This is a genomic window from Pseudoalteromonas sp. BSi20495 (assembly GCF_000241185.1).
Lineage (GTDB): Bacteria > Pseudomonadota > Gammaproteobacteria > Enterobacterales > Alteromonadaceae > Pseudoalteromonas > Pseudoalteromonas fuliginea.
This window is the reverse complement of the sequence record NZ_BADY01000054.1, coordinates 1-57671: the sequence shown is the minus strand read 5'-3', so window position 1 is coordinate 57671 and position 57671 is coordinate 1. Positions and strand designations below refer to the sequence as shown.

Sequence of the window (57671 nt, the reverse complement as noted above, 5' to 3'; positions counted from 1 at the left end):
CCTTCTATATCGCATTCACCGTTAAACCGTGTTAGTACAAAGTCTCTAAAGTCGCGATTTTTTTTCACAATATGCACGAACATGCCAACGTGTTCCATCAAATACTAAACTGTGCGGGCTTATTATACGTGATTCAAATTCAGGACTGGATACCGAGGCGTACCCTACATCAATCCGATATTTATGCTTAAGTGCATTTAAAATCCCTGATACTTTACTAGGCTCTATAGGAGCAAGTGGCGATACCATGGCGGTGAAGTTATTATAAAAATGGCTGGTCATGCTTTGCTGAGTCACTTTTAAGTAAGTGCCTAAGTCATTTAAACCATGTTTTGAAACAAACTTATTACTTGCTTCATACCCTTTTTTTGAACTGTTATAGATTAAGAAGTTAGGAAAAAACGTTAGATAATCTTGAATGTATTTTGAGGCGCTTGAACGGCTTATTTGAAAGTGTTGTTGTATATGGTTTGTTGTTAAACGACCCTCCCAGTAAATAATAAGTTCTATAAAATGAAAACGCTGAATTGCGTCGTAAGTAAATTGAATTGACATCTTTTTCCTTAAATCAGTAATTCCACTTTTATACATTACAATTAATAAAGCAATGAATCACTCACTTTATTAAACCGTATATTAAAATGCCTGTGTAACTGCTTTTAAAAACCTAAAGCACGGTGTATTTAAATTAGGTAAGCTTTTAATTTAAAAAGTTAATTTATAAAATAGATTATTTAAGCAAACTCATAATAATCAACTACAATAAGTTAATTGCTTGTTACATAGCGTTTTAATGTGAGGGTATTTTATATTAAGGCCTGTTCATCTTTCGAGGTTGAAATTGCAGCAAGCTGTTTGGTATTTAAGCAAGTTAGAGCCTATGTAGTGTGGTTACTCCCCAAAAATAGGCGATAACGCAGGATAAATGCCAAATATGCGCTACCTAAGGGTGATTGACTCTTTGTTGCTCGGTTTTTACTTATTCTTACAGTGGTGTAAGCCATTAGAGTACGCAGGAGCAGGTGCCGAGCCCACTAGGTTACAAACCTCGCGCCACGATTAAACAGCTCTTAGATTGAACGAATTTCAATCATGAAAGTTCAACAGGTACTAGTTAAGTGATTAGATTGAAGGAAGTGTTAATGCCTAATGTAGGACGCTATATTGAGAATATATTACCAACAGATTCGAATTTTTTTGTTGATAACGACATTCAAAAAAACTTAGAGCACATTGTTGAACTAATCTTAAATGTTTTTGATGCTACGGCATGCTCTATTATTGCAAATTCACCACATGGTCAAATTGAGTTGTACCAATATGGTTCGAAAATAGCCATAACCACAGAGGCGCTAAATAGTGAAGTATTTAATGAATCTATTATCGAGGGTAACTCAAAAAGCACTTCAAATAATCCCTTAAATGTAAACTCCAAAATGCGTAGGGTTATATCACTCATTATTTTACCATCGAACTTAAAATTGGGTTGGTTGATATTTGAACGAAAAAGTGAATCCGCATTTACAGAAAAAGATAAAACGATATTAGCCACCATACAAAAAAATATTGTAAATCAATTACTCCAACTTAATTTTATATTTAAAAAAGAAAAAGATGCTGAACTTCATTCAATGATTTCTGAGCTAAATAGAGATTTTGTTTTTATAAAGGACGAAAACTTTAAAATTGTATACGCAAATGATGCCTTCAAAAATAGTTATCCAAAAGAAATGCAAAACAAAATAATCGGCTTTACTACAATTGAACACTACGAAGAAGATGCGGCTACTGCATTTTTAGCGCAAGACAAAATTGCTTTAGATTGCGGCATTAGTAAAACAGTCGAAAATTTAGCAATGCCTAATGGCATGCAGATTACTGTAGAAACTATAAAACAACGCTTTGAAGATAAGTCTGGTAAACATTATATTTTAGGTGTGTGCAGAGACATAGCTGAAAAAGAAAATTTAATATCTAAATTACAAAAAGCAAACAGTGAACTTGACGAGTTTACCAGTATTGCTTCTCACGATTTAAAATCGCCATTAAATGCAATTAAACGTTTACTTGAGTGGATTTCGGATGATTGTAAAGATCTGCTTCCTGAAGAGCATTTAGAAAACTTTCAGTTAGTAATTAATCGCACTAATAGAATGCAGGTATTACTAGAAGATTTACTGAGCTATTCGAGAGTAGATCGTTGTGATTCTACCCGCTCTGACTTGTCTTTAGAAAATGTTTATCTTGAAATCGCTGAATGTTTAGAGATCCCAGAAACAGTAACTGTTCATATAAATGCAAATGATAAATTATTAAACATACCTGTAGTCCCCTTCAAAACAGTCATTTTAAACCTTATTAGTAATGCTATAAAACATAACGATAAAGAGCTTGGTGTTATACACGTTTCTTTGCGGCCTTCTCATCATTATTATCTTATTGAAATAACAGATAATGGCCCTGGAATAGATCCAAAGTATTTTTCACTCATTTTTAAATTGTTTCAAACTCTGCGATCTCGTGATGACGTAGAAGGTAGTGGTATTGGTCTTTGTGTAGCAAAAAAGCTCATTATTAATTATGGCGGTAAGATTGAAGTAGCATCTGATGGAAAGCTTGGCAGTACATTTACTATTTTTTGGCCAAAAATTTAGCAATAAAATTGTTTTATTAATTAAAGATGAGTATTGGCATAGTGCTAAACCCTTAAGGAACTTATGTATATTTTAATAGTTGATGATGACTTAGTAGATCGTAAATTAATTAAAAAGATGCTTATTTCAGATGGCTCTCAACTTCATGATATTACTGAAGTAACATGTGTTACCGAAGGTTTAAGCGCCATTGAAAACACGCATTTTGACATAATACTACTCGATTATAATATGCCTAAAGAAGATGGTATCGAAATGCTTCTTGAGATGCGAGCAAAGCCAAAACTTGGTAATACTGCAATAATTATGATTAGTTCATCAGAGAACTCAACCCTCGCAATTGAGTGTATAGAAGCCGGTGCACAAGATTTTTTACCTAAGGGTGATATTACACGTAGTAGTTTAAATAAAGCACTTATATACGCTAAAAAACGCTTTGAAGCTGAACAACGCATGCATGACAGTTACCTCGCTGTAAAGCATATGGCAGAAAGGGATCAGCTAACGGGTTTGTCAAACCGATACCATTTTGAAGAAATATTAAAAGTAATGATTGCCAATAATAAACGGACTAAAAATAGTGTCGCGCTTTTGGCATTGGATTTAGATAATTTCAAACATATAAACGACACATTAGGGCATAATGTAGGCGATCAGATTTTAATACAAACTGTAACAAGAATTAACCACTGCCTAAGAAGAGACGAAGGGTTTGCTCGATTAGGGGGAGATGAATTTGCTGTTATTATTGGTGGTATAAGTAATATTAATCAAATAGGTATGATAGCAAATAGGATCCTAGCTAATGTTTCTGAGCCATTTTTACATAATGGTAGAACGATTAACTGTAGTGTGAGTATTGGCAGTGCTATATATCCTCAAGATGCGACGGAGTCACATGAACTGCTTAAATGTGCTGATATTGCAATGTATCGCTCTAAGCAAAACGGTAAAGCAAAAATTAGTTTTTATAAAGAACAATATCAATACGAGTTTAGTCGTCGCGTTGATATTCAAAACAAAATTAAAGAAAATTTAGAACAAGAAAATTTTCGAATATTTTACCAACCTGTTTATTGCTCTAAACGGCAAAAAATATCAGGTGTAGAAGCTTTAATTCGCTGGCCAGATTCCGATATTAGTTATACTCCTGATGAATTTATACCCATTGCGGAAGAATGCCGATTAATTGTGACGCTTGGCGAGTGGATTATTTCAACAGCTCTACAGCAATTATCATTATGGCAAACTCGTTTTAAAATTCCGCTAAATTTATCAATAAACATTTCCCCGATACAACTTCAGAGTGAAGGATTGCTCGCTTATTTACTCGCAGCTGTAAAGCAATATGATGTGAATGTTAATAGTATAATTTTAGAAATAACTGAAACAGCCTTTATCAAAGATAACGAAGAAGTTACTGATATATTAACCACCTTATCTAATAATGGCTTTAGAATTGCTTTGGACGATTTTGGTATGGGCTATTCATCTATATCTCATCTTATATCTTACCCCATTGATATTGTTAAGTTAGATAAAAGCATGCAATCATCTGATGGTGAAAAAGGGAAACGACTAAGAGTAATTGAAGGGTTGTCTCTGATGCTTAAAAAGTTAGATTTTGATATTGTCGCCGAAGGTATTGAAACCCAAGCACAGCACAATTTATGTAAACAATTAGAGATAGACTATTTGCAAGGCTTTTTATTTTCAAGGCCCATGCCTGCAAACGACATAGACTTATTACTCACTAAGAACGCCGACGATTCAATCTAGAAATATTACCTATATTGAAATCGTCAAAATAAAATAACAGAGGCTGTATTTTGCTAAACCGAAAAACACCTAAAACTCTATTTTCACTCAATATAAACTCAGAATATATTGAGATCGTAATAATTTTTAATCTCCCTGTATTCGCGCTCCAATGACAGACAGTACCTTCTCTTTTAGATCTTCAGCTTTAAAAGTTCCCTTAACTAAATAGCCTTTAACAAAATCATGCGCCATAATAATTTTTTTCTCTTCTTCTCGTTCTGATGAGCTGAACATCATAACTACGCAAGAACTTATTTCAATGACTTTCCTGAGCTTGGCAAACTCGTCTAAAAATTGAATACCATTAACTCTGGGCATATTAATGTCTAAAAAAATCAATATTGGGGGAAAGCCATCTGGGTGTTCTTTTCTATTCGCTTCATAATTTTCGAGAAATTCTAACGCCTCTTGACCATCTTTTTTTTCAAAAATGGTAAGCTCTAAGTTAGCTTCTTTTATTAATCTTTTAAGGATATACCGATCAACTTCATTGTCATCGATAATTAATATAGGTGGTTTTACTTTTTTCATCTTAATTTATCCATAGGTATTGTTATTTTAAATGTTGTACCGCTATTAGAGCTTTGCAATGATATTTCTCCATCTAAATACTCTATATGTTTTTTAACTAGTGCCATACCCAAACCTGAGCCGCTACTCGTCTCAACATGAAATCGCTTGAACATATCAAACACTTCGCTTTGATGCTTATCAGGTATTCCAATCCCATTATCGGTAACTGTAATATTGAACGTCTCTTGTTCGTTAAAAATATCGCAGTGAACATAGGGCGCATCCTTATTTGTGTCGTAATATTTCAACCCATTTGATATCAAATTTTCGATGATTTGAGCAAAACGCGCTTTTTCTGATTTGATAGGTGTCGATAAATTAATATTCGTTGTTAATGTACAAGGATTATCTTTCATTAACCAAGCCAGTCGTTCTTCCATATCAGTAATCAACTGATTAAAGTCAATTAATTCTTCATTTTCATTACCTATATCTGCTTTTGCTAATAATAAAATATCAACAACAAGTGTTTCTAATTTCTCCATTTGTTGATAAATAATTTTCGCATTTTGACAGGCCTCTTTAATATCACCAGCTTCTATGTCTTGAATAACAAAATGGGCCAAAGATTTAGCGCCCGATAACGGTGACTTTAAATCATGTGATGCTCTGTAAGCAAACTGAGCCAGTTCATCATTTGCCTGCTGCAAAGAAGCTGTTTGGCTGTTTACAATAGCTTTTAGCTCGATACTATTTTCTATGTTCAAAAAATCATCTTTGATACGCTGCCTAGCTGCTATTACTAATGCTTTTAATTCTCCCGTGGTATTTTTATCAAGTTCGTCATCTAAATTAGTACTATCTTCAGGTTTACTAGCTAAAAGAATGGTTAAATTGCGTATAGAGCTAGATATAGTACGTGACAGGTAACTGATTAGAATAATATTAAAAAGGGATATAATTAAAACAAGTGGTATTAAAGTAAGCAGTATAAATGACACTGTTTTTCTAATTGGTTCTTCAAACATTTCTGAATGTTGATTGAATCCATCAAGTGCAACATTAAGGGTTAGTAAAAAGTCATCTCTACTGAGTTCACCTTTCTTATATTGAGTAACTGACAGTAGCGCTTTATCAGCAATTTCTATATCATTTTCGCAAATAGCTAAAGCTTGATCAGTCTTAATGACTTTCATAATAACACGGTTTAAAAAATTGACTTCATCAAGACAATCAATAGGTTGCTGCTTTATAGCCAATATATCAAACTCTATCGTTTTTATATCTACAGGGATGTCGTTTTTTATTTTTTTTACTGTCTTTGTTAATTGGTTAATATACTTTAAATGAAGAAAATTAAGCTGATGAAACTTGGCGCCTTTAGCTATTTCAAAGGCAGAAAAAACGGTAATACTTACTTCGGCTGTCGTTAAGATTACTATAAGCATCAATTTTTTAGATATATTCATATACGAAGCCTGTTTTCCTATTCGCTATTGGTTAATAACCGTAACACTATATTTATTATAGTTTTTCTAACCTTAGTTATAGCAGGCATTCTTTTTTTTACTAGTTAATGTATAGGTTTTGCTCTTATTTAGAGAATTTAATTACTGCATAAAAATTACACAGCATTCATTTGGCCGATTCAACTTTAATAGCAAGTTTCTTTTTTAACTTTTCTTGCCACTCTACAGCAAGCTCTGGCAGAGTTAGGGCCTCTAAAAGTACGTCTTCGTAACCTACGTATTTTTTGTCAAAAAACGCCTGAAACAGCTTTTTAACTGAAATTTTATGCGCCGCTTTTTTTTCTATAGTGACTGCGTCGCCTGTTTTGGCAACACCTTGCTCAATGACTCTAAAATATACGCCCGTGCAGTAATACTGCGTGAACAGTTTAAGGCTGTTTTTATTATTAAGGGCGATAGCCAATTTAAAACAGGGTACACGAGGCTGGCTTACTTCAAGTAATGCAGTACCAATTCGAATATGATCGCCTATATGTATATTCGCTTCATCAAGGTCTGAAATCGTGAAGTTTTCACCAAATATGCCACTGGTTAAATCCTCGTTTGCAAGCGTTTTCTTCCAATAGTCATAATGATTGTGCGAAAAAGCATATACCGCTTTATCTACGCCGCCGTGGTAAACTAAATCAGCTTGCTCATCACCTATAATACTTAGCTTTTCAATAGTTACCGGTTCGTTAGTAGCCGTTTTAAATATACCTGTTTTAACTTCTTTGCCGTTATGCACAACCGTTTTTATTTTAGAGATATTTGTAGAGATTATTTTCATTAAGACTCCCATTTACCTAATGCTTGTTTGTCACTTTGTTTAAACTCAACCCAGTTTGATGAGTCTTTAAAGTGCTCTTTTTTCCAAAACGTGGCGTGGTTTTTTAAGTAATCCATTATAAATTGTGCGCCTTCGAACGCAGCTTGGCGATGGCGGGACGTTACGCCTACAAATACAATTTGCTCGCCAAGTGCTAAGTAACCAACGCGGTGAATAATACATATTCGCGCCAATTGCCAGCGCGTTTGTGCTTGCTCTGCTATAGATTGAAGCAGTTGCTCGGTCATACCAGGATAGTGCTCAAGCTCAAGTGCAATAACGTTATCGCCACTGCTGAACTCTCTTACCAAACCTGTAAAGGTGACAACAGCGCCATCGCTTTTGTTATTACTACAAAGCGTATTGTGCTCGTCACCTACATTAAAGTCATCGGTTTGCACTTGAATATGTATGCTCATTAGCCACCTGTAACCGGCGGGAAAAAGGCAAGCTCATCCCCTGCTTTCACTATTTCATCGCTTGATGACATAGTTTGGTTAAGCGCTGCAAGTAGCTCACGCTCCTCAAGCCACGGTTGCCAATGCGGGTATTGGCTCACTAATTTTAATTTAAGCTCTGAAATAGTAAGCGGCTGCGTAATCTCAAGGCTTAATTTACTGCACTTTAACCGCTCTTTTAGTTGCCCAAAAAACAATAACTCTACATTTTGGGCGCTAGGTATAGCATCGTTTGGATTAATCGCGTTGCCAACTGCCATTTTTGCCCCCAGCTTTTTGAGTAACGCGCATGCCACTAATTTCCATAAGTGGGTCGGCTGCTTTACACATATCAAACAAAGTAAGGCTAGCCACAGATACCGCCGTTAGCGCTTCCATTTCGACCCCGGTTTTACCGGCAAGTTTGCAGTAGCTGGTTACTTTAATTTGGCTGTTTGCTTTATCAAGTTCAAAATCAACAGCTACTTTAGTAAGTGCAAGCGGATGACAAAGCGGAATTAAATCGGCGCACTTTTTAGCGCCTTGAATACCCGCAATACGTGCCACGCCTAACACATCGCCCTTTTTGTTTTGATTAAGCATTACTTGTTCAAAGGCAAGCTTGCTCATGCTAATAAATGCTTCAGCTGAGGCATCGCGCAAGGTTACGTCTTTGAGCGATACATCAACCATATTCGCTTGGCCGTTTTCGTCTACGTGGCTTAACATACTATTGCTCACGCGATTCACACTTTTTACCAATGGTAATGTGCGGTACAAAGTTACACGGTTTATGCATTGAGTTAAGTTGATCTTTTATAATGCCTGTCCATGCTGTTTTGCATGCGCCTGTAGAGCCTGGCATACAAAAAATAACCGTGTTGTTAGCAAGTCCTGCCAATGCACGAGATTGAATAGTTGAATTACCAATTTCACCGTACGATATATGTCTAAATAGCTCACCAAAGCCGTCTACGCTTTTATCAAACAGCGGCGCAAATGCCTCAGGTGTTGAATCACGTTCGGTAAATCCTGTACCACCAGTCACTAAAATAGCGTGAATGGTGTCGTCGGCTATCCACTGCGATGCAATAGCGCGCATTTGGTAAACATCATCTTTTACAATTTCTTTATCTGCTAAGTGATGACCCGCCTCAGTTAGCGCTTTAATTAAGTAATGACCAGAAGTATCGGTAATCGCATCGCGCGTATCACTTACTGTAAGTACGGCAATGTTTAAAGGTATTTGTGACTCGCTTGTGTGACTCATAATGTTTTTCTCAATTGGTTAATGCTTTGGTCAAAATGCTCATTTACAGCTTTAAATTGCGCCGGTGTATTGGTGTTTATTAATGCATGCGCTTTATTACATAAAAGCGTTTGCACACCAATACTTTGGGTAAACTGTTTTATTGATTTATGACTGTTTGCGTTTGTGAGTATGTGTTTTAAATGATTTTTTACACTGCTTGTATTACGAATATACAGCGGTAGTGGTTCATTTTCAAAGTGCCAAGCCTGTATTTGTAACTGATTTAATTGATTGTTCACACTTTGTACGTTATTTGACTGAGAAGCCAGCACAATTGTGCTTAACAAACTACTCGTAAGTAGAGGCATATCTACCGCAGTAATAAGTAAGTCGTGCTCAGTGGCTATTAATGTTGAGTAAATACCGCCAAGGGGTCCACTATTTGGGTATATATCTCTAACGTACTTTTCTGAGGGATAATCGCTCGGCGAGTAATGGCTCGATGATTTGACTGGATTTGTAACGTTGCGGCTTATAAGTATGTTTTTAGCGCCTGCATCTTTTAATAAATCACACGCATTGTGTAATAGCGTTTTATTTTTTAAAACTAAATCGGCTTTGTCTGTACCCATTCTTGATGACTTACCACCAGCAAGCACAACGCCTGTAAAATCTCGCTTAGCTTTTACTTCCATATTAACCGCCTAACATGGCTAAGTGAGTTGTCGCACCTGTTAAGCGTTTATCTAGCTCATGGCTTATTTCTTTATTGCCCATAGCGGCTCGAATTGCCTTTACGGTCGCTGCAGTATCGTCCTCGTTTAGTAGTTCGCGTAAATCTATACCTTGCTCGGCAAACAAGCATAAGTGTAATTTACCCAGCGCCGACACTCTCAAGCGATTACAACTTTTACAAAAATCTTTACTGTACGGCATTATTAAACCAATACGACCATCGTAATCAGGATGACAAAATTCCTCAGCGGGTCCGTTTAATTTCCCCCTAACTACTTGTAACCAGCCTTGAGCTAAAAGCTGGGCTTTAACCGTTTGCCCACTTAAGTGGTTTTCTTCAAAAAATGTTGCGCCGTCACCTGTTTCCATTAATTCTATAAAGCGCACTGTAACTTTGTGGTGCTTTACCCATGCTAAAAAATCCTTCAATTGGTTTTTATTAAACTGCTTGGCAAGCACTGCATTTATTTTTATATCTTTTATGCCCAGCTCTACCGCGCGTTCAATCCCTTTTAAAATAAGGTTAAGTTTGTCGTGCCCTGTTATGAGTTTAAACATACTCGGATTTAAGCTATCAATACTTACATTAAGCGCATCAAGCCCTGCATCGGCAAATTCATCAATTTTATTTAATAAATTAAACCCGTTGGTAGTAATGGCTACTTTTTCTATGCCGGGTGTATTTTTACAGAGTTTTATAATATCGGTTACGTCGTTTCGCAAGCACGGTTCGCCACCTGTAATGCGCACTTTTTTAGTACCTAGCTCTGCAAACGCATTTACAAGCGTGCTAATTTCGTTTTTATTTAAAAAATTACGCGGCGTATCGCACTGATAGCCGTTTGGTAAACAATAACTACAACTAAAATTACATACGTCGGTTATTGAGAGGCGCAAATAGTTAAACTGCCGACCAAATTGATCATTAAGCATATGCTTCCTTTTATCTTTACATTACAACCGCAACATTAATACTGTTCGCTTTTTGCGTAGCATGTTGCTTAATTAATTGGCTTAATTGTGTTTTACACGAACCGCAGTTCGTCCCACATTTAAGTTCAGACCCCAATTGCTCGACTGTGTTTACACCGTTTTTAATGGCGTTTATAATTGGCTGCTCTCTTACTTTAAAGCAGCTACACACTTGCATGCCTTGGGTAAATTCTTCATCGGGGGTTGCATAAAGCAAAGACTGTAACTGTGTAAAGGTCAGTAATGGCTCTGCAAATAAATGGTTTATCCATTCGAGTGATATTTCTTTTTGCTCATTAGAAATAACACCAACAAACGCTAATTGATCGTTTTGAATACACTGCACATGCATGGCTTTTGCCGTATTCATAGCCGACCACTGCCCTTGTAAACCAGTTAAGGTTTGGCAGTAATACAGTAAATCACTTTGTGCCTCATTAAGCGCCAATTGGTAATTAAAGCAATTACTAGCATTAACTTTGAGCCAAAAATCACTGTTTATAACCAGTTCGTTTTTAGCAAACAGCTGCATATATTGCACAAAGGGTGCTTTAACTATATTAACAGCGCCGTGTTTGCACTCAGCCTGACCAGATAGAGGGTCAACTACCGATTGATACAACCCACTTACTGTTGCTGACGATGCAAATTGCTTATTCCAATGAATAGGCATAAAGCATTCACCTTTTCGCACCGAATCGGTTACTTTTGCATGCGCGGTAACGTGCCCTGTTTGGGCAATTGCACTTATTAAATCGTTTTGTTTAATTGCTAATTTACTGGCATCAAGCGGATTAATTTCAATGTACGGGCGTGTAATATGCGATGAAAGCGCAGTGCTTTTACCCGTGCGGCTCATCGTATGCCATTGGTCGCGTATACGCCCTGAGTTCATTACAAACGGATAATCACTTGATGTTTTTTGCACCGGTAGTTGCGGCGTTATAGGTATAAAACGCGCCTTTTTATCAGCGGTGCTAAATTGGTTATCTGTAAAAACTTGACCGTTTTTATAAGGCTGGTTTTTAACAACAGGCCACATAATGGGTTTTAAGTTATCGTACTGGCTTTTTGTGAGCCCAACTAAACCAGAGAGGTTTAATAATCGGCTGCCGTTATTTTCAAAGTCGGTTAATTGTGCCCATTCTTCAAAAATGCCACTTGGGTCTGTAAAATCAAAACCTTCAAAGCCCATTTTTTTAGCAACATCGCACATAATTTGCCAATCGTTTTTAGCTCCCGCATAAGGCGCTACTAACGGGCGTTGCCTTGATATTCTGCGCTCTGAGTTAGTTACTGTGCCGTTTTTTTCGCCCCATCCGGTTGATGGAAAAGCAACATCGGCAAACTTTAACGTATCACTTTTTGCAATACAGTCAGATACAACCACCATCTCGCAAGTCTCTAATGCCTTTTTTAATAGCGGCGTTATTGGGCAAGCTCACCATTGGGTTTGTTGCCATTATCCACACTGCTTTTATTTTGCCCGCGGCTATGTCATCAAACATATCAATAGCATTACTGCCTGCTTTTTTAGCAATAGTTGGCGAGAGCCAAAAACGTTGTACAAGTGATTGATGTGCTTCGTTTTCAATATCTAAATGCGCCGCTAACTGATTAGCCAAGCCACCTACTTCGCGCCCGCCCATCGCATTGGGTTGCCCAGTAATCGAAAACGGACCGCTGCCTGGTTTAAGTAATTTACCTGAGGCTAAATGTGCATTAATAATGGCGTTGCATTTATCTACACCCGAGCTTGATTGATTTATACCCATTGAATAGAAGCTAATTGCGCTTGGGCTGTTAGCAAATAGCGCGTAAAACTCAATTACTTGCTCAATTGCTATATCGCAAAAGTCGCTAACTGCCTCACAGCTCCATTTTGTTGCCTCTTGCAGTGCGCTTTCAAAGCCGTTTGTGTGCTGAGCAATAAATTGCGTGTCGAGGTGGTTATGCTTATTTAAATAATTAAGTAAGCCGTTATAAAGCGCGGCGTCACTGCCTGGTTTTATATTTAAAAATGTGTCGGCAAGCTCAGCTGTGTCGCTTTTACGCGGATCAATAACCACCACTTTCATATTTGGGTTAAGCTGCTTTGCACGCTCCATTCGCTGATACAAAACCGGATGAGTCCATGCTGCATTAGAGCCAATTAATATAAGTAACTCAGTTTGCTCTAAATCTTCGTAGGTGCACGGCACTACGTCTTCACCAAAAGCGCGTTTATAACCTGCCACAGCAGATGACATACACAGACGTGAATTAGTATCAATATTGCCTGAGCCTATGTAGCCTTTCATTAATTTATTCGCGATGTAGTAATCTTCAGTAAGTAACTGCCCTGACACATAAAAAGCCACCGCATCGGATCCGTGCTTTTGTATTATGTCGTTAAATTTATTGGCAACGTGGTCAGTTGCTTCATCCCACGTGGCTGCTTTATTATTAATAAGGGGCGACGTTAAGCGATTATCACTGCCTGTTGTGTCGAGCAAATGGGTGCCTTTTACACATAAACGACCAAAGTTTGCGGGATGCTCTCGCATGCCTTCAAGCTTGGTTGGCACATTATTAAAAAGTGAAATATCAACACCGCACCCTACACCACAGTAAGCACATGTTGTTTGTTTTAAACTCGTTTTATTTATAGTTGGTGACGTATTTGCGGTTGCCATACTGCTCTCTTTTAATGTGCTTTAGTTAGTGTGCTTTAATTTATGCGGGCTGTTTTACAGGCTCATTAAGGGTAACTACGTTAATAGTGTTACTTGCTTTAGCGAGCACGCTGCTTATTACGTTTTGAACGAGTTTTTCACACCCTCCACAACCTGTACTGGCTTTGGTGCTTTGCTGCACACTTGCCAAATCTATGCAGCCGTTAGAAACTGATTGTTCAATGGTGTGTTTAGTTACTTTATGACAAGCGCAAATAATGGCGTCATCAGGCAAGTCATCGGCGCTTAGCTCTGCTATTTCGCCGGCAAGGGGCATAATGAGCGCTTCGGGTGCGGTGGTAAGTTCAATGTCGTTTAAATGATATTGCAGCAAATTGTCGTAATCGCTGGTATCGCCAACAAGTACGGCGCCAATCAGCTTATTACTTTGTGAATTAGTGACTACTTTTTTATAAATGCCATTGGCTTGATCCTCAAAATAATAGCTTATTGCGCCTTCGCTGCGTGCATGCGCATCGCCAATAGATCCCACTTCAACACCCATTAATTTAAGCTTGGTGCTCATATCGGCACCGCTAAATTCATCGGCTTTATTGTCTAAGCCAGTACTTTGCAAAGTATCTTGCTGCGTATCTTGTAAAATATGCCCAACTGCTATTTTAGCCATAGCGTAACCGGGTGCCACTAAGCCAAAAATAAAGTTATTCCACAGTGCACATTCACCAATTGCGTATATGTTTTTATCGCTCGTTTGGCAGTGGTTATTAATTACAATACCGCCGCGCTCGCCTAACTCTAAATTAAACTCGCGGGCTAAATTATCATAAGGGCGAATACCCGCCGAAAATACAATCATGTCGGTTTCAAGGGTTTTGCCGCCTTTAAAACACATTTTGTAACGGCAACTTTCACCTTCTACTATTTCCTCAGTTGCGACCGATGTATGCACAGTAACGCCTAAATCTGTAATTTTGTTTTTTAGTAACCGACCGCCCCCCGCATCAACTTGTACGCCCATAAGTTGCGGTGCAAATTCTATTACGTGAGTATGCAGACCCAGTTGCTTTAATGCGTTTGCAGCTTCAAGCCCCAGTAAACCGCCACCAATTACCACGCCTACTTTACTGCCATGGGCTGAGTTTTTTATTGCGTGTAAATCGTTAATGGTGCGATAAACAAGGCAATGCTCGCGATCTTTACCCGGTATAGGCGGTACAAATGGGAATGAACCTGTAGCAAGCACAAGCTTGTCGTATTCAAACGACTCCCCTTTAGCAGTCGTTACAGTTTGCGTATCACGATTTATATCAACCACTTTAGAATGAGTATGAAAGCGTACTTGCCAATCGTCATAGGTTTTATTGCATGTAAGTGCGAGGTCGTCTGCGGTTTTGCCTTTAAAAAAAGACGATAGCTGCACGCGGTCATACGCTAAACGGTCTTCACCGCTAAGTACCGTAATTTCAAATTGCTCATCAGCTTGATTTTGAGAAACTAGCTGCTGCACAAAATGGTGCCCCACCATTCCGTTTCCTACCACTACAACACGCTGCTTGCTTAGCATTTACTCACCTTAAAATGATATCTACTTTAGTGATTGACTAAAGCTAACATCGAATAATTTGTTATAGGATTGTTATAGCAATATGTAAGCCAAATATATAAGCATTTAAAATCAGTAAGTTGCCTACATTGGTGCAGAGGTGAAAAGCATAAAGCCCCACAAGATGGTGCAACTGCACCATCTTGTGTCGCTATAAATTACAAGAGGATTTTAGAAGATAGTGAGGGTTAAAATTTAGCGCTCATCCATACCCACAATTTTTGAGTATCGACTTTATTAGCAGCAGTATCGCCCGCTGAGTAATCAGCGTATTTAACACCTACTGCATATTGTTTATTAATAGGTTTAACGTATTGTACGTTTAGTTCAGTACCCAAATCGTCAACCCCATTTGATTGCTCATTAGCATCAAAACTGTGATAAGCCACCAGCCATTTTCCGTCAAACGCTTTACCGTTTAAGCTTATGTAAGTGTCGTCCAAGCCTTGTGCGGGTGTATTTAAAAATGTATCTGCCCAACCATTAAATTTATGTAACGTGGCAAGCGGTGTTGCAAACCCGTAATCGCCATTATCAGAGCCAAGTGACTCTATGCCAACTTTTAATGTTACTGTTTTTATACCCAAACCATTTAAATCAACAGCGCCTTCAAGTGCATAGTAATCGGAATCAAAATCACTCACGCTTGTTGACGCAGACTGCGTTGCATACTCCGCTTTGTAATAAAATTTTATGTCGTTTAGGGTTTTATTACCGTTAAAAGAAACGCCATAAGTGTCTAAACTGTCGTCTTGTAGTGCATCGTCACTTAATAAGTAACTGTATAAAACCACTTTACCGTAGTCTGTTTTAAAGCTTGCATTAATTAGATGATCGGACGATTTAATGTCTTTATCGTCAGCAAATATGCGGTTACGCTTATTTAAATAACTGTACTGTAAATCTATGTTATTAAGTGCGTAATTAATGGTTGCTGCATCAAAGGTTTGCCTGTCTTGGCGCCAACCTACGTGCCCAACAAAACGCTGCCCATCAAGGGCTATTACTTGGCGCCCTACTTTTAGCGATAGACCATCGCGGGCATATTTAACAAAACCTTGGTCTATCTCGGTGTTTTCTGGGTCGGCAATAACAGAGTAATTAGTATTTTTCCCCACAGTATTGTTGTAATCATCTACGCCCAATAGGCTGCGAGTATCTTCTACTTCAATAAGGGCTGAAAAACCATTCACCTCGTCTGTTTGATGCGTTAAGCGGGTTCTAAGTGTTAAGCCGCTTGCATCTTTTAGAGCATTGTTTTGATCAACGCTTTCAAAACGCAGTCTAAAATCAAGATCAGTTTGCGAAGCTTGGCTTATTGAAGGCGCAGTGAAGCAACCCAGTATAAAAATAATAGGTAAGTTGTTCTTATAGTTAAGCATTTTGGTTCTCTAAGTTTTAATTATTAATACACATACCAAAGCAATAAATAAACACAGCGAAATACATTTCCACACCACAACTGGATCGCGTTTCATTATTGAACTTTTATTAGCGGTACTTTCTAAATAAGGATTAGGTTTGTTGATATCGTTTATAAACTCAGAAAAGGCTTGGTATCTGAGCTCTGGTTTAGGGGCAAGCGCTTTCATAAGGGCTTGATCTAACCAAAACGGAATATCGGCTCTGTATTTACGAATACTTGTGTAATGCCAATGGCTGTAATCTTTTGGCGCTACGTGGTTAAGTGGCAGTGGTTTGTAAGGCAATTTTGAGCACAATAACTCGTATGCAATAACGCCAAGTGAAAACAAATCACTTTTAAAATCGGCGTGCATAGTAATAAGTGTTTCGGGTGCGGTGTAGTCGGCAGTGCCTTGCGGGCAATCATCCGCAATTTGTTTAACCGACTCGTCCATAGCCGCAACACTTACTGTGCCGTAATCTATTAGCGTTACTTTACCGTGCGCATCTATCATTACGTTATCGAGTTTTAAATCGCGATGTACCATATCGAGTCGTTGAAACGCCCTTAGTGCATGTACTATTTGTTCAATAATACTGCGCACTTGGGTTATTTCTGGGTGCGGCACGTCGTGCTTCCAATCACTGAGTGTTTGCCCGTCCATGTATTCACAAATATGATACAAAAAACGACTTTGCGATTGCGTACTCAGTACTTTCATCACGTTAAGGTGGTTTATGCGTTGCCCTACCCAGCCTTCTCTTATAAAGCCTTGAAGGTAGTGCACATCGTCTTCAAAATTAACCGAAGGTGCTTTTAAAACCACTGGTGGTATATCGGGCGCTTGTTGCACTAAATAAATGTGCGAGCGACTACTGGCATGTAATTTACGAATAACCGTGTAGTCATCAATTTTTTGCCCAACATTAAGCGCAGGTGGAATTTTTCGTCGTGTTAGCGAATGATAAAGCTCATCTAACTTTTGCTCGGCAATATTTTCTACTTTTACAAGCAAACAACTTACGTTGTCGTCACTGCCTCGCGCTAATGCAAGTTCGGTAATTGCTTTAGCTGCATTTTCTAAATCAGTGTGCTCGTTAATTAATTTAGCTATATCACTACTTGGAAGCACATCGTGTACGCCATCGCAGGTTAATATATAAATATCGTCTGCTTTTAGGTCAACTTCGTATACATCTATTTCTTGATGAAGTTGTGCGCCAAGCGCACGCGTTAGCGTATCGTTTACTTTATGGTCCCGTGTAATTGCCTCTATTTTATTTTCTCGCAAGCGGGTAATACGCGTATCACCTAAGTGAAATATATAACCCGTTGCCGACTTTAAAATAAGCGCTGTAAAAGTGGTCATCCAATCGGCTTGGCGCTGACCAAGGTGATTATAATTAACCGATTGCGAATAAAGCCACTGATTTAAACTTGCTAACACCTTCGATACTGACTTTTTAACCGCCCAACTTTCGGGGGTATTTAAATACTCATTTATAAAATGAGTAACCGAAAGTTGAGACGCTTGTTTAGCATTTTTTGCTGATGAACACCCATCGGCTAAGCAGGCAATAACGCCTTTAGACTCTTTTTCTTGCGCTTTGGTATTAAGAGCTGCAAACGCATCTTGGTTTTCTGCTTTTAAGCCTTTTGCGCTGTGTCCGCCAAATGAAACGTTGAGTTCATTTTTTAGCGCTTTAGCGTGGAGTGTTTCATCAAACATAGTCAATAATGCCTTAAGTCACTGAAATAAGTTCAACGGTGCCGTCTTCATTTACCTCGGTAATATGCCCGTCTGGCTCGGTCATAAAAAACAGTGCGCCTAAGCCAAGTAATGCACTCCCCGCAATAATGAAAAAGAAAGTTTGATAATCAACAAGTGACAATGCCGTTAAGTACACTACTGCACCTACATTACCGTAAGCACCTGTCATACCTGCAATTTGCCCAGTTAAACGACGCTTAATTAGCGGTACTGCGGCAAATACAGCGCCTTCACCTGCTTGCACAAAGAACGAACATGCCATAGCCGCAACAACTGCAAGCCATAAAGACCAAGATGCATCAACCAAGCCCATTACAAAATAACCAACAGCAAGACCCATTGTAAGTACAATAAGGGTAATACGACGACCTAATTTATCTGAAATCCAACCGCCACCCGGGCGAGATGCTAAGTTCATAAATGCATAAGCAGATGCTAAAATACCCGCGTACACCATATCAAGCGCAAACACATCCATAAAAAACAGCGGTAACATAGAAACAACCGCAAGCTCAGAACCAAAGGTTGTAAAATATAAAATATTTAAAACAGCTACTTGCTTAAACTCATAACGATGCGACTCGGGTACAGGCTCTTTAAAAATATGACCATTTACGTCAAAGGTTTTATACACTTCGTAAATATAAAGCAGAACTAAAAAAGCATACACGGCAAGTACAAAATTAGCCGAAATTAGGTTAGCACCAGTTGGTGAAAGCTTCCAAGTAAGTAATGCTAATGCGCCATACATAGGGATTTTCATAATAAGGAGTAATACAAAGTCGCCTTTACTGGTTACTTCCATTGCGCCTACTTTTTTAGGTTTAAAGTATGTACCGCCTTTTGGTGTATCGGTTACATTTAGGTACCAAATAATACCAAATATAACGCTTAATACACCGGTTAAACCTACTGCATAACGCCAACCATCTTCGCCACCAAACATAAGTGCAATAATTGGCAGTAACATAGCCGCTGCTGCTGAACCAAAGTTACCCCAACCGCCATAAATACCTTCTGCTATACCCAACTCGTTAGCAGGAAACCATTCACTCACCATACGAATGCCCACAACAAAGCCAGCACCAATAAAGCCTAGCGCAAAACGCGCTATAGCAGCTTGTTCAAATGTGGTTGCCATAGCAAACATAAAACACGGAATACTACAGCTAATAAGTAGCGCCGCATAAACAATCCGAGGACCAAATTTATCGGTCAGCATACCCACCACAACACGGGCAGGAATAGTTAACGCTACATTTAAAATTAGTAATGTTTTAACTTGTGCCATGGTAATACCAAGCGAGCCCGCAATTGCACCTAATAAAGGAGCATGGTTAAACCATACAAAAAATGACACAAAAAAGACCATCCAACTCAGGTGTAATACTTTCATTTTCCTTTAAAGGATATTAAGTTAAATCCAGAACTCGGTTGCATGTTTATTTCCTCGTAAACGTATTATTGTTTTATAAATGCCCCACTCTTTTATATGAGTAGCAGCCCTAATCTTGTTAAATTTTAGTTAACCCAATACAGCAATTACTGAGCCACTAATTAAAAACCATATATTTCAGTTGGTTATATGTATTTATTATTTTAATGCGTTATAGTTGCACTATATGAGTGAGGGGATATGGGCTGTTACAGTGCAAATAAAAAGCGTTACTACTTGCTCTAGGATTTAACAAATTGGTATTGTTCAAAAAAAGTATGAGATGTTTAAAAATGCAAAAAGCACCGTTAACGTACCAACAGCAACTACGCTATTCTCGGCACATTATGCTGCCGCAGCTTGATATAGACGGACAAGAGAAGCTATGGCAATCGCATGCTTTAATTGTTGGTGTGGGTGGGCTTGGATGTACGGTAAGTCAATATTTAGCGGCCTCAGGCGTTGGCACGCTTACCTTAATTGATAACGATGAAATAGACGTGACCAACCTGCAAAGGCAAATACTGTATAAAGAAAATGATATTGGTAGCTCAAAATGCAGTGCTGCTAAAAAACAGCTCAGCGCACTTAATAGTGAAATAGACATAAACACCATTGAGGCATTTTTTGGTGTAAATACCATTACAGAACAGCTATTTAATAACATTGATATAGTGATTGATTGCTCAGATAATCTAGCAACGCGCAACGCACTTAATAGCACTTGTTTTAGAGCTAAAGTTCCACTGGTGTCAGGCTCTGCAATACGTATGGAAGGACAAGTCACGTGTTTTACTATGGATGAAAACAGCCATTGTTATGGTTGTTTATCGCAATTTTTTAGTGAACAAACACAAAGCTGCTCCGAATCTGGTGTGCTTTCTCCTATTGTGGGGTTAATAGGCAGTATTCAGGCTACTGAAGCGCTAAAAATGCTTGCTGGTTTGCCAAGTGGCTTAAGCGAGCACTTATTGCTGGTGGATGGTTTAAGTATGGAATTTAATCGTTTTAAAATAGCTAAAAACAGTCAATGTGCGGTGTGCAGCATTTAGTTATTCTAGATTACTGATTGTTGTATAAAGCACATCGCCCACTTTAAAGTCGTTTTTGTCCCACACTCGTCTTGAAGCCAAGCAATACAAAGTTTGCCCATCTGCATTAAGCGTTAACTGCCACTTATTATTAATAAGCTCAGCTTGAGTTAATACCGACCTTAAAACATTACTGTGCGTTGTTTGCTCAGGCTTTAACGCACTAAACAACATTTGCTCACTTTCTATAATTAGCTTATTACTGCTATCTACAAGTGCAGGAAGTACAAAAAGCGGTTGCTCACTTTGCTGTAATTGCAGTTGATATAGCCCGTAGTCTTCATCAAATTTGACCACATCGTAATTAATTAAGCTCAGCGGTGTTTGCCTGTCATTTGCGTAAATAGCTTTTGCAACGTGCGCACTTGCACCTTGGTTTATCACCTTACCTTTATCAAGCTGAATAAGGGTATCGCAGCAAAATAGCAGCTCTTTTAATGAGTGACTTACTATTATAAATTTAATATTAAACTTAACTGCAAACTCGCTAAGTTTAGTGAGCGTTTTAAAACGCAATGACCAATCAAGCGCACTAAAAGGCTCATCGAGCATTATAAATTTTTGACCGGCAAGCAAAGTGCGCGCAAATACTACACGTTGGCGTTCACCGCCCGATAAGCTTTCTACATCACGGTTTAGTAAATCTTGTAATTCAAGTGTTTTAACAACGTATTCTAGCGTTAAGCTAGTTTGTTTATTCCCGCAGTGTTTTTGTGTAAACGCTAAATTACCTGCCACATCTAAATGAGGAAACAACGGGCACGATTGCAGCTGAAGCGTAATACCACGTTTATCGCTTGGCAACTCATGCACTGGCTGATTGTTTACATAAACGCTTTTTGCAGGCTCTAAACCACTAATACAACGCAGTAATGTTGACTTACCCGAGCCAGAAGGCCCGTAAACACCCAATACATTAAACGACTCAAGTTCAAGGTTTATATCTAAATCAAAATTATTGAGTGCTTTAAAAAGGCTTAACTTAATCATGTTATTGCTTAACCCCTACAATGCTTTTATTAAACTTAAATAACAGCACTAAACAGGCAAACGAAATTGCCAGTAAAATAAGTGAAAGCTGATGCGCCGCCGTATAATTTAACGATTCAACATGGTCATAAAGCGCAATAGACACCACCTGTGTTTGCCCCTGAATATTACCGCCAATCATTAATACCAAACCAAATTCACCCAATGTGTGCGCAAAACCTAAGGCAAACGCGCTACCAATACTGGGTTTTAAAAGCGGAATAATTAAATGCACAAAGCGTTTAAACGGGCTTAATCCAAGCGCAATGGCAGCTTCGTTATAAGTTTGATTAATATGCTTAAACCCAGCCACAAGCGGCTGCATTACAAAAGGCAGTGAATAAAAAAGCGAGCCAATAACCACTCCCTGAAAACTAAACGCAAGCTGTGTACCCGTTAGCCAAAACCAAAACTGCCCAAAAGCGTGGTCAGGCGAAAACAAAACAAGTAAGTAAAACCCTAATAACGTAGGCGGCAGCACTAAAGGCATTGCAATTAATGCCTCTAAAAATGGTTTGAATTTACCGTTATAGCCAGCAAGCTTGTAAGCCAGTGGAATACAAAAAACAAGAAGAAGTACTGCGGTTATAAAGGCAAGTTTTATAGTTAACCACAGCGCGGTTAAATCACTTTGAAGCATTGTTATCCTTTATTCTGTAACCTAATTCAATTAACTGCTGCTGCGTAGCTTCTGCCATTAAAAATTGCATAAGTTGCTTAGCGCTAGCATGCTTTTTAGTCGAGCTAATAATAACGCCTTGTTGAATTATATCGGGATATTGATTGGTAGGCAGCACGGTATAATCTAAATATTTTTGATCTTGCGTGTTACTGTAAGCCGCCTTTAGTGATGAAACAGCCACCAGCCCTACTCCTACATTACCACTTTGCACAAACTGAAACGCATGTGTAATGTTATTCCCGTACACATAATTTATTGGTTTTTTAAAATGGTTATTCGCGTAATGCTCTGAGGCACGTCCGTATGGTGAAAAACGCGGATTAGCAATGGCTACTTTATCATTTACTTTTTCAGCTTTGGGTTGCCACAAAGCAAGTTCGCCTAACGCGTAAGTGATTAAGCTGCTTTGCTCGGCATAGCCTTCTTTAATAAGCGATTGCGGGCGAAAATCGTCAGCCGATAAAAACACATCAAATGGCGCGCCATGCACTATTTGCGAATATAAAACACCGCTAGAGGCGGCTGATATTTTCACGTCAACATTTGGTAATGGAGATTTTTTTAGTAGGGTTTGCAATACCGTTTTAAAATTACTCGCCACGGCTACTTGTAGCGTTTCTTTTGCGTTTACGCTGCACGAAAGCATGCATGCCACACACAAAAAATAACCCAACCATGTATTGTAAAGCTTTGACATTATAAGTATTGTTTCAAAATAAAATGATTTAAGTAAGCAATATATATGAACGATGTTTGCAATGCACCCGGTTTATTACCAATTGAAACTGCAATACACAATATACTTGGCACAATAGCGCCTGTTAAAGACGTTGAAACCATTTCTATAATGCAAAGTGTTGATCGCGTTTTAGCAAGCGATGTTAAGTCAACTATAAACGTACCGGCTCATAACAACTCTGCAATGGATGGCTATGCGCTATGTATTTCAGATAAAAGCTTAACCTATACACAAGTAGGTAGCGTGTTTGCGGGTCAAGTTTTTGAAGGAACGCTTACCCCTGGTCAATGCGTAAGAATAATGACCGGCGCTGCCATTGCACCTGGCGCTAACGGCGTTGTAATGCAAGAAAACGCCTCGGTTGATGGCGATAAAATTACGTTTACTGCGCAACCAGAGCTAAATGAAAACGTGCGTTTTGCTGGCGAAGATATAGCAATCGACGATGTTATTTTAAAAGCAGGCGATAAATTAAAAGCCGTTGATGTGGGGTTACTTGCATCTTTAGGAATTGCCAATATAGACGTGGTAAGAACCTTAAAAATAGCCGTGCTTTCTACAGGCGATGAGCTAATTGAACCTGGTCAGCCGCTTAAACAAGGCGCTATTTTTGAAAGCAACCGCGCTGTTATTATTAGTGCGCTACTACAAAAAAATATCGATGTGATTGATTTAGGAATAATCCCTGATGACAAAGAACTCATCACTAATGCATTTTTAAAAGCGAACGAACTTGCCGATGCCGTAATAAGTTCAGGCGGTGTATCGGTTGGTGAAGCCGACTTTACCAAAGAAGTGCTCAACGAAATTGGCGAAATTCACTTTTGGAAAATAGCCATGAAACCAGGTAAACCTTTTGCCTTTGGTAAACTAGCTAACAGTTACTTTTTTGGCTTGCCAGGTAACCCTGTGTCGGCTGCTGTTACGTTTAATCAGTTAGTAGAGCCTGCACTGCAAAAGCTGTCCGGTCTTGGTAAAGTAAATCCTAAAATGCGATTTAACGCGGTTACTACATCCGTTATTAAAAAGCGCCCTGGCAGAGCTGACTTTCAACGCGGTACTGCAACAATTAACGAGCAAGGTGACTTAGTGGTTGCCCCGTTTAATAAACAGGGCTCGGGTGTACTTTCGTCGCTTAGTAAAGCTAACTGCTTAATTGTAGTGCCAGCAAAAAGCGGCAATATCGAAAAAGGCGCAACGGTAAGTATTGAGTTGTTATAAATACTTAATATAGACATAAAAAACCAACTAATATTGGGTTTTTATGTCTAATATTTAAGTCAATTAATTAGAACAACGATTCAAAATCGCCATTTGAAAATAAAACCCCAGGGATGCCACGAACGGCAGTAACGTCAGCTATTTTAGTATCACCAAAATATAAACCGCCACTGTAATTACGGCCCTTTTGTTTTACATCTAACCAACGGCCATTTTCGCCTTTCGCAATGAGGTTAATATTGCCACTAACATCACGAATACGTAAATCCAACGCCCTATTTTTTACACTAACAAATATATCTGTAGAAGTAAGTTCAGATAAATTTTCAACATCACCTACGTATGCAAATTTAAAATCGCTTGCACCACTCAATGTAAAATCTAATTCAAAAGTAAATGCTAAATCGTCATTATCTTCACCAACAAAAGGCGAAGCCTCTACTGCTGTGATATGAAATGCAGTGTTTTGGATGTCGCTTACGTAATCACCATTAAAATCAAAAGTAGATAACGTGGTTGACTCCTCACCTAGTGAATTAACAAAACGATTTAAGTTTACTGATAAATCACCTTCGAGTTTACCCGCTGCTTTATTGATAATTACGTTGGTGGTTACCTGTGTAATCCCCGTATCGGCTTCTGGGTTTAATTCACTTTGAGCATCTATGCCATCAAACTCAATCAGCAACTCACTTACATCCACACTTAATACCGTAGCACCATTTGTGACAGTTGCGCTCATTACACCTTCAATTTTATCTCCCAGTACACCACTTACCCTAAATGTTGGGATTGATAAATCAATTGCTATAGGTAAATCATCATATGTGCCTGTAATAGCCCATGTATAAGGTGATTGACTATAAATGATATCCAAGTCACGAAGCTTATATTGCCCTGATGGTGTAGAGCCATCAGCTAGTGGAGAATAGTTTGTAATAACTTCATTTAAAGCATTAGTAAGCGCATTAAGGATTCTTTGTGTGTCCTCATCAAATACACCTTCTAACTCAGCAAATTTTACGTCTAATTCATCTGAGTAAGTTTTTTCTTGAAGTCTTGCAACACCAATGATATTTCGTGTATCAACAAGCAACTCTCTTGAATCTAAACTTTGAGCTTCTCCTGAACGAGCCTGCCAGTTTTTAAATGTAGTGACGCTCGCAATGGTTTGCTTAACTTGACCAGCGACATTTTTCAGCAAAGCATTACCTTGGTCGCTAAATAAGTTATCTGTAACATACTGCACTGCTAAATCGCTGTAATCTTGCCACGCTTGCTGGTCAGTCTCCAAGTTAGTAAATGCATTAAAAGCACTTACAACGCTAAACGTATTATCAGCTACCCCAGCTATAATTGCAGCGTAAGTAAATGCGTTAGTAACCATTTCAGCTTCAACACTTGCATTTAAATTACTGTGCGTTAAATGATAAAAAGGTGTGGCTGATAAACTCGCTTGTATAGCACTAAAACCTTCGTCAGTAATTGCCTTACTCAATGGCGATAAATACACTGTATTTACACCAGGAGCACTAAAGGCAGCTGCTTTGTAATTAAGAGTAACGGCTGTTAGTTCTTGATAGTCGATTAAACGGTTTGCGTTTAAGTCATTTGCATCACCACGAACTGTTCGGCCGCAACCTGTAAAACGTGGACAAGGTAGCGTTGTATCACTAGGTATAAACTCAAAGCTATTAAAAGTAAGTGGAGTTACATTTATACTCGCAGTATTGATGTTTTCGACTTCAATTGATTCTTGCAGCACCCCATCGCTATCTAAAACATTAAGCGTGCCCTGTGGTGATTGCCAATTAGATACATAAAAACTCACAGAAGAAGATGTAGCAATTTCACTCACTGCAACAGATTCTGAACTGTCACTGTCTGATGAAGAACCACAACCTGCCAATGCAATAGCGACCCCTAAAGGTATAATTTGTTTTAACATCTTCATTCCTTAAAACTTAATGTTCACGTACCAATTCACATTCGCATAATAGGCTTTATCTAAATCTAGGCTGTCAGCTTGTAAATTAAGACCAAAATACTCGTTTTCAATACCAACTAAAAATGCTTCGCTTTTTGTTTCATAGCCTGCTTGTACTCGCCAATGATCCCAAAAGTGAATACGGCCTTTTAATTGGCTAAACGTGTCTTTATCGTAACGTTTTAAAGTTAACTGAGTCGAAAATCGGTCGTTTATTCTGTAATCGGCAAATGCTTGTAGTCGCATTTCCATTTCGAAATCATGAGATACCGTATTTCCAAATGCAGATGTTTTTAATGAAACTGTTGGCTGAGTAATAATATCGCCGTTATCATCTTCGCTAAATGGAATTTCAGTAGTTTGACCTTTTACGGAGCCACTGTCTTCGTAGTCTGTTTTATAGAGCAAATCTTTTACGCTAAAACCAACTTTAAGCTCATCATTTACTTGCCAATCGGCAAAAATATCTAAGCTATAGCCTAGCCCTTCAGGCTTTTGTGAAGGTGTAAATTCTTTAAATAAAATGTCTTTTGAAAAGTTGTAATCGACAGTTACAGCACCTTCAACTTCATCGCTATAAATTTCACCATTTACAGTGGCATCTTGATAGTGTGAGCTGGCAAAAACAGAAAGCTTAGGTGTTATTGTTAATGCATTTTCATCTAAAAATTTAAAATCATAAGATACAAATACACCATTTGAAGTCGCTTGTTTTGCATCTAAATAATATGTATAAAAACGATCCTCAAACTCTAAATCATTCTTTTCGGTATGAGTATATTTAGCTGTATCAGGATCAAAGTTAAGAACATAGTCATAACGACTTTGTAAACCCACTTTAAAATTACCGTAGCCAACACCCACTTCAAAAATATTATAGGTAAATGCACTGTCACCCGATTTTAGTGGTGCATCGAAATCATCGACAAAAGCTTGTACTGGTTGTGCTTCGGTGTAAATCTCTGCGTCAAAATGAGTAAATATTTGAAATTGGTTATCTGCGGAAGCAAGAGGAGAAATAAAAGCTGTTGAAAATCCTAACAAGAGAATTTTTTTTTTCATAATTTAATCGCTTTCTATAAAAAAAGGGAAAAGCGCTAGGCTTTTCCCTTTTATAGTTTAAATATTACTTAGATGAATCAATTAAATCAACGTCAGTGTAATCAACCACGTCACCATCGATATAGGTTATTGAAATACCATTAGTAATCTCGGTTACTGTACCAAAAGACATCATAGCCTCATTGTACATAGCCATAACGCTACCTATGTAATCCGCACTTTCGTCATCAGTAATAGACAATGTATAACCCATAGCATCATTCACAGTAATATCTAAGGTACTGTCAGAGCTTATTGCTTTAAAGTCTACATCACCAGATACACCTTCTAATAAAATAGAAGTTGAATCTGCTTCATCATCAGCTGTAATGCTTAACACGCCGTTAAAGCCAGAATCGCCATCCATGATTTCAATATGGTTAGTCGTTTCAGTCATTATGATTTCTGCATCATCTACATTATCAGCCGTCACCGCGCCATCAAAAGTAAATACTACACATGAATCGATTTGAGTAGCATCAATTGTACCTGCTGCAAATTCAACACAATCTGTCAATGCTGCTACTTGCGTATCAGCAGTTACAAGCTTAATAGATGCATCATTTTCACCTACCAGCGTAGCACCCCAAGCAACAACTAGCTTATCACCTTCATAAGAAGCCGCTGCGTTAATCATTTCACCTGTAGTAGCATTGCTAAGCATAAGTGTAAGATCATCTAAGCTGTAATTGTAAGCCCAGTTAGGGAAACGTGTAGATGTACCCGATGCAGAATCCCCCATACCAGAAACTTCATCGATTACATCAGCTACAATTTCAGCAGCATCAATAATAGCATCACCACCAGTACTCGTTAGCACTGTCATAGTCGCTAATGACTCTGACGTAGCTTTAACAGAAGCTAGTACAGTCAGTTTAGGAAGCGCTTCTTCTGCAGCAACTTGAAGCGCTAACGCAGCTGTAAACTGCTCTGCTGCTAATTCAGCTTTATCAGTAGCAACTTTAACCATCGCATCAGCATCATCAACTAATGTTTGTGCTGCATCTTTATCTTCATCTGTTACAGCAACATCTAAATATGCTTGTGCAGCTGCTTTAGCTTGCGCTATAGCAATTTCCAATGTATCTACAGTTTCAGCAAATTCAGATGCGGCAGAGACTGCTGCTGTTGCAAGCTCTAGAGCAGCCGCTGCATTAACAGCGGTATCGATCGTCGCGTTTTGTGCATCAGCAAGCGCTGAAGTAGAAGCCGCTTCTGCTGTCATTGATAGGGTTTGCTTCGCATCTGCAACATCTGCTGCATCAATAGCAATAGCTTTAGCCGCAGTTACTTCAACATCAAACTCTGTAACAGCCGCATCAACAGCAATAACTAATTCAGCAAGCGCTGCGTCAAACGCACTTACTTTGTCAACTTCTGTATTTGCATCAGATAGTAGATCTTCTGCATTATCAAGAATTTGTTGGTATGTATTATTTTGGTCAACAAGTAATGTTGCTGCTGAAACAAGACCTTGAGACTTAATAAATAATTTATTTACTTTATTTGCTAAATCGGCAGTTTCAGCTTCATTAACAAGTGTAGCTACTGCACTTGCAAATGCGACAGCACTTGCTGCATCAGTAACCGTTTCTCCACCTAGAGATTGAGCATCTGCTAAGTTAGTCTCAGCTGTCACGACTAAAGCTTGTAAAGTAACAAGTTCAGCTTCTGATGCTGTAACCTCTGCTGTAACAGAAACAGCTAATTGAGCATAAAAATTGTCATCAGCTTCACAGTTATCTGTACAACCTAACTTTTCTAATGCTTTTTAACTTTTTTAGCAATAAGCGCTAAACTAGCGTCAGTTGCTGCGCCATTTTTAATAGCTTTATTTTTTGCTGCTTTTGCTTTAGCAGCAATGCCAGCCGCTTGTAAAATAAATGCATCTTTTTCAGCATCTGTTGCATTTGGATTAACAACATTGAATGCATTTATAATTGCAGCTTCAATAGCATCATCATCACCAGTAGCAATGGCTAAAAAAATGTTAGATGTGTTTGTTACTGCTTGTTGAAGTTTAGCCGCTAACGCTGCAATTTCAGCATCATCACTACCGCTTAACTTACCATCTTTAATGCCTGTTTTTAATTTACTTAGCACATCGCTGATAGAGTCTAAACCTTGAATAGATGACGCTATTTGAGAAATTGCTAAAATACCTTCGCTTAACTCTTCTTCACCGTCTACATCACTTAAATCAACTGCACCACCAATTGAAGGGTCAGCAAGTAACTCTGGTATTTGAAGTGTGCTATCAGGTCCCATTAATTGGAAAAAACTGCGTAAACTTACTTCAGCAATAGTAGGAGGACCAACCTCTCCTCCAGCTGTAATAATTAACTGAGAACCGATAGTCGTAAACAATGTTGCATTAGCTGTTAAAGAACGAGATACACCTGGATCGCCTTGAGCTCCACTTGCACCTGACGTATCAGCTGTAATTGCTGGGACAAATTTGATTACTGACAGTTCTAGATCAGTTTTGTACCATTCACCAAATTCAATTGCAGTATCGCCATCATTTACATCATCAACTTCTGGGGCTGTTGCGTAAGAACCACAACCTAAGTAAGCATCACATCTTAAAAAGCTCTCATCGCCTTCTTCTGACGTTTTAACTGTGATGTAAACTGGTCCAGTAAAGTTATCTTCTAAGAAAATGCTGTAGCGTCCGCTTTCATTTGTTAGAACATCATCAGGGTTACCTGCAATTTTGTTTGCTTCTAAATCAGCATCGGCTGCATCTTGCGATAAACCTTCTCCAGAGAAAGATTCAGCTTCAGAAGAGGCTTCTAATCTAAATGCAACAGGTACACTTTGACCAGTTGCATCTAATGTAGAAACGCTTACTACCGCGTTCATCATTGCGCCTTTAACAGCTTTACCAGTTACTTCAACATTAAATTGAGCATCATCTGATGAGCTAAAAGATTCAACAGGAGGTACGTATACATTCCTATCGTTATCAGAACCACAAGCTGTTAAGCCCAATGTAAGTGCAACTGATGCTGCAATTGGTGTAAATTTGATCATACGCTTCGACATTTATTTCTCCTTGATAGCTTGAAATGAGTATCAGAAATTAGTTTAGTCACAATTTGCATTGTTCAAGTTTACAAAAATAACAAACGAACACGCAATACCAACCTTTGTTACTAGAATTCTAAAAATACCATTAAGCCATATATTTTTGCTACATATTTATACATTTTATTAAATGTATTTTGATTTTATCTACATACTATTTCTTTATGACCCTCAGTAATCTAATTAAAAATCATAAAAACTCAGGACGCTAAAATATAGTATATCCATTTTGTGAATTGAATATTACATTTAATTTAGTTTGTTAATATTATTCTTCAAGTAAATGCGATGAATCGAAGAAAAAAGCGGTTTTTTTACTGAACTGGAATGAAAATTAACTAAAAAAATATGACTATGACAACATTCAAATTTTTTCAATCGCTAAGCATTGAGCCATATATTTGGTTTTTCTTTTTATTACCTAAGGCAATTTAATCGCGATGCGAGGTTTGTAATCTAGTGGGCTCGCTAACTGCGTTGAAAATAGCTGGCTAGAGAAAATAAGTTTAATATCATCATGATTCAATATGTTAGTAAGTCTCTTAACCAGAGTTAAGGTTAAGTAATAACCGAGCAAATAGTCCCCAACACGAACCCAAGGGCAATGCATGTTTGACATCTATGCTGCGTTATCGCCTATTTATAGTAAATAACACCATAGGCGTTGCCTTGCCTAAAAACCAAACATACAGCTGCAAATTCAACCTCGAAGATAAATAGACCCAGATATTGAAATAATTACTACATAGAAAACCCCACTGCATAATCACAAGAGGGACTTTATTTTAATAAGGAACCCTTACAACCCCTTCCATTAATACTCGTGCACTGCGGCTCATACTTGCTTTGGTAACTAGCCAATTACCTGCAGTATTTTTAGCTTCAGCACCTACTTTTAGCGTGCCCGACGGATGACCAAAGTTAACTTCACTCAATGCGCCGCCACCAGCGGCTATATTTACGAGTGTGCCTTCGATTGCTGCGGCCGTGCCAATAGCAACAGCCGCTGTGCCCATCATGGCATGGTGCAGTTTACCCATCGACATAGCGCGCACTAATAAGTTGATATTTGCAGCTTCAATAAGCTTTCCGCTAGACGCTTTGTAATCTAAAGGCGCTGCAACAAACGCAACCTTTGGCGTATGTTGGCGAGCTTGCGCTTCACTAATGTTAGTGATTAAGCCCATTTTAACAGCGCCATAAGCACGAACAGTTTCAAGCTTTTCAAGCGCTGCAACATCGTTATTTATATCGTCTTGCAGCTCTGTGCCGGTATAATTAATATCAGCGGCGTTAATAAATACAGTAGGAATACCTGCATTTATCATCGTGGCTTTTAAAGTACCAACACCCGGTACTTCTAAGTAATCAACTACGTTGCCTGTTGGAAATAACGCGCCATCGCCATCAGCCGGGTCTATAAATTCAAGTTTTACTTCAGCTGCAGCAAATGTAACGCCATCGAGCTCAAAGTCGCCGGTTTCTTGTACTTCGCCATTGGTCATAGGGACATGCACTAATATGCTTTTTTTAATATTAGCCTGCCACACACGCACAATAGCAACACCGTTATTAGGTACTCTGCTTTTATCGACCAAACCATTGCTAATAGCAAAAGCACCGACTGCTGACGTTAAGTTGCCACAGTTACCACTCCAATCTACAAAAGGTCTATCTATCGCCACTTGACCAAACAAGTAATCAACATCGTGATCAGCTTGCTCACTTTTACTTAGAATTACGGTTTTACTGGTGCTTGATGTAGCGCCGCCCATTCCATCAGTTTGTTTGGCATACGGATCGGGGCTGCCAATAACACGCAGTAATAAATTATCGCGCGCCTCGCCTGCTACTTGAGCAGGCTTTGGCAAATCAGTTAAATTAAAAAATACACCTTTACTGGTGCCGCCACGCATATAGGTTGCAGGCACTTTAATTTGCGGTTTAAACATAGTGTTTGCCCTTATGCAGATTGCGTTGCTTCTAAAAAGTCTTGAGCAAAGCGTTGTAACACACCACCAGCTGCGTAAATAGAAAGCTCTTCTTGGGTATCTATACGGCACTTCATAGGCACAGTAAGCACTTCACTGTCTTTACGGGTAATGCTTAAATTAACGGTGGCGCCTGGTTTTAAATCACCCGTTACATTGTACATTTCACTGCCATCCAGCTTTAGAGTTTTACGCGTTGTGCCTGCTTTAAACTCAAGCGGTAAAACCCCCATACCAATTAAGTTAGTACGGTGAATACGCTCAAAGCCCTCAGCTGCTATTACTTCAACGCCTGCAAGTCTTACGCCTTTTGCAGCCCAATCGCGCGACGAACCTTGCCCGTAATCGGCACCGGCTACAATAATAAGCGGTTGTTTACGCTCCATGTAAGCTTCGATTGCTTCCCACATACGGGTATTAGTGCCTTGTGGTTCTAAGCGTGCGTAAGAGCCTTGCTTAACTTTGCCGTTTTCGTCAAGTACCATTTCATTAAGTAGTTTTGGGTTTGCAAATGTTGCGCGCTGCGCTGTTAAATGATCGCCCCGGTGCGTTGCGTACGAGTTGTAGTCTTCCTCTGGCACGTTCATTTTGGTCAGGTATTCGCCAGCAGCGCTGCTTGCCATAATTGCGTTTGATGGCGATAAATGATCCGTTGTAATGTTATCGCCAAGAACTGCAAGCGCGCGCATACCGGTCATAGTGCGCTCACCCGCAAGTGCACCTTCCCAATAAGGAGGGCGACGAATGTAGGTGCTTTCTGGGCGCCAATCGTAAAGTGGGTCGTTATCTTCACCGTAATCTACGGTTAAATTAAACATTGGCTCGTATACTTTTCTAAATTGCTCAGGCTTAACGCTTTGCTTAATAACTGCATCAATCTCTTCGTCAGATGGCCATAAATCTTTAAGTGTAATATCGTTACCTTGTTGATCTTGCCCAAGTATTCCTTTTTCAATATCAAAGCGAATAGTACCAGCAATGGCGTACGCAACAACCAAAGGAGGTGACGCTAAAAATGCTTGCTTAGCATAAGGATGAATGCGCCCGTCAAAGTTGCGATTACCCGAAAGCACCGCTGTCGTGTATAAATCGCGATCGATCACTTCTTTTTGAATAACAGGGTCAAGCGCCCCGCTCATACCATTACAGGTAGTACACGCAAAACCAACAATGCCAAAGCCAAGTTGCTCAAGCTCTGTTAGTAAGTTTGCATCTTCAAGGTATGATTGCACTGCTTTTGAGCCCGGTGCTAATGAAGTTTTAACCCAAGGTTTGCGCATTAAACCCTTAGCATTTGCGTTACGGGCAAGGAGTGCTGCAGCTATTACATTGCGTGGATTACTCGTATTAGTACAGCTAGTAATAGCAGCAATAATACACGCGCCGTCTGGCATTAAGCCCTCTTCATTTTCAACTATACCCGAAATACCTTCTTTAGCTAAATCGCTTGTTGATACTCGGCGGTGTGGATTAGATGGACCTGCAATATTGCGCCCCACGCTTGATAAATCAAACGTAAGCACACGCTCATATTTTGCGGTTTTTAAGCTATCGCTCCAAAGGCCTGCTGTTTTTGCGTAGTTTTCTACAAGGGCAATTTGTTCTTCTTCGCGACCTGTTAAACGCAAGTAATCTATTGTTTTATCATCAATATAAAACATGGCTGCAGTTGCGCCAAATTCAGGCGTCATGTTCGAAATGGTTGCTCTGTCGCCAAGTGTAAGCGCGTCGGCACCTTCACCGTAAAACTCTAAATAAGTAGAAACAACACGTTGCTCACGTAAAAATTCAGTAATGGCCAACACAATATCGGTAGCGGTAATACCAGGTTGGCGCTTACCTGTTAGCTCAACACCAACAATATCAGGTAAGCGAATATAAGAAGCGCGGCCCAGCATTACGCTTTCAGCTTCAAGCCCGCCTACACCCACCGCAATAACACCCAGCGCATCAACATGAGGCGTGTGGCTGTCGGTACCTACTAAAGTATCGGGGAATGCAATGCCATCTCGGTTTTGAATAACCGGCGACATTTTTTCAAGATTAATTTGATGCATAATGCCGTTACCCGGTGGAATAACGTCAATATTTTTAAACGCAGTTTTTGTCCAGTTTATAAAGTGAAAACGGTCATCATTTCGTCTGTCTTCAATGGCGCGGTTTTTTTCAAATGCGTCAGGATCAAAACCGGCATGCTCTACCGCTAACGAATGATCCACTATTAACTGCGTGGGTACCACAGGATTCACTTTTGCCGGATCGCCGCCTTTGGCTGCAATTGCATCACGAAGCCCTGCTAAATCAACAAGTGCTGTTTGGCCTAAAATATCGTGGCAGACCACACGCGCCGGATACCACGGAAAATCTAAATCTTGCTTTCGCTCAATTAGCTGATTAAGTGCATCGGTTAACATGGCAGGGTCGCATCGGCGTACTAGGTTTTCGGCAAATACACGTGATGAATAAGGTAGCGTAGCGTATGCACCTGGCTTAATTGCATCTACGGCTTCTTGCGTATCGTAATAGTCGACATTTGAGCCCGGTAGAGGTTTACGGTATTGGGTATTATTAATTATGGTCATAATAAATTCGCTAATTGGTGACGGTGTTTGCTCACAGCTAGCGTGTTTAATGAAAAGTTTGAGAAAAACTGCTCGCTAGTGGCTATGTGCAATAAAAAGTGAGCACATGCGTGCTCACCCATTTTTTAACGTGACTCTATTGGTGTGTAACTACGAGCATCAGGCCCTGTGTAATCGGCACTTGGGCGGATAATACGGTTGTTAGCGCGTTGCTCTTTTACATGTGCAGTCCAACCAGTAACACGGCTCATTACAAATATTGGCGTAAATAACTTAGTCGGAATATCCATAAAATGATAAGCAGACGCATGGAAAAAATCGGCATTACAAAACAGTTTTTTCTCGCGCCACATAATCTCTTCACAACGAACAGACACAGGATAAAGCACGGTATCGCCTACCTCTGCTGCTAGTTTTTCAGACCATTTTTTAATAATTATATTGCGTGGATCAGATTCGCGATAAATAGCGTGACCAAATCCCATTATTTTATCTTTACGTTCAAGCATGCCCATGACTTCTTGTTCAGCGTGTTCAGCGCTTGTAAAGCCTTGAATCATATCCATTGCCGCTTCGTTAGCACCACCATGTAATGGACCACGCAGCGTACCAATCGCGCCAGTTACACAAGAATGAATATCAGATAAAGTTGAAGCACATACACGTCCCGTAAAGGTAGAGGCGTTAAATTCATGCTCTGCGTATAAAATTAGTGATACGTTCATCACTTGCGCAAATAACTCGCTGGGTGCTTTGTCGTGTAACAGTGTTAAAAAGTGTGCGCCAACAGAGTCGTCATCTGTTTGTGTTTCAATGCGTACGCCATCGTGTGTAAAGCGGTACCAGTAACAAATAATACTTGGGAACACAGCAACCATACGGTCGATTGCATCATTAGCTTGGCTAAAATCAAGCTCCATTTCAAGGTTACCCAACATTGAGCAACCCGTGCGCATTACATCCATTGGGTGCGCGTCTTTAGGAATATTTTCAAGCACGGTTTTAAGTGCATCAGGTAAGCCGCGTAAACTTTTTAGTTTTGCTTTATATTCTGCCAATTCGCTAGTTGTAGGTAACTCACCGCGTGAAAGTAAAAAAGACACTTCTTCAAACTGCGCTTTTTCGGCAAGTTCGCTAATATCGTAACCACAATACGTTAAACCAGAACCACTTTGTCCAACAGTACACAATGCTGTTTGACCAGCCACTTGTCCGCGTAAACCCGCGCCGCCTAATGCTTTATCTACCATGTTCTTCTCCTATCTTAAATTTGTGTGTGATTTTATTTTTTAATAATTATTATTTGTCAGATTTTGATGAAAAAAGTGTGTCGAGTGTGTTCTCGTACGTGTGGTAATCTAAAAAGTCGTAAAGTTCAGAGCGCGTTTGCATATTTTCAATTTGGCTTTGTTGCGAGCCTTCATTTAAAATTGCTGAATACACGTTTAATGCTGCTTTGTTCATGGCTCTAAATGCACTTAGTGGGTAAAGCACCATTTCAACACCTACATCGCTTAACTGCTCTTTTGTGTAAATAGGTGTTTGGCCAAACTCAGTAATGTTTGCCAAAATTGGAACGTTGATCGCTTTTGCAAATGCTTGGTAATCAGCAAGGTCGTGTACGGCTTCTGCAAAAATAGCGTCAGCACCGGCTTCAACACAGGCAGCTGCACGGTCAATAGCGGCATTTAAACCTTCTTTTTGAAATGCATCGGTACGGGCCATAATGTAAAAATCGCTATCGGTTTTTGCATCAACCGCCGCTTTAATGCGGTCAACCATTTCACCTTGGCTTACAATTTCTTTATTAGGACGATGCCCGCAACGCTTTTGCGCTACTTGGTCTTCAATATGAAAACCCGCCGCACCCGCTTTAGTCATTTCTTTTACTGTGCGTGCAATGTTAAACGCCCCACCCCAACCGGTATCGGCATCAACAAGTAGTGGTAAATCGCTCGCACCTGTAATACGGCGAATATCTTCAAGCACGTTATCAAGGCTCGTCATACCTAAGTCAGGCATACCAAACGAGGCGTTTGCAACACCGGCACCTGAGAGGTAAATAGCTTGGTGACCCATTTTTTCAGCCATCATCGCTGTGTAGGCGTTAATAGTACCTACCACTTGTAACGGGCGGTTATTGGCAATAGCGTGTTTAAATTTTAATCCTGCTGACATTACTTTCTCCTCACTTTGAACGGTTGCTACGTGGAGTAACTTATAGTTTTAATCTGTAATTATGACTGTTTAACTGCTCTTGCTAGCTTTTAGCAGCTTATGCTTTTTGCTTAGCTAATAAGTCGAATTTGGTTTGAATATTTGCTTGCGATGCGCTTATGTGGCGCTTCATAAGCATTTCGGCCAGTTCGCCGTCGTGGTTTTCAATCGCGTTAATAATAGCTAAATGCTCATCAAACGCTTTTGATACACGCGGCCCCACCATGCCCATTTGTACACGGTACATGCGTATTAATTGATAGAGCTCATTACACAGTAAATGAATTAAATGCGCGTTTTTACTGCCTTGAATAATACGGTAATGAAAATCTAAATCGCCGGCTTCTTGATAGTAAGACTCGCCCTCTTTAACACGTTGTGTTTGCAAGTGCTGATTAAGTAATTGCTTTAAGCCTTTTATCTCTTCGGGTTCCATATTGTCGGCAGCCAGCCTACATGCCAAGCCTTCAAGTGAGCTGCGAACTTGATAAACTTCAATCAAACGCTCAGCGGTAAGGGCAACTACTCGGCAACCTACGTTAGCTTTACGCTCAACAAGGTAGCAACTCTCTAAGCGATTTAACGCTTCTCTAAGCGTTGCACGGCTTACACCATAACGCTTTGCAAGTTCAGGCTCTGATATTTTACTGCCTTGAACTATACTGCCTTCAACAATCTCACGGCGCATATCTACAAATACCTGATCTGATGCGGTAGTAATAGGCGCTTCGTTTAAAAATGTGTGTGTCATAAGTTATTTTTTAGATTGTCGACAATTAATGCCGTTACTATGGGCTTATTAAAAAACCATGTCAACCCTTGAGCACAACAAAAAGACTAAAAAACGCACTCATTGTCGACACTATTAATCTAAAGTCGTATAAAATCACCTTTAAAATAGAGTAAAACAACAAAGTGTCGACACAGTAATAAATTGGATGTTACGTTTTTAAGCGCTGAAAATGCGTTATATAAATGCTATTATCGCGCTTTATTTTTATAGTATGAGCTAACGCGTGAACGCCAACACTTTTATTCCTGAGCACTTTATTGATGACGTAAAAACCTATTTACCAGCGCATCTAAACTTAGATGACTTTTTAAATGCGTGTCGTCGACCGCTCAGAAAATCTATCCGCGTTAATACATTAAAAATTAGCATTGAAGAATTTGTAGAACGTGCAACTGAAAAAAATTGGCTGCTAACCCCCATCCCTTGGTGCAGTGAAGGCTTTTGGTTAGAACGCCCAAGCGATGAAGAGCAAAACCTCGCTCTTGGTAATACTGACTTACATCTAAGCGGTGCGATGTACGTACAAGAAGCAAGTTCAATGCTGCCGCCTATTGCCTTAAAACAAAGTATTAAACTCGCTAACTCGCAAAATAACACCGTGCTTGATATGGCATCAGCACCGGGTTCTAAAACATCACAACTTGCAGCACTTATGGATAACCAAGGCGTGCTTGTTGCAAATGAGCTTTCGTCATCTCGTTTAAAGGTACTTAGCGCCACCTTAAAACGCATGGGGGTTGGTAACTGTGCGCTCTCGCACTTTGATGGCGTTATATTTGGCAACTACATGTTTGAATGCTTTGATAGCATATTGCTAGACGCGCCATGCTCTGGCGAAGGTACTGTGCGTAAAGACGCCGACGCACTAAAAAATTGGTCAATAGAATCAAACATACAAATAGCCCAAGTACAAAAAGACTTAATTAAAAGCGCATTTTACGCATTAAAGCCAGGTGGCACGTTAGTGTATTCAACCTGTACACTTACTCCGCTCGAAAACCAGCAAGTATGCGATTATTTACTCAGTGAATTTGGCGACTATATAGAGCCACAATCCCTAAGTGATTTATTTGAAGGTGCAAGCGAAGCCACAACTAATGAGGGCTATTTACATGTATGGCCGCAAACCTTCGATAGCGAAGGCTTTTTTATTGCTAAATTTAAAAAGCACGCAAGTTGCGATAACCCAAATCAAACTGTTAAAAAAGGCGCGTTTCCGTTTAACGAGTTTGATAAAAAGCAAAGTGCCGCGTTTATGCAGTCGCTTAAAAAGCACTTTGAATTAACTAATCTTCCTGGCAACTTAATGCAGCGCGACAAAGAGCTGTGGTTATTTCCACAAGGGTTTGAAGCCCTGCAAAATAAAATTAAGTACGCACGCTTAGGTATTCAAATTGGCATTATTCATAAAAATGGCGTAAGGCTAACGCACGAGTTTGCAACCGTATTTGGCAATGAGTGTAAAACTAATGTATTTGCTTTAAATAACGAGCAAGCAAATGATTATTTTCAAGGTAAAGATATACGCTTAACTGAAGCAACTCAGACAATAGGTGAGGTGGTATTAACTCTGTGTGGGTGCCCTATTGGGCTGGGAAAATGGCAAAAAAATAAGATTAAAAACTCACTGCCGCGAGATCTCGTGCAAAATACGCAGTTAATAAGCTGGGTATAAAAAATGGATAACCATTTTAAACTGCGCATAAAAAATCTAAGCATTTGTTATTAAATATAACTAAATGCAAAATTTAGTTATGCCTTTTATCATTACTTAACTACACTTTTAAGTACTTTCTTCTTCTCCCTAAGAATCTAGAAAGTTTTTTTAGTTAACGCAAGACTCAACAGAGAGTCATTCTAAAGCCCAGAGTTTTCCTAATTACTCTGGGCATTTTTTAATTTTCAACTAAATCAAATTCGGTTAATTCCCCAGAGCCATGAATCAATTGATAGCGCGCTAAATTGCCTTGTTCGAGTGTTATTAAACTAATCGCAGAGTCACTTACTAAATACTTTTGCCCTTCGCCCTTAGTTTGGTGTTTATCTACTTCCATATGCCAACGTTTAGTAAAAAAGTTAAGTGGGCTTTTTGGTCCATATAAAATTGAATCTAGTTTATCGAGTACGTTTATTAATTTACGTGGAAATTCGTTTTTAATACCACTGGCGGTAAGTTGCCAAATTCGGTTTGGGTGATTACCAAAACGTTTTTGCACTGAAAAACAAAATGAATAGTGCACGTCTCCCGATAAAATAAGCGTTTCGTTTGGTGTATCAGTTCGCCTAAACGTATCGAGTAGTTTTTTAGCCGATCCTTCGTGTGCCATCCAGTTCTCTACATCAACCATAAGCGGTTGCCCGCAAATATTAAACATGGCTTGAATAGCTTCTATTGATTTAACACCAAATACGGGGGCTGGTGATACAATAATAACCTGATCGTGGCTTAATAGGCTTTCTTCAAGCTCTGTTAGGCGTTCCCAATCAAGTAGACCTGAAGGCTCGTTAAAATTTTGCTCATTTCGCCAACGGTGCGTACGTGTATCTAGCACCACTACTTTTGGGGTTGTAGTTAACTCGTAATGCCAAAAACTAAAATCGTTTAGTGGTTTATCAAATGCTTTAAACTGCCATAAATTATTAGCAGTACGGCTTTGCTTAAAAGGTGTTAGTAACTCGCCTGTTTTATTTAGTGCGTCGTTCCCCATTCCTTGGAAAAGCCAATAACTAATTAAGCCGTTATTAATGATTCGTTTACTACTTGGATTTTCATTTATAGCTTGCTCCCACCCAGCGGTGAGGTTCCAATCATCGGTTACATCGTGATCGTCAAACATCATTAATGTCGATACATTGGCAAACAACCGCTCTACTTCACTTAAGCCTTTTGCATAATCAATCAGTGCTGTTTTTTCAGCGTCAAAAATAGTTTTGTTTTGCTTGTTTTGACCTGAATACGTTGTATTTTGTATATCAACGCATTGCCAAGCAGCAGCACTAAAATTTAATAAATAAAGCGCTATGTATTCTTCAAAATGGATAAGGTGATTGTAGGCTTTTACACTTGAAAAGTGAGGTTCGTCTTTTTTTAGCCAGTAACCTATACCTAATTTTGAACGTTTTTGCCAAGGCGTTTTTGGTAAATACAAATGACGATTATAAAGTTGCTCTTTTATATCGTCCGGTAACTCAATGGCAAGTGGTTGCTCTTTATAAATACCGAGTTGCTTAACTAACTGATGAATAGCTAATAACATGGGGCCTGCTACGTCATCGGCGTAAACCTGGTCACCGCTCAGTAATAGCAATTGTGCGCCTTGATTATTATTACCGCGCTGATTATTTTGCCAGTGACTTGCAGACACTAAGCTATCTTTTGCTGGATGATGTGCATTACGGCACGAGCCATGCAAAATATCATTTAATTTATTAGGAATTACAAATGCAGGCGTTGTTTGACCGCTATAGCACCAAGGCGATAAATCGATTACTGTATCGTCAATTACAAGCTCATAGTTTAATAAGCTATCTAGAGGGAGTTTGTTGTCTATTGGCTTTATAATGACGAAATGCAGATACAAATGTTCCCCTAAAGAAACAGTGTGTTGATCACTATAACACTCAACATTTAATAAGTTTATTTGGCAGTTTGCAGACTTGCTGGTAGCAAACTGAATACAGACTCCAGTTTGCTCTGCACGGCGCACCATTGGCCCCATTAGTAAAATAGGAAGGTTTGCCGTGTTAGTAATCATGCATTTAGCCTTTAGCTGCTAATTTAAATAAAGAATAAAAGTTCTCGGTAGTCGCTTTAGCCAGTTCATTAAAGCTAATGCCTTTAAGTTCGCTAATGTAATAAGCAACGTCTTCTACGTATGCTGGCTGATTTGTTTGCCCACGATACGGTACCGGTGCTAAATAAGGCGAGTCGGTTTCTATTAATAAGCGATCGAGTGGGTATTTTTTTTACGACTTCTTTTAGTTCTAAAGCATTTTTAAAGGTAACAATGCCGGAAATCGAAATATAAAAGCCCATGTCTATCGCTTTTTTGGCCATATCCCAGTCTTCAGTAAAACAATGCAATACGCCACCGCAATTTTCCGCTTTATGTTCACGCATTAAGTTTATGGTGTCGACACGTGCATCGCGAGTATGAATAATTAACGGCTTTTGTAATTCGTTAGCTACTTCAATATGCCCAACAAAACTGGCTTGCTGTACTGCATGTGTATCTTTTGAATAATAATAATCAAGGCCTGTTTCGCCAATAGCGACTACTTTGTTGTGCGATGCTAGGTCAATTAACTGCTGCTTGTTAAGTGCGTCTTTTTGATCAAGTGGATGTACGCCACAAGAAGCTGATACATCGTCGTAATGCTGAATTTTATCAAGCATACTCGGGAACTGATCAAGTGTTACACTTACACATAAAAAATGCTCAACCTTTTTAGCACGTGCTTTATCAAGCACTTGGTCAAGGTTTAAATCAAGTTTATCAAAATCAAGACGGTCTAAATGGCAATGCGAATCTACAATCAAAATTGGGCCTGTTTTTTACTACATGGTGTAAGTCGGATTACCGGAGTTTAACATAGTCCCCAGTAGCTTTTCGATCTTAGAATTAAGGTTTGTTTTATCATCTAAGAAAGTAATACCTATCCCTGGTGGGTTAGAGCTTTGTGCACCTTGTGGGGTGATCCACGACACTTTACCCGTCACTACATCATCTTCTAGTGCATCAGGCAAGGTAACTCTAAGTGCCAATGAGTGCCCTACTTCGTAACGCATATTAGTGGGTACAAATAAGCCACCTTTTTTTAAATAAGGCATATAACAACGATATAATTCATCTAGATCATCTATATCAACTAATAGCTCTTGCATGTTTAATCCTTTTTATGAATTACGTAATATGTGCGCTAATCGCGATACTGCAAGCGGTAAATTAAGCCCAAGGATTTTTGTGTTATTTTGCAAAAATTCACTCAGAGCCTGTTGCGCAATCTGATATGCATCAAAGCTCATGCCTTGCATTAACTGCTGCTTTAGTTGCTCACTTAAGAACAAAGTAAATATGCGAACAAGCTCAGGCTGTTTATTTATAATATCGACTAACACTTTAAAATTATGACTTTGTTTAAACTCAGTTGCAAACTTGTAAAGCATATCAATACTTTGTAACTGACTTTGCTCTTGCCAATGCTTAACTTGTAATGGTTGGCTATAAAAAAGTGGCAACCAGCTATAACCTTTAATTTGCAATGACTCAAGCCATTGCTGGGCAAGTTGTGTGTTTATTACTTTTATATCTGTTTTAGCACACCGGCTTAATATCGTGGCCGGAAGTTGTGCAGCTTGGCTTGTTGTAAGTATCAAAAATCGGCTATTACTTGGCTCTTCTAGCGTTTTTAATAATGCATTTGCTGCGGCGGTTGTCATTTTTTCACAATTTTTAATAACAACTACTTTGTTACCATTTTGCGCCGCAGAGTGATTCATAAAATCACTGATCCCGCGTATATCGTCTACGCCAATACTTTGCCCATCAACCTGCGTTAAACGTTTATCAGGGTGCGTGCCTGCAAGTGTGAGTAAACAACTTTTACAGTGGCCACACGGTGCTAAAATACTATTAGCAGCTGCTGATTGCTGTACTATATTTTGGCACAATAAGGCATTAGCTAACTGATCGCTTAACTCGAATTTACCAACGCCAATGGGTCCACAAAACAACTGTGCATGATGAAAACGTTGGCCACGAAAGCTCTGCGCTAAGCGTTGCTGTGTATCGTGTAGCCAAGGCAGTGCCATATTATTTTAGCCCTTCAAAAAATGTACGTAGTACGTTAGTTATATCGCGGTGTACTTTATCGATGTCTTGGTTTGCATCAACTGTTTTAATTGAGCTGTCGTCGTTAGCAAGCTCAAGGTAACGCATGCGAGTGCGCTGAAAAAACTCAATAGCTTCTTGCTCTATTCTATCAAGTTCGCCTCGCCCTTTTGCACGTTCAAGGCCAATAACAGGGTCAATATCAAGGTAAATAGTTAAATCGGGCTTCAATCCTTTTAATACCATTGATGATAACGACGCTAGTGTATTTGAGCTAATACCTCGTCCGCCACCTTGATATGCTTGAGATGATAAATCATGGCGATCAGCCAATATCCATTGACCTTGCTCAAGCGCAGGATTAATGACGTTATGCATTAACTGCGAACGCGCCGCATACATGATCAGCAATTCGGTTTCAAAGGCAATTTCTTCTTCATGCTCTGCTTTTACAAGTGTGCGCAGTGATTCGGCTAGTGGTGTTCCGCCTGGTTCACGTACATTTATAAAGTCGATCTGTTTTTTGTTTAAAAAATCTTGGCATAAGGAAATTGCTGTTGATTTACCAGCCCCTTCTAGCCCTTCTATTACTATAAATTTTGGTTTCATAAAATATTAATTCTTTTTATTTAATATATACGTTTTAACTGCCGCGTTATGCTGCTTTAACGTGGTTGAAAATTGGTGGCTACCATCGCCTTTTGATACAAAGTAAACATATTCACTTTGCGGCGGATTAACTGCAGCTAAAATAGCGGCTTTTGATGGCATTGCAATCGGTGTTGGCGGTAAACCATTAATTCGATACGTATTGTAAGGCGTATAATCGCGCAAATCTTTACGTTTAATATCTCCATCAAAACTCTCCCCTAAGCCATATATTACGGTTGGATCGGTTTGCAGGCGCATATTGGTGTTTAATCGATTAACAAACGCTGATGCAATTAACGGACGTTCACTAGCAAGGCCTGTTTCTTTTTCAATAATTGAAGCCATTATTAGTGCTTCGTATGCTGTTTTATAGGGTAGATTAGCAGCGCGCTGCTGCCAAGCATCATCTAATGTTTGCTGCATTTTCTGTGCTGCACGTTTTAATACACCGCTTGCCGTATCGTTATTATGATAATGGTAAGTGTCGGGGAATAACCAGCCTTCTAAGTGCATATTATTACCCAGTATTTGTGTACTTAGTTCATCACTTTTTAAATCGTTTTGTAAATTATCGGCTTTTTTAATAGCACTTAGTACTTCACGTAAGTTTTGCCCTTCAATAAGGGTAAAACTAAAACTGACTTGCTGGCCTTGATTAATTTTTTTATATTACTGATAACACTATCGGCTGTTAGCTCGTAAAGCCCCGCTTTTAAGTCGGTGAGTGTGGGATCTAATTTGGCAATTACCTGATAGCGCCAGCAACTTTCGACCCAGTTTTTAGCTTGCCATTGATGGCATAACTTATTAAAGCCAGTGCCATGCTTAACTTCAAATTGTGTGTTTTGAGCTACCTTTAACGGGCTATTTATTGTTGCTTGTAATTGCTGGTAACCAACAGCAGTGGTTATAACAGCTAAAAAGAGTACCGATAAAATAACTTTTAACACTCAGCCTCCTTGGCTAATAATTTAGTTAATAATGCGTGGCTGTCGTCTGTATTAAATACCTGTTGTTCAATACGTTTTACTGGTACTGCTCCCATTAAGCTATTACACACAAATACGGCGTCTGCTTGGATTAAGTCTTCTACTTTCACGCGTTTAAATTCAACTGGTAATTTAGCACATAACGATTGTAGGTAAACGCCCTTTATTCCGCACTCATCAAGCAGTGGCGTAAACACACACTTATTTTTAATCGCAAAAATATTAGCTGCTGAGGCTTCAATTATATTGTTATTGTAATCAAGCACTAACACATCGTCGCAGTTTTGCGTTTGCATTGCTTTTTTAACTAGTACTTGCTCAAGCCGGTTTAATGTTTTAAGACCCGCTAAATGAGGTTGTGCAGCTAATTTAATTGGGCTTATTTCGAGACTTACACCCTTTTTAGTAAGCGCACTGTAATTACTAGGGTAATCTAATACACTCAATAAAATAGTAATATTACACTCACTTGGCAGCCCATAACCACGTCCGCCTTCGCCTCGCGTTACAAGTATTTTAAGCACGTTCAGTGGTGCAGCTTTTATATACTGAGCAATTTGATTTTCAAGGCTATTAAAGTCTAACTCAGGAAAACCCAAACGCTGTGCACATTCAATCAAACGCGCTTTATGGTGAGCCCAATACTGTACTTGCCCATCAACAACTTTAGCCGTTGTAAAAAAGCCGTCACCGTAATTTAAGCCTCTGTCACACGTGCTTAAAGTGCTGTTTTGATCTACTGCTATTATTGTTTGCATTTTATTTGGCATATAAAAAAAGCCCAGTTAAACAACTGAGCTCTTATAATTTGATTCGTTGTTAAAAAAGATTATACCTTTTTAAACAGCAACGAGCCATTAGTACCACCAAAACCGAACGAGTTACACAGTGCAAAGTCTAGCTTTGCATCACGTGCAGTGTGCGCAATATAATCTAAGTCACACCCTTCGTCTGGGTTATCAAGGTTAATAGTTGGCGATACTTTTTGATCCGTTAACGATAAAATCGAAACGATTGATTCAACAGAACCCGCAGCACCTAATAAGTGACCCATCATTGATTTAGTCGAACCAACCATTACATCTTTAGCTGCATTACCAAAAATAGATTTAACAGCGGCAGTTTCGGCTTTATCGCCAGCATGCGTTGATGTGCCGTGTGCATTAATGTAGCCCACTTGCTCTGCATTTACTTGCGCATCGTTTAATGCATTTTGCATTGCAAGGGCAGCGCCTGCACCGTCTTCTGGTGGTGATGTCATATGGTACGCGTCGCCACTCATGCCAAAGCCTACAAGCTCAGCATAAATTTTAGCACCACGTGCTTTAGCATGTTCGTACTCTTCAACTACGACAACACCAGCACCGTCAGAAAGCACAAAACCATCGCGGTCTTTATCCCAAGGGCGAGAAGCCGCTTGTGGATCGTCATTGCGGGTTGATAGTGCACGTGCAGCATTAAAGCCACCCATACCAATTGGTGTACAGGCTTTTTCGGCGCCACCGGCAACCATTGCATCAGCATCGCCATAAGCAATCATACGCGCAGCATGGCCTATGTTGTGCAAACCTGTTGTACAAGCCGTTACAATAGAAATATTTGGGCCACGAAGCCCATGCATTATTGATAAATGACCTGAAATCATATTAATAATGGTAGATGGCACATAAAATGGCGATAACTTACGCGGACCACTATTTAATAGTTTAATGTGGTTTTCTTCGATAAGCGTTAAACCACCAATACCTGAACCTACAGCCACACCTATGCGTGTTGCATTTTGCTCTGTTATCTCGAGGCCAGAATCTTCAAAAGCTTGAACACCCGCTGCAATGCCGTACTGGATAAATAAATCCATTTTTTTTGCATCTTTTGGTGACATATAAGCCGATGCATCAAAGTCATTAATTAAACCAGCGAACTTTGTACCAAATTTTGATGTATCAAAGTGGGTTATTGTTTGAATACCACTTTTACCATCTAATAAGCCTTGCCAGGTTGATTGAACATCATTACCTAGCGGCGTCAACATTCCTAAGCCAGTTACGACGACTCGACGTTTAGCCACGGTTTGCCTCCAATAAGGGATATTTTTATAAGGTGGATGATCATACCCAAGCTACCTCAAAGTGCTAGTCCCAAAATAGATTAAAAACGCATAACACTAGCAAAAATAATTTTTAGTTAAGATTGGGAGTTAAGGTTTGTTTTTGAATCACGAACTTTGAGGTGGTTTGGATATATAGATTAAGGGCAGCGAATGCTGCCCTTAATTTGCGATTAATTACTCAGCGTGAGCTGTAACGTAATCGATTGCAGTTTGAACTGTAGTGATCTTTTCAGCTTCTTCATCTGGGATCTCAGTATCAAACTCTTCTTCAAGAGCCATTACTAGTTCTACAGTATCAAGAGAATCTGCACCTAAGTCATCTACGAAAGAAGATTCATTTTTAACTTCTTCTTCTTTAACACCTAGTTGTTCAATGATGATTTTCTTTACGCGTTCTTGGATATCGCTCATTCTTCTTTCCTTTATTAAAAACGCCAATGCGTTATTTTCAGATTGCGGCGTAGTTTACGCCGCATAATTCTCTGATTCAATGATTTGGCCATAAATAATTGTCTGGTCAAACCTCTGAGTGTAAGTTTTATCTTTTATCGCTTATTTTCACAGCAATTTCAAGTATGTTTAAAGCAAGTTCACAAATAATTCAATGTTTTTGAGTTAACTAACTTAACTTAATTTTATTATTTAGCCGATATTATGACTACTAAACCATGTACATCGCACCATTTACATGCAAAGTTTCGCCTGATACATACGCAGCTGCGTCAGATGCTAAATAACACACTGCAGCAGCAATTTCGTCTGGTTGACCTAAACGCCCTGCTGGAACATTGGCAAGCGTTGCTGCTTTTTGCTCATCAGTTAAATCATCAGTCATATCAGTTTGAATAAAACCAGGTGCCACTACGTTAACTGTAATACCACGAGATGCAACTTCGCGCGCCAGTGACTTAGAAAAACCAATTACGCCTGCTTTAGCCGCTGCATAATTAGCTTGTCCTGCATTACCCATAGTGCCCACTACTGAGCCAATATTGATAATACGGCCTTTCTTTTTCTTCATCATTGGACGAAGTACCGCTTTAGATAAACGAAAAATCGAGCTTAAGTTAGTGTCGATTATATCGTCCCACTCAGTCTCTTTCATACGCATTAATAGGTTGTCACGTGTGATACCTGCGTTATTAACAAGTACGTCAATATCGCCAAAATCAGCTTTTATTGCGGCAAGTGTCGCTTCAATAGATGCAGGATCCGTTACATTTAATGCATAACCTTTACCACTATCACCCAGGTACTCACTGATTTTAGCAGCGCCTGACTCGCTTGTAGCAGTGCCTGCAACTTTTGCACCTTGTGCAACTAATGTTGTTGCAATTGCTTTACCAATACCACGGCTGGCGCCAGTAATTAGGACAATTTTGCCCTCTAAAGAAAATAAATTAGACATTTTATATACTCTTATTTAGCTGCAGCGATTGAAGCGGCATCGTTTACTGAGCCACAAACCATTGCTTTATCAATTCGTTTCGCAAGCCCTGTTAATACTTTACCAGGACCAAATTCGTAGCTTTGCGTTACATCTTGCGCAACCAAGGCTTGTACTGTTTCTGTCCAGCGAACTGGGCTGTATAGTTGACGTACTAGTGCATCTTTAATTGCATCAGCGGTCGATTCAGCTTTTACATCAACATTATTAATTACATCACACTTAGGTGTATTAAATACTAAAGCGGCTAAGTCTGCTGCTAGCTTATCCGCTGCTGGCTTCATTAGTTCACAATGTGAAGGTACGCTAACCGAAAGTGGTAATGCGCGTTTAGCACCAGCATCTTTACATGCTTGTGATGCTCTATCTACTGCCGCTTTATGCCCTGCAATAACAACTTGACCAGGAGAATTGTAGTTAACTGGAGATACAACCTCACCTTGCGCTGAGGCAGCACACGCCGCTTTTATTTCTTCATCGCCTAAGCCAATAATCGCAGCCATTGAACCTACGCCTGCAGGTACAGCTTCTTGCATGTATAAACCACGGTTTTCAACAAGCTTAACAGCTTCGCTCAAGCTTAGTACGTCGCTACATACTAGTGCTGAATATTCACCTAAGCTGTGACCGGCCATAACAACGTCGGCATCTGGGTTTGCTGCAAGCCAAACACGGTAAATAGCAACACTTGCAGTTAATAATGCTGGTTGTGTACGATGAGTTTGATTTAATTTTTCTTCTGGGCCATTAAGAACTAGCTCTGCTAAGTCGTAACCCAGTGCATCTGATGCTTCTGCAAATGTTGCTTTAACAATGTCAGAACTCTCTAGTAGCTCTTGTAACATACCAACGCTTTGCGAGCCTTGACCTGGGAATAGAAGTGCAATTTTTTGTGCCATACTTTGCTCTTTTTAATTAAACAAATAAATAATGAAATACACGGCACATCAATTATTGATTAACCGCCGTGTCTTTAGAATGTGTTTTTTCGAAAATAGCGGCTATTTTATCAGGAAGTTGACGTTCAACCTCCTTTACCGCTTCATCAATTGCTGCTTGAAATGCTTTAGCTGACGCATTTCCATGACTTTTAACGACAATACCGCGCAATCCTACCAGAGAAGCACCGTTATACTGGTCGGGGTTCACCCTTTTATAGAGTTTTTTTATTATTGGACGCAATATAAACGCCATACATTTATATAAAAGGTGCTTTTCGAGCGCAACTGTAAACTTATTCATAATAAGCTTGGCAATGCCTTCGCATGTTTTAAGTGCAACGTTACCCACAAAACCTTCGCATACAATAACATCAGCCTTGCCAGAAAAAATATCGCTTCCTTCGCTATAACCAATGTAATTAATATGTGGGCTTTGCTGCATTAATTGTGCAGCCTGTTTAATATCATCGTGACCTTTAATATCCTCAGCGCCAATATTTAATAAGCTAACGCGAGGGTTATCGCAGCCAAGTGCTTGGCCAGCAACTACAGAGCCCATAATGCCAAACTGATACAGCATTTGCGCATCGCAATGCACATTAGCACCTAAGTCGAGTAAATATACTGGGTTTTTAAGCTCTGTAGGAACGGATGAAATGAGTGCAGCACGTTTTACACCTGGCAGCATTTTTAGCACATAGTGAGCCATAAAAAATAGCGCACCAGTATTACCTGAACTAACACACGCTTGAGCTTCGCCTGACTTAACTAAATCAAGGGCAACACGCATAGATGAATCTTTTTTTGAACGCACAGCAATTGCAGGTTCACAAGCATTAGTGACTATTTCACTACAGTGACGAATTATGAGTCTAGGATGAGGTAAGGAATCGAGGGATTCGAGTTCTTTAGATATAACGTCTTCATTGCCACATAAAATGAGAGTTAAATTGGCATGAGCGTTTACTGCGTGAACGGCAGCAGGAATAGATGAACGGGGGCCGTAATCGCCCCCCATCATATCTAACGCTATGGTTAGATCATTCAGCATATAAGTAATCTCTTATTTAGAAATTACTTGAACGCCTTTGTAGTAACCATCTGCAGTCACATGGTGACGACGATGAGTCTCACCAGATGTTTGATCTACAGTTAAAGTTGGACCACTGATCGCATCGTGTGAACGGCGCATGCCGCGTCTTGCACGAGACTTTTTGCTTTTTTGTACAGCCATAGTCTTCTCCTAAGAATCTTTCTTAAGTTGTTTCAAAATATCAAATGGATTAGGTTTATCATCTTCCGCCTTTAAAACACCAAAGCTGGCAGGCTTTGCTGAATAACTGCATGAAGCTTCGTTGTGGGTAGCTACTAATGGAATTGCTAAAATTAGTTCGTCTTCAATTAAATCAAAAACGTTAACTTCACCATTTTCATCAAGCGCTACTTCATCGTAGTCTTCTGGAAAAATATCTAACTCTGTATCTTCACCTACTGGTGAATATGCAAAGTCTTGAACCAAATCCAACCCTAAATCACCATTACAACGTTGACAAATGACAGTAACGTGTGTGGACAAATTGCCTCTAATCACAGCGAAACCTTGATCATCATTCTTGCAATGTATTTTTACCGCTATTTCACCTACTTCTTCCTGCACAACTTTCTCTAAACGAGTAAGTTTTTCAAGCGGTACAATTCCGTCATACTTTAAACGGTGCTGCGCTGCTTTGCCTGGATGAAGAGTGATGGGAATTTTCACCTTTTGCATAGGGGCTGCATCATATAGATAGTTAGTTTGTTAGTCAAAGTAAAAAACCATTTTTACTTGGTTTTTAACGTGTTTTACTCTCGGATCTGATTTATCCTAACTCAATCTGAATTATCTTAGGGAAACAGTCCGTGAAGCACCCACTTATTTTAGCGTCAAGCTCGCCTTTTAGGCAGTCTTTATTACAAAAATTTAATTTACCATTTGATACATTTTCACCAGACGTTGACGAGTCAGCACTTGAATGCGAAACACCTACCGAACTGGTTAAGCGTTTAAGTGAATTAAAAGCCTCTGCAGCTAATAAACACTTTAACAAAGGGTTAGCTATTGGATCAGACCAAGTCGCTGTGTTTAACAATCAAATTTTAGGTAAACCACACAATAAACAAAATGCCGTAAAACAACTAAATTTATTTAGCGGGAATACTGTAACATTTTTAACTGGGCTTTGTGTTTACGATATTGCAACTGGCACTAAAAAAACCTGTGTTGAACCGTTTAATGTGACGTTTAAAACACTCAGTGATGCACAAATTAGTGCTTATTGCGACGCAGAGCAGCCATATAACTGTGCTGGCAGTTTTAAAAGTGAAGGGTTAGGTATTTGTTTATTTGAAAAGTTAAGCGGAAACGATCCTAATAGCTTAATTGGGTTGCCACTAATTAAACTCAGCCAATTACTGGCTGAGTCTGGTATTGATGTACTTACCGCTCAAAACAAGTTCTAGTTAAATAAATTAGCCAAGCAAAACCTGTTGCAGTTGCAGATAATTATCTACCGTTGCAACAGGGCTAAGCTTATTTAGTTGCTGTGCGTTGTGCACCCCCATGGTTACACCAATTCTATCCATGCCAGCAGCTTTTGCCATTGTCATGTCTATTTGAGTATCACCAATCATTACGGCCTCTTGAGCGCTTATGCCAAGTTCTTCAAGTAATTGATACAGCATATCTGGAGAAGGCTTTGATTGCGCTTCGTCACTTGTGCGTGTTGCACTAAAAAAATGTCTAAGTTGGCTTTGATCAAGCAAACGCTCTAATCCATCCCTACCTTTACCTGTGGCAACAGCTAAAACAGCACCTTGCTTTTTTAAAGCAGTTAAAACGCTGACAACATTAGCAAATACAGGAGTTGGCGTGGTATCAACACTATATTGGTGTTTATACCCTTTAATTAGCGCTTGATGCTGCGCGGTATCATCAGGAAATAAAACATCAATTGCTTTTTCAAGCGACATACCAATAATATTTTTAATTGCTAAATCACTTGGTGACACTAAATTAAGTGACTCAGCACTACTACGAATACAGTTAACTATTTTAGTGACTGAATCCATAACGGTGCCATCCCAATCAAAAATGACGAGCTTATATTTTTTAATTGGCGTCACTGCAATCACTGTTTTGCGTCTCGTAATTTTAGTAATGTATTTTTAAGCGTTTTATCAAGGGGCGCTTCAATACGCATCGTTGTTTCGTTTTTAGGATGATAAAAACTTAAATCGTGTGCATGTAAAAATAATCGGTTTAAGCCAACTTTACGCATAGATTCATCAAACCCTTGATCGCCGTATTTATCATCACACGCTATTGGATGACCTTTACACTGCGTGTGCACACGAATTTGGTGTGTACGACCTGTAACAGGCGACGCTTGTACAAGCGAGCAATCATTAAAACGTTCAAGTACTTTAAAACGCGTATGCGAAGGCTTGCCCTCAGTGTTATCTACACGTACTACGCGTTCACCCGATTTAAGCGTATTTTTACGCAGCCCTTCGGTTACATTTTTAGTTTTAGAGTCCCACTGCCCTTCAACTAGCGCCCAATAATTTTTTTCCATTGTTTTTTCACGAAGCTGTTCATGCAATGCTGTTAACACCGAACGACGTTTTGCTATAAGTAAACAACCCGATGTATCACGGTCAAGCCTGTGAACTAGCTCAAGACTGCGCTCCTCTGGGCGAAGCGCGCGCAAAGCTTCAATTAAACCATAACTTAAACCACTGCCACCATGAACAGCCATGCCTGAAGGTTTATTTATAACGATAAGGTATTTATCTTCAAATAAGATATCGTTTTCAAGGCGAGTTACTTTATCTAGTTTTGATGGTACAAACTCTTCACGCTCAGCAACTCTAATAGGTGCAATACGAAGCACATCGTCAAGCTGTAGTTTATATACAGGCTTAATACGCTTTTTATTAACGCGTACCTCACCTTTGCGCAAAAGTTTATAAATAGCGCTTTTAGGCACCCCTTTTAAATGGGTAATAAGAAAGTTATCAATACGCTGACCTAAATGGTCTTCATTGATCGTGACATAAGTTACTTGTAAGTCGTTTTTTTCTGACATTGCCTAATCACTAATTTAAGTAAAATAATTTAGTTGCTAACACTGTAATAATAGTGGGATAATCAGCAGCGCAAATATTTAGTATTTGCAAATAACAACGGTGCTTTTTAACACATTAAAACATTCGTGATGCACATTCTGGGTAGCCGATCATACAGATCCGAGTTAAGTTTTCCAAAGCTTTTATACATACCTAGTCAACACGTGCGATCAATTAACGGCAATGCGCGTAATATATTGCTGGTTAAGTTTGAACATGAAGTGGTTTTTAATGCGATTGAGAAAGCAATGAACAGATAATTTGTCTGATAGTGACGACGTAAAAACACGTCGTTCAGCATTTGCTCAATTATTGTAGTACCGTACAGCAGCTTATTTAGAACTAAAAAAATCTAATAAATAAGCGTTCATTAACATTGGTAGCAACTTTTGCTCTTAAAATGGATATTAGTGATACATAAATATGTATTACTCACCAACTTAATGAGCCCTACGCACCTAATATGAATGACATTTAGTAAGATTGATATGACAGGCCAACTTCTGGGTAAAACATGTAAACGTAGCTGAAAAGCCGACTGTTTTAACACCATTTAGAATTTAATAACGGTAATACACGTTATTGTTTGCCAGCATTTAAAATACTGCGTACGAAAATACAGAGCCGTTCCGTTAAAGACCCAGTCGTGAGGCTGCACATTCTAAAAATAGGAACAACTGAACAGGCGATAAAAACATCGTCATGTCAGCGACATAAATAAGTAGAGTAACAATATGAAACGTATGCTAATCAATGCAACGCAGCAAGAAGAAATGCGCGTAGCACTGGTTGATGGCCAGCGCCTATATGATTTAGATATAGAAAGCCCAGGTCACGAACAGAAAAAAGCCAATATTTATAAAGGCAAAATAACCCGCATTGAACCATCTCTTGAAGCAGCATTTGTTGAATACGGTGCTGATCGACATGGTTTCCTCCCTTTAAAAGAAATAGCCCGTACTTACTTCCCTGCAGGTTACACTTTTCATGGTCGTCCGAATATTCGCGACGTAATCAAAGAAGGTCAAGAAGTAATAGTACAAGTTGATAAAGAAGAACGAGGCCAAAAAGGCGCAGCGTTAACTACTTTTATCAGCGTTGCTGGTAGTTACTTAGTTCTAATGCCTAACAATCCTCGTGCCGGTGGCATTTCTCGCCGTATTGAAGGTGATGAGCGCACTGAACTTAAAGAAGCACTAGGTCGTTTAGAATTACCTAAAGGTATGGGCTTAATTGTTCGTACTGCTGGTGTTGGTAAGTCATTTGAAGAACTTAACTACGATTTAAAAGCATTATTAGTACACTGGGAGGCTATTGGCCAAGCAGCCGACAGTGCTAAAGCGCCTTTTTTAATACACCAAGAAAGTAACGTAATATTTCGCGCCATTCGCGATTATTTACGTCGCGACATTGGTGAGATATTAATTGATAAACCACGTGTTTTTGAAGAAGCTAAAGCGCACATTGAGCGTTTTCGTCCTGATTTCATGAGCCGCGTTAAGCTTTATCAAGGCGATACGCCATTATTTACACATTATCAAATTGAAAGCCAAATCGAGTCAGCGTTTCAGCGTGAAGTGCGTCTTCCATCTGGTGGTTCAATAGTTATTGACCCTACTGAAGCATTAACATCTATCGATATTAACTCGTCTAAAGCAACAAAAGGCGGTGATATTGAGGAAACAGCACTAAATACTAACTTAGAAGCTGCTGATGAAATTGCACGTCAGTTACGTCTTCGTGACCTAGGTGGTTTGATTGTAATCGACTTTATCGATATGACCCCTCCACGTCATCAACGTGAAGTAGAAAATCGCTTAAAAGATGCTGCTCGCCCAGATCGTGCTCGTGTTCAAATTGGCAAAATCTCACGCTTTGGTTTACTTGAAATGTCGCGTCAGCGCTTGCGTCCTTCATTAGGTGAAGCAAGCCAAGGCCCATGCCCTCGCTGTAGCGGACAAGGGACTATTCGTTCTAACGAATCAATCGCACTTTCTATTCTTCGCTTAATTGAAGAAGAAGCAATAAAAGACAATACGACACAAGTAAATGCACAAGTGCCTGTTGCTGTTGCCGCTTATTTGTTAAATGAGCAACGACGTAGTGTACATCGTATTGAAAAACATCATAAATGTGATGTAGTGATTATTCCTAATCAACATATGGAAACACCACATTACGAAGTTATGCGTTTACGTAAAGACGAAACACTTGAAACGGTAAGTTACGGACAAGTTATTGCGCCTGAGCCTGAAGTATTTGAGATGTCTAAATCTCCAAGTACTCCAGTACGTGAAGAACCAATGCTAAAAGGTGTAGTAATGCCTTCTACACCAGCTCCACAAGCAGCGCCTGCACAAACAGCTAAGCCAGTGACCAATGAGACTAAAGCTAATGGTGGCTTATTTACAGCAATCACTAAGTGGTTTAAGTCGTTATTTGCTACTGAAACGGTAGAAGAGAAAAAAGAAGCCGCTGAAAAGCAGCAAGAAGAAGCACGTAATAACCGCAGAGGTAACGATAACCGCCGTCGAAATAACAATCAACGTCGTCGAAATAATCCTCGCACTAAGCCTCGTGCTGAACGCAGCAATACTGATCAAGATGAAGCTAAAACTGATTCACCAGTAACTAACGAGAACCAGGAAAGAAACGAAAATCGCAACAAGCGCCGTCGTAATCCTAACTCTCGTAAGCGCCCAGAGCATAAAAACCAAGAAAAAGATCAAGTTAAAACTGAAGCCCCTGCAAAGGCGGAAGTAGAAACTGATTCTAAACCAGCACAAGCTGCAGAGCCTAAAGAGCAGAAGCCTAAAGTTCGCCGTCAACGACGTAATTTACGTAAAAAAGTACGTTTACAAGACGAAAATGCTGAACAAGCAAAAACAGTAGATAAAATAACAGAACAAACTGTGGTAAGTGATGAAAAACCACAAGTTAAAGAGCAAGTTACGCCTACTGTAGAAAAGCAAACGCAAGCTCCAGCAGAAAAAACAGCGCATATTAAAGAAGAGAAAGTTGACGTTGTTGATTCTAACGATGAAACATCTGCATCTGATGAAGAACAAGAGCAAACACGTACACGTTCACGCCGCTCTCCTCGTCATCTTCGTGCATCTGGTCAACGTCGCCGCCGACCAGAAGGTGAAGGTTCTGAAAACAAATCAGACGAAACACCTGCATTTGTACCAGTAGCAGATCAAGCTGCAGCTGAGTATGAAGCTGAACTTAAAGCTAAATCGCAAGAAACCGCTGTTGATGCTTCTGAAAAAGTTGAACAAGCATTTGCTGTAGAAGACTTGGCTAAAGTTGAAGCGGTTAAAGAATCAGCTGAAGTTGAAGCGCCTGTAGTGACTGAGCAACCCGCTAAAGTTGAAGCACCTGCAGTGACTGAGCAACCCG

At 39.4% G+C, this 57671-nt stretch carries 48 protein-coding genes and 3 pseudogenes (1 of these 51 running past the window's edge); 7 read left to right on the top strand and 44 right to left on the bottom strand.

Annotated features, from left to right (window positions below):
* Both P20495_RS21305 and P20495_RS21300 read right to left on the bottom strand, forming a co-directional pair.
* Window positions 1-68 carry the 5' end (the start) of a hypothetical protein gene (locus P20495_RS21305; protein WP_138950647.1) on the bottom strand. It extends 289 nt beyond the left edge of the window, so only the first 68 of its 357 coding nucleotides appear in the window; its start codon is at window positions 66-68; its stop codon lies beyond the left edge, outside the window.
* Window positions 46-555: a WYL domain-containing protein gene (locus tag P20495_RS21300; protein WP_008135453.1), complete on the bottom strand. Its 510-nt coding sequence runs from the start codon at window positions 553-555 to the stop codon at window positions 46-48. Before P20495_RS21300 ends, P20495_RS21305 begins: the two co-directional genes overlap by 23 nt.
* A 587-nt stretch (window positions 556-1142) precedes the next feature.
* Between P20495_RS21300 and P20495_RS12710 the strand changes: the two genes are divergently transcribed.
* Window positions 1143-2654, top strand: coding sequence for an ATP-binding protein (locus P20495_RS12710; RefSeq protein ID WP_008135449.1), 1512 nt, complete (start codon window positions 1143-1145; stop codon window positions 2652-2654).
* A 63-nt stretch (window positions 2655-2717) separates the two neighbouring features.
* Window positions 2718-4433 carry a GGDEF domain-containing response regulator gene (locus P20495_RS12715; RefSeq protein ID WP_008135448.1) on the top strand — a complete coding sequence of 572 codons (1716 nt, stop codon included), beginning with the start codon at window positions 2718-2720 and terminating at the stop codon, window positions 4431-4433.
* Window positions 4434-4559: 126 nt separating this feature from the next.
* Here the strand turns inward: P20495_RS12715 and P20495_RS12720 are convergent, their stop codons facing one another.
* From P20495_RS12720 to P20495_RS12780, 14 genes and pseudogenes are all read right to left on the bottom strand, one after another.
* On the bottom strand, window positions 4560-5006 hold the full coding sequence (locus P20495_RS12720; RefSeq protein ID WP_008135446.1) for a response regulator: 447 nt from the start codon (window positions 5004-5006) through the stop codon (window positions 4560-4562).
* On the bottom strand, window positions 5003-6457 hold the full coding sequence (locus tag P20495_RS12725) for an ATP-binding protein (RefSeq protein ID WP_008135444.1): 1455 nt from the start codon (window positions 6455-6457) through the stop codon (window positions 5003-5005). The genes P20495_RS12720 and P20495_RS12725 overlap by 4 nt, the downstream gene beginning before the upstream one ends.
* Window positions 6458-6623: 166 nt before the next feature.
* A complete protein-coding gene (locus P20495_RS12730) occupies window positions 6624-7286 on the bottom strand; it encodes an MOSC domain-containing protein (RefSeq protein WP_008135442.1) in 663 nt (220 codons plus the stop codon).
* Window positions 7286-7744: a molybdopterin synthase catalytic subunit MoaE gene (gene moaE, locus P20495_RS12735; protein ID WP_007375234.1), complete on the bottom strand. Its 459-nt coding sequence runs from the start codon at window positions 7742-7744 to the stop codon at window positions 7286-7288. The genes P20495_RS12730 and moaE overlap by 1 nt, the downstream gene beginning before the upstream one ends.
* Window positions 7744-8043, bottom strand: coding sequence for a MoaD/ThiS family protein (locus P20495_RS12740; protein ID WP_008135438.1), 300 nt, complete (start codon window positions 8041-8043; stop codon window positions 7744-7746). Before P20495_RS12740 ends, moaE begins: the two co-directional genes overlap by 1 nt.
* The gene (gene moaC, locus P20495_RS12745) at window positions 8021-8491 is read right to left on the bottom strand and encodes a cyclic pyranopterin monophosphate synthase MoaC (RefSeq protein ID WP_008135436.1); all 471 of its coding nucleotides are present in this window, start codon (window positions 8489-8491) and stop codon (window positions 8021-8023) included. The genes P20495_RS12740 and moaC overlap by 23 nt, the downstream gene beginning before the upstream one ends.
* 1 nt (window position 8492) lies before the next feature.
* Window positions 8493-9032: a molybdenum cofactor biosynthesis protein B gene (gene moaB / locus P20495_RS12750; RefSeq protein ID WP_008135434.1), complete on the bottom strand. Its 540-nt coding sequence runs from the start codon at window positions 9030-9032 to the stop codon at window positions 8493-8495.
* Window positions 9029-9709 (bottom strand): molybdenum cofactor guanylyltransferase, encoded by a 681-nt coding sequence (locus P20495_RS12755; protein WP_008135433.1) that lies wholly within the window; start codon window positions 9707-9709, stop codon window positions 9029-9031. The genes moaB and P20495_RS12755 overlap by 4 nt, the downstream gene beginning before the upstream one ends.
* 1 nt (window position 9710) lies before the next feature.
* Complete coding sequence (gene moaA / locus P20495_RS12760) at window positions 9711-10682, bottom strand: GTP 3',8-cyclase MoaA (protein ID WP_008135430.1); 972 nt, start codon at window positions 10680-10682, stop codon at window positions 9711-9713.
* Window positions 10683-10698: 16 nt separating this feature from the next.
* Window positions 10699-13396, bottom strand: a pseudogene (locus P20495_RS20415) (molybdopterin-dependent oxidoreductase).
* 40 nt (window positions 13397-13436) lie between these two features.
* The gene (locus tag P20495_RS12765; RefSeq protein WP_008135424.1) at window positions 13437-14960 is read right to left on the bottom strand and encodes an FAD-dependent oxidoreductase; all 1524 of its coding nucleotides are present in this window, start codon (window positions 14958-14960) and stop codon (window positions 13437-13439) included.
* Between the two features lie 227 nt (window positions 14961-15187).
* Window positions 15188-16381, bottom strand: a complete 1194-nt coding sequence (locus P20495_RS12770; protein ID WP_008135422.1) for an alginate export family protein — start codon at window positions 16379-16381, stop codon at window positions 15188-15190.
* A gap of 9 nt (window positions 16382-16390) precedes the next feature.
* Window positions 16391-18133 (bottom strand): bifunctional protein-serine/threonine kinase/phosphatase, encoded by a 1743-nt coding sequence (locus P20495_RS12775; protein WP_008135419.1) that lies wholly within the window; start codon window positions 18131-18133, stop codon window positions 16391-16393.
* A 13-nt stretch (window positions 18134-18146) separates the two neighbouring features.
* The gene (locus P20495_RS12780; protein ID WP_008135418.1) at window positions 18147-19535 is read right to left on the bottom strand and encodes an MFS transporter; all 1389 of its coding nucleotides are present in this window, start codon (window positions 19533-19535) and stop codon (window positions 18147-18149) included.
* 368 nt (window positions 19536-19903) lie between these two features.
* Between P20495_RS12780 and P20495_RS12785 the strand changes: the two genes are divergently transcribed.
* Window positions 19904-20662, top strand: a complete 759-nt coding sequence (locus tag P20495_RS12785) for a molybdopterin-synthase adenylyltransferase MoeB (RefSeq protein WP_008135415.1) — start codon at window positions 19904-19906, stop codon at window positions 20660-20662.
* Here the strand turns inward: P20495_RS12785 and P20495_RS12790 are convergent, their stop codons facing one another.
* From P20495_RS12790 to modA, 3 genes are read right to left on the bottom strand one after another with little or no spacing between them, the layout of a single operon-like run.
* On the bottom strand, window positions 20663-21691 hold the full coding sequence (locus P20495_RS12790; protein ID WP_008135414.1) for an ATP-binding cassette domain-containing protein: 1029 nt from the start codon (window positions 21689-21691) through the stop codon (window positions 20663-20665). It lies immediately after the preceding gene.
* Window position 21692: 1 nt separating this feature from the next.
* Window positions 21693-22370, bottom strand: a complete 678-nt coding sequence (gene modB, locus P20495_RS12795) for a molybdate ABC transporter permease subunit (protein ID WP_002959821.1) — start codon at window positions 22368-22370, stop codon at window positions 21693-21695.
* Entirely contained in the window at window positions 22357-23109 is a 753-nt protein-coding gene (gene modA / locus P20495_RS12800) for a molybdate ABC transporter substrate-binding protein (RefSeq protein WP_193371850.1), read from the bottom strand. Before modA ends, modB begins: the two co-directional genes overlap by 14 nt.
* 45 nt (window positions 23110-23154) lie before the next feature.
* On the opposite strand from modA, the gene glp reads away from it, so the two are divergent.
* A complete protein-coding gene (gene glp / locus P20495_RS12805; RefSeq protein WP_008135411.1) occupies window positions 23155-24372 on the top strand; it encodes a gephyrin-like molybdotransferase Glp in 1218 nt (405 codons plus the stop codon).
* A gap of 67 nt (window positions 24373-24439) precedes the next feature.
* Here glp and P20495_RS12810 read toward each other — a convergent pair whose 3' ends face one another.
* The 9 genes from P20495_RS12810 to P20495_RS12840 all read right to left on the bottom strand — a co-directional run bounded on the left by P20495_RS12810 (window position 24440) and on the right by P20495_RS12840 (window position 38091).
* On the bottom strand, window positions 24440-26320 hold the full coding sequence (locus P20495_RS12810; protein ID WP_008135410.1) for a hypothetical protein: 1881 nt from the start codon (window positions 26318-26320) through the stop codon (window positions 24440-24442).
* Window positions 26321-26329: 9 nt separating this feature from the next.
* Window positions 26330-27421: a hypothetical protein gene (locus P20495_RS12815; protein WP_033015481.1), complete on the bottom strand. Its 1092-nt coding sequence runs from the start codon at window positions 27419-27421 to the stop codon at window positions 26330-26332.
* Window positions 27422-27485: 64 nt separating this feature from the next.
* Window positions 27486-29099, bottom strand: a complete 1614-nt coding sequence (locus P20495_RS22480) for a hypothetical protein (RefSeq protein WP_008135408.1) — start codon at window positions 29097-29099, stop codon at window positions 27486-27488.
* Between the two features lie 122 nt (window positions 29100-29221).
* Window positions 29222-30508, bottom strand: a complete 1287-nt coding sequence (locus P20495_RS22475) for a hypothetical protein (RefSeq protein ID WP_008135407.1) — start codon at window positions 30506-30508, stop codon at window positions 29222-29224.
* An 827-nt stretch (window positions 30509-31335) separates the two neighbouring features.
* Window positions 31336-32502 carry a 2-methylaconitate cis-trans isomerase PrpF gene (gene prpF, locus P20495_RS12820; protein WP_008135406.1) on the bottom strand — a complete coding sequence of 389 codons (1167 nt, stop codon included), beginning with the start codon at window positions 32500-32502 and terminating at the stop codon, window positions 31336-31338.
* Between the two features lie 11 nt (window positions 32503-32513).
* Window positions 32514-35123: a Fe/S-dependent 2-methylisocitrate dehydratase AcnD gene (gene acnD, locus P20495_RS12825; protein ID WP_008135405.1), complete on the bottom strand. Its 2610-nt coding sequence runs from the start codon at window positions 35121-35123 to the stop codon at window positions 32514-32516.
* A 125-nt stretch (window positions 35124-35248) separates the two neighbouring features.
* Window positions 35249-36373, bottom strand: a complete 1125-nt coding sequence (gene prpC / locus P20495_RS12830) for a 2-methylcitrate synthase (RefSeq protein ID WP_008135403.1) — start codon at window positions 36371-36373, stop codon at window positions 35249-35251.
* A 49-nt stretch (window positions 36374-36422) separates the two neighbouring features.
* A complete protein-coding gene (prpB, locus tag P20495_RS12835) occupies window positions 36423-37301 on the bottom strand; it encodes a methylisocitrate lyase (protein ID WP_002962361.1) in 879 nt (292 codons plus the stop codon).
* 97 nt (window positions 37302-37398) lie between these two features.
* Entirely contained in the window at window positions 37399-38091 is a 693-nt protein-coding gene (locus P20495_RS12840) for a GntR family transcriptional regulator (RefSeq protein WP_008135402.1), read from the bottom strand.
* A 265-nt stretch (window positions 38092-38356) separates the two neighbouring features.
* Between P20495_RS12840 and rsmF the strand changes: the two genes are divergently transcribed.
* Window positions 38357-39808, top strand: coding sequence for a 16S rRNA (cytosine(1407)-C(5))-methyltransferase RsmF (rsmF, locus tag P20495_RS12845; protein WP_008135401.1), 1452 nt, complete (start codon window positions 38357-38359; stop codon window positions 39806-39808).
* A gap of 220 nt (window positions 39809-40028) precedes the next feature.
* Here rsmF and P20495_RS12850 read toward each other — a convergent pair whose 3' ends face one another.
* The 14 genes and pseudogenes from P20495_RS12850 to yceD all read right to left on the bottom strand — a co-directional run bounded on the left by P20495_RS12850 (window position 40029) and on the right by yceD (window position 51870).
* On the bottom strand, window positions 40029-41888 hold the full coding sequence (locus P20495_RS12850) for an alkaline phosphatase D family protein (RefSeq protein ID WP_008135400.1): 1860 nt from the start codon (window positions 41886-41888) through the stop codon (window positions 40029-40031).
* Window positions 41889-41892: 4 nt separating this feature from the next.
* Window positions 41893-42673, bottom strand: a pseudogene (locus tag P20495_RS12855) (TatD family hydrolase).
* An 18-nt stretch (window positions 42674-42691) separates the two neighbouring features.
* Window positions 42692-43018 carry a PilZ domain-containing protein gene (locus P20495_RS12860; protein WP_007375260.1) on the bottom strand — a complete coding sequence of 109 codons (327 nt, stop codon included), beginning with the start codon at window positions 43016-43018 and terminating at the stop codon, window positions 42692-42694.
* 12 nt (window positions 43019-43030) lie between these two features.
* Complete coding sequence (locus P20495_RS12865) at window positions 43031-43945, bottom strand: DNA polymerase III subunit (RefSeq protein ID WP_007375261.1); 915 nt, start codon at window positions 43943-43945, stop codon at window positions 43031-43033.
* A gap of 1 nt (window position 43946) precedes the next feature.
* The gene (gene tmk / locus P20495_RS12870) at window positions 43947-44573 is read right to left on the bottom strand and encodes a dTMP kinase (RefSeq protein WP_008135397.1); all 627 of its coding nucleotides are present in this window, start codon (window positions 44571-44573) and stop codon (window positions 43947-43949) included.
* Window positions 44574-44579: 6 nt separating this feature from the next.
* Window positions 44580-45565: pseudogene (gene mltG, locus P20495_RS20405) on the bottom strand (endolytic transglycosylase MltG).
* Window positions 45559-46374 carry an aminodeoxychorismate lyase gene (pabC, locus tag P20495_RS12875; RefSeq protein WP_007375264.1) on the bottom strand — a complete coding sequence of 272 codons (816 nt, stop codon included), beginning with the start codon at window positions 46372-46374 and terminating at the stop codon, window positions 45559-45561. The pseudogene mltG and the gene pabC overlap by 7 nt, the downstream one beginning before the upstream one ends.
* A gap of 59 nt (window positions 46375-46433) precedes the next feature.
* The gene (fabF, locus tag P20495_RS12880) at window positions 46434-47672 is read right to left on the bottom strand and encodes a beta-ketoacyl-ACP synthase II (RefSeq protein ID WP_008135390.1); all 1239 of its coding nucleotides are present in this window, start codon (window positions 47670-47672) and stop codon (window positions 46434-46436) included.
* Window positions 47673-47888: 216 nt separating this feature from the next.
* Window positions 47889-48125, bottom strand: coding sequence for an acyl carrier protein (gene acpP, locus P20495_RS12885; RefSeq protein ID WP_002962377.1), 237 nt, complete (start codon window positions 48123-48125; stop codon window positions 47889-47891).
* Window positions 48126-48375: 250 nt separating this feature from the next.
* A complete protein-coding gene (gene fabG, locus P20495_RS12890; protein WP_007375266.1) occupies window positions 48376-49122 on the bottom strand; it encodes a 3-oxoacyl-ACP reductase FabG in 747 nt (248 codons plus the stop codon).
* 11 nt (window positions 49123-49133) lie between these two features.
* Window positions 49134-50060: an ACP S-malonyltransferase gene (fabD, locus tag P20495_RS12895; RefSeq protein ID WP_008135386.1), complete on the bottom strand. Its 927-nt coding sequence runs from the start codon at window positions 50058-50060 to the stop codon at window positions 49134-49136.
* Window positions 50061-50112: 52 nt separating this feature from the next.
* Entirely contained in the window at window positions 50113-51153 is a 1041-nt protein-coding gene (gene plsX / locus P20495_RS12900) for a phosphate acyltransferase PlsX (RefSeq protein WP_007375268.1), read from the bottom strand.
* A gap of 12 nt (window positions 51154-51165) precedes the next feature.
* On the bottom strand, window positions 51166-51336 hold the full coding sequence (gene rpmF, locus P20495_RS12905; protein WP_002962381.1) for a 50S ribosomal protein L32: 171 nt from the start codon (window positions 51334-51336) through the stop codon (window positions 51166-51168).
* Between the two features lie 9 nt (window positions 51337-51345).
* On the bottom strand, window positions 51346-51870 hold the full coding sequence (yceD, locus tag P20495_RS12910) for a 23S rRNA accumulation protein YceD (protein WP_007375269.1): 525 nt from the start codon (window positions 51868-51870) through the stop codon (window positions 51346-51348).
* Between the two features lie 131 nt (window positions 51871-52001).
* Here yceD and P20495_RS12915 point away from each other — a divergent pair, with 131 nt between their 5' ends.
* Window positions 52002-52601 (top strand): nucleoside triphosphate pyrophosphatase, encoded by a 600-nt coding sequence (locus P20495_RS12915; RefSeq protein ID WP_008135381.1) that lies wholly within the window; start codon window positions 52002-52004, stop codon window positions 52599-52601.
* Between the two features lie 9 nt (window positions 52602-52610).
* Here P20495_RS12915 and P20495_RS12920 read toward each other — a convergent pair whose 3' ends face one another.
* Window positions 52611-53273, bottom strand: a complete 663-nt coding sequence (locus tag P20495_RS12920) for an HAD-IA family hydrolase (RefSeq protein WP_008135378.1) — start codon at window positions 53271-53273, stop codon at window positions 52611-52613.
* A complete protein-coding gene (gene rluC, locus P20495_RS12925) occupies window positions 53270-54229 on the bottom strand; it encodes a 23S rRNA pseudouridine(955/2504/2580) synthase RluC (protein ID WP_002962392.1) in 960 nt (319 codons plus the stop codon). Before rluC ends, P20495_RS12920 begins: the two co-directional genes overlap by 4 nt.
* Before the next feature lie 774 nt (window positions 54230-55003).
* On the opposite strand from rluC, the gene rne reads away from it, so the two are divergent.
* Window positions 55004-57671 (top strand): ribonuclease E (rne, locus tag P20495_RS20400; RefSeq protein ID WP_033015479.1); only part of this gene is annotated, 2668 nt, incomplete at its 3' end.

Coding starts and splice junctions, on each gene's coding strand:
- P20495_RS21300 (WP_008135453.1), bottom strand. CDS start 555: ATGTCAATTCAATTTACTTACGACGCAATTCAGCGTTTTCATTTTATA.
- P20495_RS12710 (WP_008135449.1), top strand. CDS start 1,143: ATGCCTAATGTAGGACGCTATATTGAGAATATATTACCAACAGATTCG.
- P20495_RS12715 (WP_008135448.1), top strand. CDS start 2,718: ATGTATATTTTAATAGTTGATGATGACTTAGTAGATCGTAAATTAATT.
- P20495_RS12720 (WP_008135446.1), bottom strand. CDS start 5,006: ATGAAAAAAGTAAAACCACCTATATTAATTATCGATGACAATGAAGTT.
- P20495_RS12725 (WP_008135444.1), bottom strand. CDS start 6,457: ATGAATATATCTAAAAAATTGATGCTTATAGTAATCTTAACGACAGCC.
- P20495_RS12730 (WP_008135442.1), bottom strand. CDS start 7,286: ATGAAAATAATCTCTACAAATATCTCTAAAATAAAAACGGTTGTGCAT.
- moaE (WP_007375234.1), bottom strand. CDS start 7,744: ATGAGCATACATATTCAAGTGCAAACCGATGACTTTAATGTAGGTGAC.
- P20495_RS12740 (WP_008135438.1), bottom strand. CDS start 8,043: ATGGCAGTTGGCAACGCGATTAATCCAAACGATGCTATACCTAGCGCC.
- moaC (WP_008135436.1), bottom strand. CDS start 8,491: ATGTTAAGCCACGTAGACGAAAACGGCCAAGCGAATATGGTTGATGTA.
- moaB (WP_008135434.1), bottom strand. CDS start 9,032: ATGAGTCACACAAGCGAGTCACAAATACCTTTAAACATTGCCGTACTT.
- P20495_RS12755 (WP_008135433.1), bottom strand. CDS start 9,709: ATGGAAGTAAAAGCTAAGCGAGATTTTACAGGCGTTGTGCTTGCTGGT.
- moaA (WP_008135430.1), bottom strand. CDS start 10,682: ATGCTTAATGATCAATTTGGTCGGCAGTTTAACTATTTGCGCCTCTCA.
- P20495_RS12765 (WP_008135424.1), bottom strand. CDS start 14,960: ATGCTAAGCAAGCAGCGTGTTGTAGTGGTAGGAAACGGAATGGTGGGG.
- P20495_RS12770 (WP_008135422.1), bottom strand. CDS start 16,381: ATGCTTAACTATAAGAACAACTTACCTATTATTTTTATACTGGGTTGC.
- P20495_RS12775 (WP_008135419.1), bottom strand. CDS start 18,133: ATGTTTGATGAAACACTCCACGCTAAAGCGCTAAAAAATGAACTCAAC.
- P20495_RS12785 (WP_008135415.1), top strand. CDS start 19,904: ATGCAAAAAGCACCGTTAACGTACCAACAGCAACTACGCTATTCTCGG.
- P20495_RS12790 (WP_008135414.1), bottom strand. CDS start 21,691: ATGATTAAGTTAAGCCTTTTTAAAGCACTCAATAATTTTGATTTAGAT.
- modB (WP_002959821.1), bottom strand. CDS start 22,370: ATGCTTCAAAGTGATTTAACCGCGCTGTGGTTAACTATAAAACTTGCC.
- modA (WP_193371850.1), bottom strand. CDS start 23,109: ATGTCAAAGCTTTACAATACATGGTTGGGTTATTTTTTGTGTGTGGCA.
- glp (WP_008135411.1), top strand. CDS start 23,155: ATGAACGATGTTTGCAATGCACCCGGTTTATTACCAATTGAAACTGCA.
- P20495_RS12810 (WP_008135410.1), bottom strand. CDS start 26,320: ATGTTAAAACAAATTATACCTTTAGGGGTCGCTATTGCATTGGCAGGT.
- P20495_RS12815 (WP_033015481.1), bottom strand. CDS start 27,421: ATGAAAAAAAAAATTCTCTTGTTAGGATTTTCAACAGCTTTTATTTCT.
- P20495_RS22475 (WP_008135407.1), bottom strand. CDS start 30,508: ATGTCGAAGCGTATGATCAAATTTACACCAATTGCAGCATCAGTTGCA.
- prpF (WP_008135406.1), bottom strand. CDS start 32,502: ATGTTTAAACCGCAAATTAAAGTGCCTGCAACCTATATGCGTGGCGGC.
- acnD (WP_008135405.1), bottom strand. CDS start 35,123: ATGACCATAATTAATAATACCCAATACCGTAAACCTCTACCGGGCTCA.
- prpC (WP_008135403.1), bottom strand. CDS start 36,373: ATGGTAGATAAAGCATTAGGCGGCGCGGGTTTACGCGGACAAGTGGCT.
- prpB (WP_002962361.1), bottom strand. CDS start 37,301: ATGTCAGCAGGATTAAAATTTAAACACGCTATTGCCAATAACCGCCCG.
- P20495_RS12840 (WP_008135402.1), bottom strand. CDS start 38,091: ATGACACACACATTTTTAAACGAAGCGCCTATTACTACCGCATCAGAT.
- P20495_RS12850 (WP_008135400.1), bottom strand. CDS start 41,888: ATGATTACTAACACGGCAAACCTTCCTATTTTACTAATGGGGCCAATG.
- P20495_RS12860 (WP_007375260.1), bottom strand. CDS start 43,018: ATGCAAGAGCTATTAGTTGATATAGATGATCTAGATGAATTATATCGT.
- P20495_RS12865 (WP_007375261.1), bottom strand. CDS start 43,945: ATGGCACTGCCTTGGCTACACGATACACAGCAACGCTTAGCGCAGAGC.
- tmk (WP_008135397.1), bottom strand. CDS start 44,573: ATGAAACCAAAATTTATAGTAATAGAAGGGCTAGAAGGGGCTGGTAAA.
- pabC (WP_007375264.1), bottom strand. CDS start 46,374: ATGCCAAATAAAATGCAAACAATAATAGCAGTAGATCAAAACAGCACT.
- acpP (WP_002962377.1), bottom strand. CDS start 48,125: ATGAGCGATATCCAAGAACGCGTAAAGAAAATCATCATTGAACAACTA.
- fabG (WP_007375266.1), bottom strand. CDS start 49,122: ATGTCTAATTTATTTTCTTTAGAGGGCAAAATTGTCCTAATTACTGGC.
- fabD (WP_008135386.1), bottom strand. CDS start 50,060: ATGGCACAAAAAATTGCACTTCTATTCCCAGGTCAAGGCTCGCAAAGC.
- plsX (WP_007375268.1), bottom strand. CDS start 51,153: ATGCTGAATGATCTAACCATAGCGTTAGATATGATGGGGGGCGATTAC.
- rpmF (WP_002962381.1), bottom strand. CDS start 51,336: ATGGCTGTACAAAAAAGCAAAAAGTCTCGTGCAAGACGCGGCATGCGC.
- yceD (WP_007375269.1), bottom strand. CDS start 51,870: ATGCAAAAGGTGAAAATTCCCATCACTCTTCATCCAGGCAAAGCAGCG.
- rluC (WP_002962392.1), bottom strand. CDS start 54,229: ATGTCAGAAAAAAACGACTTACAAGTAACTTATGTCACGATCAATGAA.